Source organism: Streptomyces sp. NPDC051364 (assembly GCF_040682115.1).
Classification (GTDB): Bacteria; Actinomycetota; Actinomycetes; order Streptomycetales; family Streptomycetaceae; genus Streptomyces.
Genome location: NZ_JBFBAH010000045.1, coordinates 1 through 44,321, shown reverse-complemented (window position 1 = coordinate 44,321; position 44,321 = coordinate 1). Strand labels below are relative to the sequence as shown.

At 69.2% G+C, this 44,321-nt stretch carries 38 protein-coding genes and 7 pseudogenes; 26 read left to right on the top strand and 19 right to left on the bottom strand.

What is annotated here, in order from left to right:
- Positions 1 to 166 precede the first annotated feature (166 nt).
- Positions 167 to 688 carry a DUF4396 domain-containing protein gene (locus AB0M76_RS40340; protein ID WP_365957728.1) on the bottom strand — a complete coding sequence of 174 codons (522 nt, stop codon included), beginning with the start codon at positions 686 to 688 and terminating at the stop codon, positions 167 to 169.
- 159 nt (positions 689 to 847) lie between these two features.
- Positions 848 to 1,273 (bottom strand): annotated as a pseudogene (locus AB0M76_RS40335) (DUF305 domain-containing protein); the annotation flags it as partial.
- A 116-nt stretch (positions 1,274 to 1,389) separates the two neighbouring features.
- Here AB0M76_RS40335 and AB0M76_RS40330 point away from each other — a divergent pair.
- The gene (locus tag AB0M76_RS40330) at positions 1,390 to 1,899 is read left to right on the top strand and encodes a GNAT family protein (RefSeq protein WP_365957727.1); all 510 of its coding nucleotides are present in this window, start codon (positions 1,390 to 1,392) and stop codon (positions 1,897 to 1,899) included.
- A gap of 478 nt (positions 1,900 to 2,377) precedes the next feature.
- Here AB0M76_RS40330 and AB0M76_RS40325 read toward each other — a convergent pair whose 3' ends face one another.
- On the bottom strand, positions 2,378 to 2,587 hold the full coding sequence (locus AB0M76_RS40325; RefSeq protein ID WP_365957726.1) for a hypothetical protein: 210 nt from the start codon (positions 2,585 to 2,587) through the stop codon (positions 2,378 to 2,380).
- Positions 2,588 to 2,604: 17 nt separating this feature from the next.
- Positions 2,605 to 3,045 (bottom strand): VOC family protein, encoded by a 441-nt coding sequence (locus AB0M76_RS40320; RefSeq protein WP_365957724.1) that lies wholly within the window; start codon positions 3,043 to 3,045, stop codon positions 2,605 to 2,607.
- A 676-nt stretch (positions 3,046 to 3,721) separates the two neighbouring features.
- On the opposite strand from AB0M76_RS40320, the pseudogene AB0M76_RS40315 reads away from it, so the two are divergent.
- The 8 genes and pseudogenes from AB0M76_RS40315 to AB0M76_RS40280 all read left to right on the top strand — a co-directional run.
- A pseudogene (locus AB0M76_RS40315) lies at positions 3,722 to 4,021 on the top strand (heavy metal translocating P-type ATPase); the annotation flags it as partial.
- Between the two features lie 43 nt (positions 4,022 to 4,064).
- Positions 4,065 to 4,329: pseudogene (locus AB0M76_RS40310) on the top strand (ABC transporter ATP-binding protein); the annotation flags it as partial.
- Positions 4,330 to 4,705: 376 nt separating this feature from the next.
- Positions 4,706 to 5,128 (top strand): hypothetical protein, encoded by a 423-nt coding sequence (locus AB0M76_RS40305; protein WP_365957723.1) that lies wholly within the window; start codon positions 4,706 to 4,708, stop codon positions 5,126 to 5,128.
- Between the two features lie 126 nt (positions 5,129 to 5,254).
- Complete coding sequence (locus AB0M76_RS40300) at positions 5,255 to 6,430, top strand: sulfite exporter TauE/SafE family protein (protein ID WP_365957722.1); 1,176 nt, start codon at positions 5,255 to 5,257, stop codon at positions 6,428 to 6,430.
- On the top strand, positions 6,411 to 6,677 hold the full coding sequence (locus AB0M76_RS40295; protein WP_365957721.1) for a heavy-metal-associated domain-containing protein: 267 nt from the start codon (positions 6,411 to 6,413) through the stop codon (positions 6,675 to 6,677). The genes AB0M76_RS40300 and AB0M76_RS40295 overlap by 20 nt, the downstream gene beginning before the upstream one ends.
- Positions 6,678 to 6,804: 127 nt before the next feature.
- On the top strand, positions 6,805 to 7,437 hold the full coding sequence (locus AB0M76_RS40290) for a class I SAM-dependent methyltransferase (RefSeq protein ID WP_365957720.1): 633 nt from the start codon (positions 6,805 to 6,807) through the stop codon (positions 7,435 to 7,437).
- Positions 7,438 to 7,753: 316 nt separating this feature from the next.
- A complete protein-coding gene (locus AB0M76_RS40285; protein WP_365957719.1) occupies positions 7,754 to 8,203 on the top strand; it encodes a hypothetical protein in 450 nt (149 codons plus the stop codon).
- Between the two features lie 21 nt (positions 8,204 to 8,224).
- Positions 8,225 to 8,797 (top strand): YceI family protein, encoded by a 573-nt coding sequence (locus AB0M76_RS40280; protein ID WP_365957717.1) that lies wholly within the window; start codon positions 8,225 to 8,227, stop codon positions 8,795 to 8,797.
- 496 nt (positions 8,798 to 9,293) lie between these two features.
- Here the strand turns inward: AB0M76_RS40280 and AB0M76_RS40275 are convergent, their stop codons facing one another.
- Positions 9,294 to 9,734, bottom strand: coding sequence for a nuclear transport factor 2 family protein (locus AB0M76_RS40275; RefSeq protein WP_365957716.1), 441 nt, complete (start codon positions 9,732 to 9,734; stop codon positions 9,294 to 9,296).
- Positions 9,731 to 10,585, bottom strand: coding sequence for an NmrA family NAD(P)-binding protein (locus AB0M76_RS40270; RefSeq protein ID WP_365957715.1), 855 nt, complete (start codon positions 10,583 to 10,585; stop codon positions 9,731 to 9,733). Before AB0M76_RS40270 ends, AB0M76_RS40275 begins: the two co-directional genes overlap by 4 nt.
- 112 nt (positions 10,586 to 10,697) lie before the next feature.
- Here AB0M76_RS40270 and AB0M76_RS40265 point away from each other — a divergent pair, with 112 nt between their 5' ends.
- Positions 10,698 to 11,645, top strand: coding sequence for an AraC family transcriptional regulator (locus AB0M76_RS40265; protein ID WP_365957714.1), 948 nt, complete (start codon positions 10,698 to 10,700; stop codon positions 11,643 to 11,645).
- A gap of 10 nt (positions 11,646 to 11,655) precedes the next feature.
- Here AB0M76_RS40265 and AB0M76_RS40260 read toward each other — a convergent pair whose 3' ends face one another.
- The 3 genes and pseudogenes from AB0M76_RS40260 to AB0M76_RS40250 form a co-directional block, all read right to left on the bottom strand.
- On the bottom strand, positions 11,656 to 12,003 hold the full coding sequence (locus tag AB0M76_RS40260) for a helix-turn-helix domain-containing protein (RefSeq protein WP_365957713.1): 348 nt from the start codon (positions 12,001 to 12,003) through the stop codon (positions 11,656 to 11,658).
- Positions 12,004 to 12,151: 148 nt separating this feature from the next.
- A pseudogene (locus AB0M76_RS40255) lies at positions 12,152 to 12,590 on the bottom strand (phytanoyl-CoA dioxygenase family protein).
- A 417-nt stretch (positions 12,591 to 13,007) separates the two neighbouring features.
- Positions 13,008 to 14,126, bottom strand: a complete 1,119-nt coding sequence (locus tag AB0M76_RS40250) for a serine hydrolase domain-containing protein (RefSeq protein WP_365957711.1) — start codon at positions 14,124 to 14,126, stop codon at positions 13,008 to 13,010.
- Between the two features lie 415 nt (positions 14,127 to 14,541).
- Between AB0M76_RS40250 and AB0M76_RS40245 the strand changes: the two genes are divergently transcribed.
- Together AB0M76_RS40245 and AB0M76_RS40240 are read left to right on the top strand one after the other, a co-directional pair.
- Entirely contained in the window at positions 14,542 to 15,426 is an 885-nt protein-coding gene (locus AB0M76_RS40245) for an AraC family transcriptional regulator (protein WP_365957709.1), read from the top strand.
- Positions 15,427 to 16,189: 763 nt separating this feature from the next.
- Positions 16,190 to 16,342, top strand: coding sequence for a hypothetical protein (locus AB0M76_RS40240; RefSeq protein WP_365957707.1), 153 nt, complete (start codon positions 16,190 to 16,192; stop codon positions 16,340 to 16,342).
- A 200-nt stretch (positions 16,343 to 16,542) separates the two neighbouring features.
- On the opposite strand, the gene AB0M76_RS40235 is transcribed toward AB0M76_RS40240, so the two are convergent.
- Together AB0M76_RS40235 and AB0M76_RS40230 are read right to left on the bottom strand one after the other, a co-directional pair.
- Complete coding sequence (locus AB0M76_RS40235; protein ID WP_365957706.1) at positions 16,543 to 18,297, bottom strand: VCBS repeat-containing protein; 1,755 nt, start codon at positions 18,295 to 18,297, stop codon at positions 16,543 to 16,545.
- Positions 18,298 to 18,920: 623 nt separating this feature from the next.
- A pseudogene (locus AB0M76_RS40230) lies at positions 18,921 to 19,508 on the bottom strand (RNA polymerase subunit sigma-70); the annotation flags it as partial.
- A 197-nt stretch (positions 19,509 to 19,705) separates the two neighbouring features.
- On the opposite strand from AB0M76_RS40230, the gene AB0M76_RS40225 reads away from it, so the two are divergent.
- The 5 genes from AB0M76_RS40225 (at position 19,706) to AB0M76_RS40205 (ending at position 28,841) form a co-directional block, all read left to right on the top strand.
- The gene (locus tag AB0M76_RS40225; protein ID WP_365957705.1) at positions 19,706 to 20,011 is read left to right on the top strand and encodes a hypothetical protein; all 306 of its coding nucleotides are present in this window, start codon (positions 19,706 to 19,708) and stop codon (positions 20,009 to 20,011) included.
- Between the two features lie 523 nt (positions 20,012 to 20,534).
- The gene (locus tag AB0M76_RS40220; protein WP_365957704.1) at positions 20,535 to 22,091 is read left to right on the top strand and encodes a TIGR02677 family protein; all 1,557 of its coding nucleotides are present in this window, start codon (positions 20,535 to 20,537) and stop codon (positions 22,089 to 22,091) included.
- On the top strand, positions 22,088 to 23,401 hold the full coding sequence (locus tag AB0M76_RS40215; protein WP_365957703.1) for a TIGR02678 family protein: 1,314 nt from the start codon (positions 22,088 to 22,090) through the stop codon (positions 23,399 to 23,401). The genes AB0M76_RS40220 and AB0M76_RS40215 overlap by 4 nt, the downstream gene beginning before the upstream one ends.
- Positions 23,398 to 27,558, top strand: a complete 4,161-nt coding sequence (locus tag AB0M76_RS40210) for a TIGR02680 family protein (protein WP_365957702.1) — start codon at positions 23,398 to 23,400, stop codon at positions 27,556 to 27,558. The genes AB0M76_RS40215 and AB0M76_RS40210 overlap by 4 nt, the downstream gene beginning before the upstream one ends.
- 14 nt (positions 27,559 to 27,572) lie before the next feature.
- Positions 27,573 to 28,841, top strand: a complete 1,269-nt coding sequence (locus AB0M76_RS40205) for a TIGR02679 family protein (protein ID WP_365957730.1) — start codon at positions 27,573 to 27,575, stop codon at positions 28,839 to 28,841.
- 139 nt (positions 28,842 to 28,980) lie between these two features.
- Here the strand turns inward: AB0M76_RS40205 and AB0M76_RS40200 are convergent.
- A pseudogene (locus AB0M76_RS40200) lies at positions 28,981 to 29,217 on the bottom strand (tyrosine-type recombinase/integrase); the annotation flags it as partial.
- A 106-nt stretch (positions 29,218 to 29,323) separates the two neighbouring features.
- Here AB0M76_RS40200 and AB0M76_RS40195 point away from each other — a divergent pair.
- Both AB0M76_RS40195 and AB0M76_RS40190 read left to right on the top strand, forming a co-directional pair.
- A complete protein-coding gene (locus AB0M76_RS40195; protein WP_365957701.1) occupies positions 29,324 to 30,178 on the top strand; it encodes an IS5 family transposase in 855 nt (284 codons plus the stop codon).
- Complete coding sequence (locus AB0M76_RS40190) at positions 30,175 to 30,573, top strand: hypothetical protein (protein ID WP_365957700.1); 399 nt, start codon at positions 30,175 to 30,177, stop codon at positions 30,571 to 30,573. The genes AB0M76_RS40195 and AB0M76_RS40190 overlap by 4 nt, the downstream gene beginning before the upstream one ends.
- A gap of 7 nt (positions 30,574 to 30,580) precedes the next feature.
- On the opposite strand, the gene AB0M76_RS40185 is transcribed toward AB0M76_RS40190, so the two are convergent.
- A complete protein-coding gene (locus tag AB0M76_RS40185) occupies positions 30,581 to 30,790 on the bottom strand; it encodes a hypothetical protein (protein ID WP_365957699.1) in 210 nt (69 codons plus the stop codon).
- A 1,117-nt stretch (positions 30,791 to 31,907) separates the two neighbouring features.
- Positions 31,908 to 32,249 carry a hypothetical protein gene (locus AB0M76_RS40180; RefSeq protein ID WP_365957698.1) on the bottom strand — a complete coding sequence of 114 codons (342 nt, stop codon included), beginning with the start codon at positions 32,247 to 32,249 and terminating at the stop codon, positions 31,908 to 31,910.
- 149 nt (positions 32,250 to 32,398) lie between these two features.
- Here AB0M76_RS40180 and AB0M76_RS40175 point away from each other — a divergent pair, with 149 nt between their 5' ends.
- From AB0M76_RS40175 to AB0M76_RS40165, 3 genes are all read left to right on the top strand, one after another.
- Positions 32,399 to 33,514, top strand: coding sequence for a hypothetical protein (locus AB0M76_RS40175; protein ID WP_365957697.1), 1,116 nt, complete (start codon positions 32,399 to 32,401; stop codon positions 33,512 to 33,514).
- Between the two features lie 46 nt (positions 33,515 to 33,560).
- Positions 33,561 to 34,139 (top strand): hypothetical protein, encoded by a 579-nt coding sequence (locus AB0M76_RS40170; RefSeq protein ID WP_365957696.1) that lies wholly within the window; start codon positions 33,561 to 33,563, stop codon positions 34,137 to 34,139.
- Between the two features lie 222 nt (positions 34,140 to 34,361).
- Entirely contained in the window at positions 34,362 to 35,120 is a 759-nt protein-coding gene (locus tag AB0M76_RS40165) for a MerR family transcriptional regulator (protein ID WP_365957695.1), read from the top strand.
- Positions 35,121 to 35,212: 92 nt separating this feature from the next.
- On the opposite strand, the pseudogene AB0M76_RS40160 reads toward AB0M76_RS40165, so the two are convergent.
- The 3 genes and pseudogenes from AB0M76_RS40160 to AB0M76_RS40150 all read right to left on the bottom strand — a co-directional run bounded on the left by AB0M76_RS40160 (position 35,213) and on the right by AB0M76_RS40150 (position 37,053).
- Positions 35,213 to 35,496 (bottom strand): annotated as a pseudogene (locus AB0M76_RS40160) (hypothetical protein).
- Positions 35,478 to 36,245, bottom strand: coding sequence for a cytochrome P450 (locus AB0M76_RS40155; RefSeq protein ID WP_365957694.1), 768 nt, complete (start codon positions 36,243 to 36,245; stop codon positions 35,478 to 35,480). The pseudogene AB0M76_RS40160 and the gene AB0M76_RS40155 overlap by 19 nt, the downstream one beginning before the upstream one ends.
- Before the next feature lie 274 nt (positions 36,246 to 36,519).
- Complete coding sequence (locus AB0M76_RS40150; protein ID WP_365957693.1) at positions 36,520 to 37,053, bottom strand: hypothetical protein; 534 nt, start codon at positions 37,051 to 37,053, stop codon at positions 36,520 to 36,522.
- 503 nt (positions 37,054 to 37,556) lie between these two features.
- On the opposite strand from AB0M76_RS40150, the gene AB0M76_RS40145 reads away from it, so the two are divergent.
- Positions 37,557 to 39,140, top strand: coding sequence for a metallophosphoesterase family protein (locus AB0M76_RS40145; RefSeq protein WP_365957692.1), 1,584 nt, complete (start codon positions 37,557 to 37,559; stop codon positions 39,138 to 39,140).
- A gap of 102 nt (positions 39,141 to 39,242) precedes the next feature.
- Here AB0M76_RS40145 and AB0M76_RS40140 read toward each other — a convergent pair whose 3' ends face one another.
- A complete protein-coding gene (locus tag AB0M76_RS40140; protein WP_365957691.1) occupies positions 39,243 to 40,640 on the bottom strand; it encodes a S53 family peptidase in 1,398 nt (465 codons plus the stop codon).
- A gap of 447 nt (positions 40,641 to 41,087) precedes the next feature.
- Between AB0M76_RS40140 and AB0M76_RS40135 the strand changes: the two genes are divergently transcribed.
- On the top strand, positions 41,088 to 43,127 hold the full coding sequence (locus AB0M76_RS40135) for a M4 family metallopeptidase (protein ID WP_365957690.1): 2,040 nt from the start codon (positions 41,088 to 41,090) through the stop codon (positions 43,125 to 43,127).
- 5 nt (positions 43,128 to 43,132) lie between these two features.
- Here AB0M76_RS40135 and AB0M76_RS40130 read toward each other — a convergent pair whose 3' ends face one another.
- Positions 43,133 to 43,648: an NUDIX domain-containing protein gene (locus AB0M76_RS40130; protein WP_365957729.1), complete on the bottom strand. Its 516-nt coding sequence runs from the start codon at positions 43,646 to 43,648 to the stop codon at positions 43,133 to 43,135.
- A gap of 11 nt (positions 43,649 to 43,659) precedes the next feature.
- Between AB0M76_RS40130 and AB0M76_RS40125 the strand changes: the two genes are divergently transcribed.
- On the top strand, positions 43,660 to 43,791 hold the full coding sequence (locus AB0M76_RS40125; protein WP_365957689.1) for a hypothetical protein: 132 nt from the start codon (positions 43,660 to 43,662) through the stop codon (positions 43,789 to 43,791).
- A gap of 68 nt (positions 43,792 to 43,859) precedes the next feature.
- Positions 43,860 to 44,180 carry an integration host factor, actinobacterial type gene (mihF, locus tag AB0M76_RS40120; RefSeq protein WP_365957688.1) on the top strand — a complete coding sequence of 107 codons (321 nt, stop codon included), beginning with the start codon at positions 43,860 to 43,862 and terminating at the stop codon, positions 44,178 to 44,180.
- Positions 44,181 to 44,321: the final 141 nt, after the last annotated feature.

Here is a 44,321-nt window from a genome sequence, read left to right as displayed (position 1 = left end):
AACGGCTCCAGCCTTGCCCACTGTGCATCCGTCAGATCTCCACGCGCCACACCATGATCATCACCGATCAAGATCCACTTTCGCAACAGACCCTAACGCCTTCACACGTGAACGCGCCCGGCCGCACCTTTCACGGTACGTCCGGGCACGCGGGGCTGGCACGTGGTCAGTGGTAGGCGTGGACGACGGCATGGCCCTTGCCGCGGCCGATCATCCACTTGTTGACCGGGGTCGTGAGCAGGAAGGCGATGACGAATCCGCCGAGCAGCGATGTCCAGAACAGGGTGTCGGCGAGGTGGGCGTCCATCGCGCCGGGAACCAGGGCAATGATGCCGTTGTCGACGAGCTCCATCACCGCGATGGAGACGGTGTCGGCGGCCAGGGCGACCTTGAGGGCGGTCTTGAGGTCCAGTCCGGCCTTGCGGACCGCGAAGAGGGTGAAGGAGTAGCCGAAGACGAAGGCCAGGGCGATCGCCAGGATCATGGTGGGCACGTTGCCCCACATCAGGGCGGTGCCGATGGCCATGCCCAGGATCTCGCCGATGGCGCACCCGGTGAGGCAGTGCAGCGTCGCCTTCGCGGCAGCCCCCCACGTCACGCCGGCCATCTGATGCCCGGCGTGAGCCTGATGTGCCTGGTGCGCGGCGTGGTCGTGCGCGGTGCCGGTGTGCTGTGCGCTGTGGTCCATGACCGTCATCCCCATTCCCGTCCAGTGTGACCCCGCTCCCGCGGACCCACACCACAAACCATATACCCCCTAGGGGTATTCCGCGAGGGAGGGGAACTACCTGAAGGGCGCAGGGGTGTGCCAGGCCTTCGCGGCCCGGCACACCCCTGCGCAGGGTGGTCAGCTTTCGCCGAGCAGGCTGTTCATCCGGGCGATCTCGGCGGTCTGGGAGGTGGTGATGGCGTCGGCCATCGTCTTGGTGCCGGGGAAGGCGCCGTCGGCCTTCTCCGTCTTGGTCATCGCGAGCGCGCCCTCGTGGTGCTTGATCATTTCCATGAAGGCGGTGCCGAAGGCCTTGCCGGAGGCCCTCTTCAGGTTGTCCATCTCCTCGGCGGTCGTCATGCCGCCCGTGCCGTGCATGGAGTGGTCCATGGCGCCCTCGGCCGGCACTTGCTCACGCCAGGAGGTCAGCCAGCCCGAGAGGCTCTTGATCTCCGGGTCCTGGGCCTTCTTGATCTCGTCGGCGAGCGCCTCCACCTCGGCGGACTCCGCGCGGGTGGGGGCGAGGTCGGCCATCTCCACGGCCTGGCGGTGGTGGGGAATCATCGCCCTTGGCGAGCGCCTCCCCGCATGGCCGTCAGTGAACCGTGATGGGCTCCCTGATCTTGATCTTCGCGCGGCGCCCCGTTCATGATCGTCCTATGAGTCAGCACTCGGTAACCTTGGACAAGATCGTTGTGGAGGACTGGCCGGCCGTTCACGCGTGGGCGTGCCTCCCGGAGGTGTGCCGCTATCAGTCCTGGGGGCCGAACACGGAGGTCCAGACGCAGGACTTCGTGGACTCCGCGGTCAACGCCTGGTCGGGCATCCCTCAGCGCCGGTTCCCTTACGTCGCCCGCGTCGGGCGGGATGTGGTGGGCATGGGTGAGCTGCATGTCCGCAGCGATAAGCAGCGCCAGGGCGAGATCTCATACATCGTGCATCCCCGGGTGTGGGGGCAGGGCATCGGCACGGATATAGGCCGGCAGCTGCTCGTGCACGGGTTCGGCGAGCTGGGGCTCCATCAAATCCATGCCACCTGTGACCCGCGGAACCTCGCCTCCTCCCGAGTGCTGTCCAAGATCGGTATGACGTATGAGGGACGCCTGCGCGACACCGCGCTGCTCCACGACGGCTGGCGAGACTCCATGATCTTCAGCAGCCTCGAAGGGGAATGGCGCTCCACTGCGTAGCCCCGCCTGCGGGGTGCTGTCGTTTCCCGTGAACATCGACCTCGGCGCCGACCGGGCGCCTTCCAAACCCGTGAACAACTGACTTCGCAACGCGTGAACAAAGCCAAGCGCAGAGAAGTCATCGAACATGTGCTCGTTATGGAGTCGGTGGGAATCCGCTCTGCCAGGAGTGCAGGGCCTTGGTGGTGGCCCAGCGGAAGCCTGCGCACCCGGGAACCTGACGTGGGAGGGCCGGCCCTGTGGCCGTACCTGTCGCGCCGCCCCAGGGCTGGCCGGGGAGGCTGGTGGTGCCAGGCGCGGAGCGGCGGTGAAGGAGGCCAACCCCGAGTGGTCCTGACCCCGCCCTTCGACCCGATGCTCGCCCAGGCCGCCGAGTACGTCCCCGGCTCTGGCGTCCTGGTGAGCGGCTTCGCGGCGGAGTAGAAGTTCGACGGTTCTCGCGACACTCAGATGTGTCTCACTTACTGGTGCCGTCGTTTCAGGAGCCTGTGCGCGAGGGTGGCCATGGGAGTTCGGGCGCGTTCCTCGTCGTACACATGACGATGTGCGACCCGTTCCAGGTGAAGGCGATCGGTACGTTGTGCGGGGTTCCGTCCTTGGCGACGTAGGCCAGGCGGGTCACGTCACGGGCCAGCAGCTCCTGGCTGATCGGGCGGCTTCGAACCTCGATGATCTCGTTCGGCTGCATGGTTCGGTTCCACCTTCTCAGCGCAGTTGCTCGGCCAGTCCGACGATGATGCCCTCAGGGCCGCGGATGTAGCAGAGCAGATAGCTGTCCTCGAACCGGGCGATCTCGCCGACGAGTTCGGCGCCGTGAGGGCGCAGGCGGGCAACGGTGTCCTCGAGGTCGTCGACGGCGAACATGACGCGGTGCGTGCCCAGAATGTTGTGCGGCCGGTTGCGCGGCCCGGCGCTGATCACCGCGGGGCTGCGGTACCTCGCCAGCTCGAGCCGGCTGTGACCGTCCGGGGTCCGGACCATCGCGATGTCACAGCGTACGCCGTCGAGTCCGGTGCACCGGTCGGCTACGAGGCCCTCGACCTCCGCCCTGCCCTCCAGCTCCATACCGAGTTCCACGAAGAACGCGATGGCGGCATCCATGTCCTCGACGACGATGCCGACGTTGTCCATCCGCTGGATCGCCATGCTGGTTTCTCCTTCTTCCTCGTGCGGCCGGTGGTGGCCGCTGATGTCCCTGGGACGGAGCCGATGGCACGTTCTCGACATCCTCAGACCGCCGAACTCCGAAAAATCTGGATCGCGCTTCAGCACCGCTACAGCAGACCCGTGAGCCAGGCGCCACCACCGAAGGTGAGTGCGGCGCAGGTGGCGACTCCCATGAAGACGATCGGCCGCAGCGTGCCGTCCCCGCTTTTCAATGCTTCCTCGACGATTCGCAGCGTGCGCGCTTGAGCATTGCGCCTCCCCAATTAACTCACGGGTCACCCTTGGCGGGTGGAGTTCCCCGTGCCGCCCGCCCTCGCCGCACCCGTCCGGGCCCCGCCGCGCGGACCCCCGGCGGGCCCGAGCATCCGTGGACGGGAATGCGGATCAGCGCTGGATGGGACTCTGGGAACAAGCTCCGGTACGTCATCGTCCAGCCGAACCTCGTCGCCGACGCGCTGACACAGCGGTAGACCGCGGCCGCCACCGGCACCCAGTGCGCTACCTGCGTATTCGGGATGACCTCACCCCTGGCGACATCGCGGCGGCGGAGTGACCGATGCCGCGGCGCCTGATGTCTCATGAGACATCAGGAAGTCTGGAGAACGACGGCCATCGCACCATCGTTGCCCGACCTGTCATCCGGCGGCGTCGGCCGTTGTGGGGCGCGTGGCCGTTCCACCGGGCGGCGGCGCTCAATCTGCGGCACGGCTCGGCGACCATGGACACCCTGGTGTCGCTGGGCGTGCTGGCCGCGTATTTGTGGAGCGCGGCCACGCTGGCCGTGGGCGGGGAGCACCTGTATCTCGAGGTCGCCGTCGTCCTGACGGCGTTCCTGCTGGCCGGACGATTCTTCGAGGCACGGGCCGAGCGGCGGGCCTGGGATGCGATCCGGGCCCTGATGGACCTGGGCGCCAAGGATGTCGCCGTACTGCGCGACGGGCGCGAGGTCCATATCCGTCGTTGAGGTGCTGAGCGATATCGGGATCTCGGCCGCGGTGGGGGAGTGCCTGGCGCTCGTCAGACGCACCGTCGGCGGTAAGACCACGCTGGGACCCTGCCTGGCGGGGCTGCACTCCCGCGTACGACGGTACGGTCCTGCTCGACGGGACCCCGCCGCCGAGCAGCTTGCGGGCCCGCAGTCGCGCGGAACTGGCCGCCGCGCAGTGCGTGTTCCAGGACGTGTAGGCCGCCTTCGGTGAGCACCGGTCCGTTCTGGGTCAAGTGACTCGAGGCGCGGTGCGCCTACTACTGGGCGGTGCCGAGGAGACCGACGGGCGCGAGGGCGAACCGGCGATACAGCGCTGCGCTGTGGAGGGGCGGCCGGGTTCTGGAGGTGGGGCGCGGGGCGGGAGAGGGCAGGGTCGGATGGGCTCCGTTCCCTGTCCGGGTGCTCCGGGCAGTGTCCTGGAGCAGCGGGTGAGGCGCCGGTACCGGCCTTGGTCGGGAACGGCGCCTCCACACTTGCGACACTTGCGACGCTAAAACCTTCCCCCTGGGGGAAGGCCAAGGGAGAGACTGTGAGGCCATTGTCCGTCTTCACTGCTACGCCTTATGTGGGTGCAACTACGCCTTTCATGGTGTTCTGTTTGATCCCGAGCCGTGCGGCATGCCGGGCGAAGGTGCCCTACACATGGCGGGCATGTCGAGTCGCGTGCTGATGCCGCTGCGGGCCTGGTCCGCGGCGCTTCTGTTGTGCGCGCTCATGTTCTGTCTGGCCGGGCTGGCTCGTCCGGCCATGGAGATGTCCTCCGCGACGGCGCCCTCGGCGTCCATGGTGTCCATGGCGTCCATGGAGATGGCCGCTCCTACTCAGGTCAGCAGTGATGCGTCTGGAGTGGTGCGGGCCGACGCGGTCGAGTACGGCGCGCAGTGCCCCATGGCCGGGACGCCGTGCGCGACGCAGCAGGCCACTCTTGTCCAGCAGGATCAGACGAGCGTGGCTCCGATCGGTCTGCCGGCGGGGGCGCCCTGTTTCCGCGCCGCCGGCGTGGCCCAGCCCAACGCACCGCCTGTGGCGCTGCCCCCTCCTGATCTCCACCGGTTGTGCGTGTCGCGGACGTGATGGTTCGTCGCCCGCGAGGCAGTCTCTTGTCGCCTCGCGGGACGCCGACTTCCCTCATGTCCGCCTCGGCACGCCCGTAGCCTCTTCTGGGCGCGTGCCGTCGTATCCGAACAGGAGCCACGACGCATGCCGTCGTCCCTCACTTTGCTCGTCACCGGTCTCAGCACCGGCCTGCTCGCCGGGGGCGCTTCATGCGCCGCCGTTCAGGGCGGTCTGCTCGCCGGAGCGGTCACCCGCCGCGAGCCCGCCCCGACTTCCCCCTCGGCGAAGTCGCCCGCCATGTCGTCGCCCGGCAGGTCGCCGTCGTCCGTCAAGAAGCGGCCCCGGCCGGCCGCCCGGCCCGTGGCGACCACGCCCTCCCCGGAGCCGACGGCCGGGAACCTGGCCCCGGTCGGCGCGTTCCTCGCCGGGAAGCTGCTCTCCCACACCATCCTCGGCGCCCTGCTGGGGATCTTCGGCGCCGCACTGCAGCCCAGCCCCCGGACACAAGCGACGCTGCTGATCATCGCCGGAGCACTGATGGTGCTCTTCGCCCTCGACCTCTTCGGGGTCAAAGCAGTGAGCCGGCTCGTCCCCCGGCCTCCGGCATCCTTCGGACGGCTGGTGCGGCTCAGTGCCAAGACCACCTCGGTGGCGACCCCCGCGCTCGTCGGCTTCGCCACGGTCCTGGTGCCCTGCGGTGTGACGCTGTCGATGGAGCTGGTCGCGATCACCGCCGGGTCCCCGCTGGCGGGTGCGGCGGTAATGGTCGGATTCGTCGTGGGCACCGCCCCGCTGTTCGCCGTCCTCGGATACCTCTTCCGGCGCTCCAGCCGGGCGCTCTCTGGCCGCCTGGGCATCGCCACCGGAGTCGTGGTCCTCGCCGTCGCGGCCTGGACCATCGCCTCCGGACTCCAGGCCGGCGGATGGGCCCCCTTCACCACCGGCACCACGACCGTGGCCGCCGCCGCTCCCGCCCCCGCGGAAGGCGGCACTGGGGCTGAGGACGGTCCGGTGCGCATCGATGCCTCCGGCAAGCAGGTGATCACCCTGACCGTGACGGACTTCTACGTCCCCACCCAGTTCACCGCCAAGGCAGGCGTACCCACCACGCTGGTCCTGCACGGGAAGGACTCCGGCGGCTGCGCCCGCGCCTTCACCATCCCCGAACTCGGGGTCCAGGAGATCGTCAAGCGCGACGGCGACACCCCGATCGACTTGGGCACCCGTAAGGCGGCACCCTCCGCTTCACCTGCGCCATGGGCATGCAGACCGGCACTATCACCTTCCAGGAGGGCACCACGTGAAGCTCTTCGGCCGTAAGAAGAACACCGACACCGACGACGCGGGCACACGGGTGGTGCTCCTCGTCGAGGGCATGCACTGCTCCGGCTGCGGACTGCTCATCGACGACGAGCTGGAGGACATCCCCGGGGTCCATTCCTCCCGTACTGAGATGAAGACCGGGCGCACCACCCTCCACCTGGAGGAAGGCGCCATCGTGGACGTGGCCGTACTCGTCGCGGTCGTGGAGCAGGCCGGCGACTACACGGCCCGTCCGGCCGACTGACACGACGACGTCCTCAGCAGCGGCAGCAGCTCCGGCAGTGCGGCTCGGCCGGGAGGTCCTCCGGCCGGGCCGCACTCGCGGCGGACTGTGACGTGCGGGGGAGACGGGTGACGGTGAGGATGAGCCCATGGCCGAGGCGAGCGACAAAAACGAGCGGCTGCGCCGCTACTGGGACAAGCACGCCCGCTCCTACGACCGGCAGATGCGGTTCTTCGACCGCCACCTGTTCGGCGAGAGCCGTTCCTGGGTGTGCTCCCAGGCCACTGGCGACGTCCTTGAGGTTGCCATCGGCACCGGCCTGAACCTCCCCCTCTACCCGCCCGGTGTGCGTCTCACCGGCATCGAGTGGAGCCCGCAGATGCTGGCCCTCGCCCGCCGCCGCGCCGAAGAGCTTGGCCGGACCGCGGACCTGCGTGAAGGCGACGCCCAAGCCCTGCCGTTCCCCGACGCGTCCTTCGACACCGTGGTGTCCACCTTGGCGCTGTGCGCGATCCCCGACGACCGGCGCGCCATCGCCGAGATGAGCCGCGTACTCAAACCCGGCGGCCGGCTCCTCCTGCTGGACCACGTGGCAAGCTCCGCCCTGGGAGTCCGCGTGATCCAGCGGCTCATCGAACTCGTCACCGTTCCGCTCGGCGGCGAGCACCTACTGCGCCGCCCCCTCCAGCATGTCCAGGCGGAGGAGTTGGAGATCGAGCAGCGGAGCCGGTTCAAGCTCGGCGTCGTCGAACGCCTCGCCGCCCGCAAGCCGCCGAGCTGATGCGTACGCCGAAAGGGGCGGCCGGGACTCGTGTCCCGGCCGCCCCCTCCAGGGTGAGATCGGACGCCGCGATCGCCGCGTCTGTGCCGGTCCCCATGGCAAGGCCCAGGTCGGCCTGGGCAAGAGCGGCGGCGTCGTTGACCCGGTCGCCGCCCCCCGACTCCGGGGCCGGGGGCAAAGTCCCAGCGGACTGGCAGCTTCACCTGCACTGACCTGGTCCGGGGTTCCGGGACCAGTGGTGGGTGATCGGCCCCCGTTTGACATGGTTCGAACGGATGTCAGGGTGGTATGTGGGGTCAATGTTGGGAGGCTCGGCATGGCATCCGGTTCGGTGTGGCGTTCCGCAGCGCGGCAACTTCCGCTCAGGCTCACGGTCGGCACGTTCTTCCTGAACTCCGGGCTCTCGAAACGCGGTGCGGACGAGGCCACCGCTGAGAGGCTGCATCAGTTCGCCGCCACTACGTACCCGTTCTTGGGCAAGTGCGACGCCCAGAAGTTCGTCCGGCTGCTCTCGGCCGGGGAGCTCGCCATTGCAGCCACGTTGCTCCTGCCGGTCGTCCCTGCCGTTGTCGCCGGGGTTGGGCTCACCGCATTCTCCGTCGGCACCATCGGGCTCTACCTTCGTACGCCGGGGATGCGGCAGGAAGGCAGCCTGCGCCCGACCGAGCAGGGAATCGCGCTGGCCAAGGACGTCTGGATGCTGGGCATCGGCGTCTCCCTCATCGTCGACGGTGCGAACGAACACCGGCGATGCCATCCTGGTTGAAGGGGCACGTCAGGGGCGCGCATGGCCATGACCAAATGGTTCTTCGAGCCGGGTCACACCGCGGCGGAGTTCCGCGCCAGGCACATGATGGTCACCTACGTGCGCGGGCAGCTCAAGAACGTGCACGGCTTCCTGGAGGTCGATCCCGACGAGCCGGAGAAGGCGCGCGTCGAGGCGACGGTCGACGCGACCCAGGTATACACCGGTCAGCCCCAGCGCGACGCGCACCTCTGCAGTGCTGATTTCTTCGACGTCGAGCACCACCCGACGTGGACGTTCGTCGGGTCGGGCATTCACCAGGTGAGCGGAACCGAGTTCGAGGTCACCGGAGATCTCACGGTACGTGGCGTGACACGCCCCGTAACCTTCGACGTCACCTCCTTGGGACAGTGGGATACCCCGTGGTGGGAGGACGGGCGGGACCTCGGGCCCAGGCAACGCGCCGGCTTCTCCGCCACGGCGCGTATCAATCGGCATGACTTCGGGGTGAGTTGGAACGATGTGATCGACCGCGGCGGAGTGGTCGTCAGCCCCATGGTCGATGTCATGGTCGACGTCGAGGCCGTCCTCGAGCCCAGTGAAACGGCCGCCTGAGCACGACCGGCTCGGGCTGCGAGCCGACCGAGCCGTGAACGGCAACACTGGGTGGGGCTTGCATGGCTCGCGGTGGAATGGCCGTCTGGACCGGGCGCCGCAGTCCGGCCAGTGTGGCATCGCCAAGGAGAGTGACCCGCTCACGCTGACCGGCGAAACCTGAACCGTTCCGGGTTCTGTGGAGACTCTAGATCTGGGTTGTGACCTGGGGTTTTGTGGCTGAGTCGCCCCGGGTTGGGTAGAGAACACTCCGACAGACCCCTTGGCTGGCCGCTGGCGGTGACAACCGTATTGCCCGCCTGTGTGCCGAGAAAGGGCAGCGCCTGGTGGCGCGGCCAGGACCACCGGGCAGACCATGGGCCACCGTCTCTTCTCGGGCCGGTAGGCGGCGGCCCGTGTCCTCTCACGAGGTCTCGGATCCCGCCGGGGCTCTCGCGCTCAGACACCAGGGTTCCTCGGCGAGAGCGTCGGGCTCGGAGCCGCCGCGGGTCGACCGTTACTGTGCAGGCCATCCGATCGCGTTGAAGACTGCGACGGGGTCCAGGTAGTCCCGCCAGTGCGTGACTTTGCGGTCCTTGACGGTGATCACAGAGACGAAGTGGTTGTCGTAGGTCCGCCCGGTTTGGACTGCCTGCCCGTGCACCGCGTACTCAAGCACGATCACCGACGCCTCGCGATCCCGGTGAACGGCCAGTTCGTCCGCGCTCCGCAGGACCATGTTGCTGCCGTAGCCGCGGTACAGCTCTGCCACGGCCCGGCGTCCCTCAACCCGTCGCGGGTATCCGGGAACGGAGATCACGAAGTCGAAGATCACGTCTTCGGCCAGGAGGTCGAAGAAGTGCCGTCCGTCAACGAAGCCGGCCAGTCCTTCCTCGACGATTCGGAAGAAGGGGTCCAGCGCCGCGAAGTCGTCGAAGTCCTCGACGGGCGCGATCACTTGGCAGCCTGGAGGGTCCATGCGGGTGCATTCCGCTGGGCGAAGTCCCGGAACGTGATCGGCGGCCTGCCCGTGACCTTCTCGATGTCGCCATTCGGCCGGGAACCGTTGCCGGAGATGACGGTCCCCGTCAGCCAGCGGAGCATCACGGCGTAGTCGGCGGGTACGAAGCCGGCTGCGATCGCGCCGCCGATCCATGCTTCAGGGTCGATGTCGTTGTGGGTGACGGGTCTGTCGATCACGTCGGCGATGATGTCGGCGACCTCGCTGACCGTGAGCGACTGAGGGCCGGCCGGCGCGTACTGCGCGCCGGCATGGGCGTCAGGGTCGGCCAGCGTCTCGACCGCGACCGCCGCGATGTCCGCGGCATCGACGAAGGCTTCCGTGCCGCCGTGGGTCGGTACGGTGATGATGCCTTCGATGACCGGCATGTGTTCGTCACAGAAGTTCTGCATGACCCATGCGGGACGCAGGATGGAGTGCGTGAAGCCTCCTCGGCCCGCGAGGTCGAGTTCGACGGCCCGGATGTCGACCTCCGGTGGCGCCTGGTCGCTGCCGTAGGCACTGAGGTACGTAACGTGCCGCACCCCGGCTCCTGCGGCAAGATCGAGGAAGTCGGACACCAGGCCGGCGTACTTGACCCGCATGGCGGGCGTGACGAGGTAGACGCGGTCTACGCCGTCCAGGGCGCGGGCATGCGTGGTCGGGTCGTCCCAGTCGAACGGCACGTCGGCGCCGCGGCGCGAGGCCGTACGCGCATGCAGACCCCGTTCGATGAGTTGCTGCGCCACCAGCGATCCGGTTCGTCCGGTACCGCCGAGCACAAGTGTCGTCTGCCTTGAATCGATCATGACTCCATCGTGAGGCCGCCTACCGAGCGAATCAATGCGTGATCCTCTCGGTTCTTTGTTTTAAACGCTCACGAAATTGACCGCTGTGATCGTTCTGCTTAATACTTGGCCCATGGATCTGCTGGACGACCACCTCGCGAGAGCGCGCGCATCGGGCGCTGTTTTCGCTCGAACGGTGGCCACACCCCCCTGGGGGTTGCGGCTGGGGGGCTCCATCCAGCTCGCGGTGCACACTGTCGTGCGGGGGCGGGGGTGGCTGTGGTTCGACGACGACTCTCACAGCCCGATGGAGCTCTCGCCGGGCGAGGTGACGCTTGTCCGCGGGGGGCCCGATCACTACATCGGCCATGAACCCGGCGCCGACTGCCTCGAACCGGAGGAGTTCCGGGCACATTACGGGCGCGACGTACGCTCGGACGACCCACAGGCGACGGTGTTCCTCTGCGGCGCCTACCGGTTTTCGGGGGACATCGGCAGCGGCCTGCTCGATGCGCTGCCCCAGGTGCTGCCACTCTCGGCAGCCGTCGGTGATCCCCTGCGCGACGTGGTCGGCCTACTGTCCCGCGAGCTGGCTTCCCCTGAGCCAGGTCAGCCCACTGTGCTGGACCGGCTCCTCGACATACTTCTGGTTCTTGCCATCCGTACCAGTTTCCGTCAGAGCACCACCGCACCTCGCTGGTACCGGGCGTCGGCGGATCCTCGACTGAAAGCAGCGTTGCAAGCCATACATGAAGATGCCGGGCATCCTTGGTCGGTCCCCGAACTCGCCGAGATCAGCGGACTGTCCCGGGCGGCCTTCGCACGAACTTTCCGAGACGCGCTCGGCCAGACACCGATGCAATACCTGACCGATTGGCGCATGACCCTGGCCCGCGACTACCTACGCAACGGCGAGCTGGGTCTGGCGAAAATCGCCAACGTGATCGGCTACGGCTCGCCCTACGCGTTCGCCGCAGCCTTCCGGCGCCATCACGGAGACCCACCCGGAGCATGGCGGCAACGAGAGTCGACCCGCACCAGCGGTTCGGCAGCCGGCGACCGCATCCACCTCCGTTACTGACGTCGGCGCTTCAGGGTGATGGTGGTGAGAGGTCGGGGGAGAGGCCGGTTCCCGCGAGGAAACCGTCGAGAGAGACGCTGTAGGACACGTAGAATTTCCGGCCGGTCAGAGTGGCCACTCGCGCGCCGGTCCAGACCTGCTCCTCGTCCCACCCGTGGACGGCCGGCCCCGGGTCGAGGTACCCGGCCGGCTTCTCCTGGCAGCGCGCAGACAGCTTGCAACGCCGGCCGCTCGCGCCCTGTGAGGCCACGGCCGCCACCCCGCCCGCCGTCCACGCCTGGTGCCACTGGTAGGCCGACTTCAAGCTCACCCGCAGCCTGCGGGCGGCCTCCGGCGGCCCCAGCCCATCGGCGAACAACCCGGCGGCCTCCAGCCGCACCGCCTCGCGCGCTGCCGGCCCCTCGCCGTCAGCCCGCCCCCATCCGCATAGCGCATACCAACGGCACAGCGCGCAGATGACCGTCAGTCAGCTACACGAAGAGGCCAATCACCCCGAAGCGCCGAAGTCAGTAACGCCCCAGGCCCGGGCCGGATGTCGTGCCGCGGACAGGGGTGAAGTCACGGGCGGCGATGAAGCCGGGCCGGCGGACCGGGGCGGCGAACGGTTCCAGCGGGGTGTTGTCCACACTGTTGAAGACAATGAACACGTTGCTGCGCGGCCATGGGGTGATGTTGTCGCCGGAGCCGTGCATGCAGTTGCTGTCGAACCAGGTCGCCGACCCGGCACGGCCGGTGAACAACCGGATGCCGTGCCGCTCGGCGAGCTGAGCCAAGACCCGGTCCGACGGCGTGCCGGCCTCCTGCCCGCAGGGACATCTTGTAGTTGTCCCTCGGTGTCGCACCGGCGCAGCCCACGAACGTGCGGTGGGAACCGGGCATGATCATGAGGCTGCCGTTGGTGTCGTGGTTGTCGGTCAGCGCGATCGATACCGACGCCGCACGCATCCGCGGCAGACCATCCTCGGCATGCCAGGTCTACTACGCGTCGAGAGGCGCCTGAGGCAGCTCAAACACGAATACCGCACGGCCAGTGGCAGCTCGGGGGCAGTGTGTGTCCGGGAACCGGGCTTGCCCGCTATGCCTTGGGGCGGTGGGATTCGACGCGGAAGAGGCGGGGTTGGACGTCGGTGGCGATGGTGGCTGCCTGGTCCGTGCGGACCCGGGCGGCGGGGTTGGTGAGCATGGTTCGGTAGTGCTCCTCGGATTCCCACTGGGGCATGGCCGGGTAGGGGCTGCCTGTCCGGGTCGGGCTGCCCGTGTCCAGAGGCGCCAGAGCGGGAGGCCACCGGCAGGTCCCGCTCACCTGCGGAACTGCGAGGGGGAGAGGGCAGCCTGTGCAGGCACGGACTGCCCCTTGCGCCGTCAGTGCAGTCCGCGATAGGCGGCCATGATGATCTCCATGCCGCGGTTGTCCTCCTGCCGGTCCCGGTCGATCATCTGGTTCATGACATAGGCCACCGTCATGCGTGAGTCGGGATCGCTCATGACCAGCGAGCCGCCCCAGCCGCCCCAGCCGAAGGTGTTGCCGAACTTGCCAAAGCCCACGCTCCAAGACATCGGCGTCCGCAGGACGCGGTCGTCGCCGCGGAACACCTCCTGCCACGCGGGCTCACAGCCTTGGGGAGACAGCAGTCGCACACCGCCGGCCGATCCCTGGTTTGCCAGTACCGACTGGGCGAGGGCGACGGACCGAGCGTTGCCGAAGCCGTTCACCGCAGGGATCTGCGCGCGACGCCAGGCCACGGAGTTGACGTCCCTGACCCGGATCGCGGCACCGGTGTACTCCCGGCGTGCGCCGTCCGGTCCGGGCGGTGCACTGGAGGCGTACTCGTCGGTCAGCGACGGCGGCGGGATGAGCGGTGCGACGCGGTGGTCATGCTCCGCAGAGAGCCCAATGTGGAAGTCCGCACCCAGCGGCTTGGCCACCTCTGCGGCAAAGAACTCGCCGAGACTGCGGCCGGTGATGCGGCGGACGATCTCACCGACGAGGAACCCGAAGGTGAGCGCGTGATAGCCGGCGGCCGTTCCGGGTTCCCATTCGGGTGCCTGCGCGGCCAGCCCTGCCGTCACGCTCTGCCAGTCGTAGAGCTCCTCGACCGCCGTCAGCCCGGAAGGCAGGTCCGGCAGCCCCGCGGTGTGCGATAGAGCGTGCCGTACCAGCACGCTCTCCTTGCCGGCCACGGCGAACTCAGGCCAATAGGCGGCGACCGGCGCGGACAGATCGAGCTCGCCCCGGTCGGCCAGGATCAGCGCACACAGGCCGATCATGTTCTTGGTCGTCGAGTTCACGCCGGTGATGGTGTCGCGTTCCCAGGTGACGGAACGGTCCGCATCGCCGTACCCACCCCAGACATCGACCACGGGCTCGCCGTCAACGTAGACGGCCGCCGAGGCACCCACGTCGTCCTTGCCGAGCAAAGCTGCAAGTGCCTCACGGACTGCGGCAAACCGCGGCTCGCATACTCCCTCAATATCAGTCATGGGCGTAAGCCTCAGGTAACGCCAGGGCATCCTGCCCAACAATTCCCGCACTGGTTTTGTCGGGCGGGGCACGATCAAATTTTCTCACCCTGTCAAGACGGCCTGACGGCCGCGCGGTCGACCGCTCCTGTTCTCCGCCCCGCGGCCGGCCGACGGCCCGACCGGCCGTCCCCAAGACCGGCTGTATCGGTAGCTGTTCCCACGGGGAACAGCCCCGGGATCATTCGTCGAGCATGTGCGTCACGACAGCCCGGCCGGCGCCCGAGCCGCAGTGCCGATGACCGCCAAGGCGCCGCACGAGGCGAGCGACCCCGGCTTAGGCTCGGGTGCCGGCCGCTGCGGCTCCCGCGGTTGCGGCTGGTTGGCAGGGTGGACGTTCCTGCGGCGGAGACACAAGGAAGAAGGACGGATACACGTGCTGGAGCGGCTGAATCAGGCGCTGGACCACCTGGAGGCCTGCCTCGACCGGGAGGTCGACATGGCCGAGGTGGCCCGGATTGCCGCGGTGTCGGAGTATCACTTTCGGCGGCTGTTCTCCGCGCTCGCCGGGATGCCGCTCCCGGTCTACGTGCGGCGCCGGCGGATGACGCTCGCCGGGGCCGAGGTGCTGGCCGGGGAGCTGACGCTGCTCGATGTCGCGGTGCGGTACGGGTACGGCTCGGGCGAGGCGTTCGCCCGGGCGTTCCGGTCGGTGCACGGCATCGGGCCGGGCGAGGCCCGGCGCACGGGCGCGGTGCTCACGGCACAGCCGCGCATGTCCTTCCGTGTCGTCGTCGAAGGGGGTACGGCCATGCGGTACCGGATCGTGGAGAAGGAGTCGTTTCGGGTCGTCGGCAGGAAGGCCCGGGTCCCCCTCGTGCACGAGGGGCTCAATGCGGCCGCCGCGGCGCACCTGGAGAGCCTGGACGAGCAGGCGATCGTACGGATGAAGGAGCTGGTCCCCCGGGAGCCGGAGGGCGTCCTGTCGGCGGTGGTGCACCTGACCGACAGCCGGGAGGAGGGCGCCGAGGTGGACTACTGGATCGGCGTGGTGACCGGTCCCGAGGCGGCCCCCGAGGAGCTCGACGCCCTCGACGTGCCAGCCGGGACCTGGGCGGTCTTCGACAACCACGGGCCCTATCCGAGCGCCCTCCAGGAGCTGTGGCGAGATGTGTTCACGCAGTGGTTCCCTTCGAACCCGTATGCGAGCCGGCCAGGTCCGGAGCTCCTGCTGACGAAGCCGGTGGAGATCGGCGCGGAGACCGGCTCCCAGCTGTGGATCCCGGTCGAGCGGGGCAGCAGCGGGAGCGCCGGGGCGTGAACTCCGGCACCTGGAAGTCGCCCTCCGCACGGAAGGTGACGTCCAGGTCCATGCCCGATGCCAAGGTCGGCCTCCGGGCAGTTCACGATCCCTGAGTGCTCAGGGGCCTCCACTGCTCGGGAAGCGTCCTGGTGGCGGCCGTCCTCGCCGCCGCCCCACCCGCAGCCGGTGCACCGGCCCTGGACCAGCTCGGTGTCCGCCCGGCCCGTCCACGCCCGGATCATGGCCACGGTCAAGGACGTCCTGGGCGAGCGTGACGGCGGCCTGCTCGTGGGCGCCCGCCCTGGCCAATGCTGGCCGCCCGCATGCAGCAGATCGGCGAGAGCGACGGCCCGGCAGCCGTCGCCGAACACCTGGCCCGCCTGAACGCGGACGACTACTGGCGCCAGGGCCCGCCCTCCGAGTTCGCCCGCCGCATGGTCCTGGCCGCCGCCCGGTCCCGCTCCACTACCTGGGGTGATGGATCGTTCCCATATCTGGGACTCGCGCTGATGAGGGGGTGGCGGGGTGTGATGACCGGAAGGCAGCGACGTGTCGGGTACGGCACGCTCGCGGGGGCGCTCCTGCAGGGCTGCGGTGGCTGGGCCGTCTGGTCCGGGTACACGGACGCGGGCTTGCGTCTGTCGCTCCTGGCCGGCGCCTTGGTCCTGGCCGGCGCTTGGCGGTCCGGTGCCCTGGACCGGACCCCGCCCGTGGCCCCCGCTCCGGACGGCCTACGGCGTCCGGCGGGTTCGCCCCGGGAAAGGCCGACCAGGAACGCTCGATGCGGCTGCTGAAAGCGACCGGCGAAGCCGCCGACGACCCCACCGGGCAGCCGGGCGCGCTCACGGAGTTCGAGCGGATCGTGCTGTACTGGGTGGCCGAGCTCCCCGGCCGGGAGTACCCGCCGCCCCACCACGGCTACCCGCACCCATGAGCCGGGCCCCGCGCGCCCCGGATGTGTCGGTAGTCAAGGCCGTCCTGCCCGAGCACGAGGCGGGCCTCCTCATCGACGCCCGCCAGCTGCCCGTGCGGGCCACGGCAGCGCAACGGACGCGGGCCTGCCCGCCGGCTGGTGCCGGTGGACGGGCCCGCGCCGTCGCTCATCGCGGACTGGCCGCCGGGCGGCTGCGGGACTCAGATCATGTTCTTGTAGATATTCCAGCCACTGCCGAACTTCACCCGGGCGGTGAAGGTCGCGGTGCCGGCGTTGCCCGTTGAGGTGTACAGGTACATGTCGCCGTTCGGGAGGCGGCCGAGCACGTCCCCCTTGCCGTCGCCGTCGATGTCACCCGGCACGACCAGCATGTCGTACACGTTCCAGCCGGTGGCGACCTGCTCCCGGGCGGCGAATGGCGCGGTGGACGTCCCCGTGCCCTTGTAGAGGAACACCCGGCCGGAGGTGTCCCGGGCGAGCACGTCGGGCCGCCCGTCGCCGGAGTAGTCGCCGGCGCCGACGAGCGCGTTGTAGTCGTTCCAGCCGGTGCCGACCTTGATCCGCGCGCCGAGCTTGGTGTCCACTGCGCCGTCGCCGGGGTGCAGCCACAGGACGCCGGCGGAGTCGCGGCTGAGCAGGTCGCCCTTGCCGTCGCCGGTGAGGTCACCTGGGCCGACCATGAGCGTGTAGTTCCACGTCGTGCTGACCTTCTGGCCGCGGATGTACAGGTCGCTGCCGATGTTCTGCACGTAGCTGGCGTGGTTGTGGTTGTTGAGCCCTGTGGCGTAGGTGTTGCGGGAGCCGGGCGTCTCGGTGCCGACCGCGATCGGCGGCGTCACGTATGTGCCGTTGGCCAGGGCGTAGTACTTGGCCAGAGTGTTGTTGGCCTCGGTCATGAGGTTCTGTGACTTGCCGTAGAGCTGCGTGGTGCCGGCGCCGACCATGAACTTGTTGAGTTCCCACCCGCTGCCGTGGTACACGGGTGCAGCGAACTTGCCTCCGCCGATCGACTTGTAGAAGTACTGCAAGCCGTCGCGGTTGCGGGCGACCAGGTCGCTCATGCCGTCGCCGTCGACATCGTCCGGGCCGCTGATCACGTTGTACGTGTTCCAGCCGGTGCCGACCTTGACGCGGGGCTTGAGCGGGGCGGTGGCGCTGCCGGATCCCTTGTGAAACCACAGCTCGCCGGTCAGGGTGCGGGTGAAGACGTCGCCGAGGCCGTCGCCGTCGACATCGCTGGCGCCGACGATCTGGTCGTACATCCCCCAGCCGGAGCCGACCTTGACCCGCGCGTTGAAGGGGTTGCTGACGCTTCCGGTACCGGTGTACAGCCACAGGTCGCCGACGTGGTCGCGGGCCAGCAGGTCGGGGTGGTGGTCCCCGGTCACGTCGCCGGTGGCCACGAGGCGGTTGTACTTCTGCCAGCCGCGGCCGGACCACAGGGGCGCCGACGTGCCCTTCAGGCCGGTCTCGTAGAGCGTGAGTACGCCGTCGAAGGAGAGGGAGAGCAGCTCGGCCTTGGTCGTGCCGCCGACGTCGCCGACCGGCAGCAGGTCCTTGAAGGAGGCCTCGGGGTCGGTCTTGTAGATCGCGTAGTCGCTCCAGGACGAGATCGACGACAGGTAGACGGCCGTGCTCTGGTCGTACTCCATGACGATCATGTCGCTGATGCCGTCGCCGTCGACGTCGTGCCGCGGCTTGGCCGCAGCGGCCACCCGCGCGAGGGGCGTGGCGCGGCCGGGCATGACGACGCTCGGGTGCCCGCCTTCGCGGCGCGGTCCGGCGCTGGAGGCCGACTCCGGTGCCGGGGCGGCCGCGGGCCGCACGAGGGCGGAGGCGGGTGCTGGGGGCTGCGGGGCGGCGGTGCTCGGGGCGGCCGGGAAAGCGCTGGCGGCCAGGGCGAGTACGCCCCCGGCGGCCAGGGCGCGCAGTCGTCCGCGGTGCGATGAAGTCAAGATCCCCCCTGAGGATCGAGCCGGGGCACGCCCGGACACGTCTTGCTGTGTGCTCGAAAGACACGCATCCATGCGTGAACGGTTCCCCCTTGCGTCCGTGCGGCGTATGCCGTGCCACTGACAACGCATGGGGTCGCCTCGCATCGACTCCCTTTCCCAGATGCCCAGTTGGCGTGCCGATTCGGTCGGTTCGTGCTGGTGGGGAGGGGGCGCGGTCCCATGGCCATATGGGGAACGTCGAGTGGAACGGTTCGTGGCGCACCGCCCTGCGAAAGCTGGGTGACATCGGCTTTGGGGCGTCCGTAGGGGGTTCGACGGCCTGCGTCCCCCTTCAGCCGTAGTCGTCACGGAAGCGCGGTCAGAACCCGAATTTTCCCCAGTGCTGCTCTTCGCCTCAGTTGGTTCAGAAGAAGCTGTGCGAGAACCTCTACGCCCCGTGGGCCTCGATAGGAGGATCTGCGTCGCCAGTAGTGGGTCGGCCGGCCCCCCCGATGACCTCGATGAAGTGACCTGGCTCCGCCGAGGACCGACCCCGCCTCGGAGCCGCCTGCTCGTCGGGCTCGGTCAGCCCAGATGACTTGCAGATATACACGTGGCAGACCCTGACGACACCGGCTCACTCCCGGGGTGGGCAAATGGATCGAGGCGAGTTTGGCCGGGTCGACGACGATGCGGATGCCGCTGATCCGGGCTTCGGTGACGGTGAAGGCGATGATGGAGAGAGGGCTTCCGTCGGGGCGCCAGGACATGTGGCCGGGGCTGCCGTTGACGAGCACGGGGCGTTGGCGGGCAACCTCGCCAGAGAACATGCGGGCGCAGGCGGCGACCTTGGTGGCGCCGAGGGTGACGGCCACGCCATCGGGGTTGTCGACGGTCAGCTTCACGTTCGGGTCGAGGACCCGCAGGAGCGGTTCGAAGTCGCCGCTGAGGGCGGCGGCACCGAATGCCTGGACGACCTCTCGGTGCTCGCGGCCGGTGCCCGCCGACCGGTCCGTGGCTTGGACCTTGCAGCGGGCACGGCTGGCGACCATCTTGGTGGCGTCGGTGGATTTGCCCAGGATCTGGCCGATTTCTTGGAACGGAACCGCGAACATGTCGTGCAGGATGAACGCCAGGCGTTCGCTCGGGGTGAGCGAGTCGAACGCGATGAGCAGGGCGAGACCGACTGAATCGGCCAGCGCCACCTGCTCGTCCGGCGCGAGGTCATCGTCTGGCTTTGTTCACGAGAACCGGTTCTGGCTCAGATTCCGTGTAGCTGTTACGGAGAGTCAGATCTTCGGGGCCATGCGATGCCGGTCGGGATGGGCACGAAGCTGGGGTGAGGTGAGTTCCAGGGCCCGGGTTTCAGGCAGCTTCCCGAGGTCCTGCCCGCCGGACGAACGTCACTCAGCGTGGTGATTCACGGAATGTGAGCCAGAACCCGCTACTGACCGACAAAGCCACGCCGCGGAAACCCAAAGACGACGCCCTGCTCGGCGACCGGCACGCCTGGCGCGAGGCACGCCGACGGCAGTCCTCCCGGCGGATCTGTGTGGAGGACGCCATCGGCGAGCAGAGGAAGTGGCGCCCGCTCCAGCGGTACATCGGCCGTCGCGAGCTTTACACCGAGACCCATGCCGCCATCGCCGGTTTGGTCTCCGACCGTACTGCCCGCAGGCCGATCCGCCGCCCGACGGGCACCGAACTGGTACTTGTCGGACAGGCCGTCTGCTGATCACCCACCAGCCGAACCGCGAGGCCCGCAGGCCTTGACCTCGCGCACCAAGTCGTCAGCCAGGCGTGGCCTATCCGTGAACCGCCTGCCGACGGACAGGAGCCTCCGAGGCTCTGAGCTGCTGAAACGCTTGACACGCGCGGGGCCTCCGGAGCCGTGTGCGGATCTGCGATCTGCCCATCTTCTCCTGTTTCCTCCGATACGCTGCCATCCAGGGGGAGCTATGAGCGAGCAAGACCTGTCGGAGTACGAATCGATGTGGACCATGTAGCGGGGACAGTGGCAGCTGCACCGCGTCGGTGATGTCGGCGGATTCAACTGTCCGTCGCAACACCTCGTAGTCGGAGGTGGCGTGATGGGTGTTGGTCCGCATCAGCGCAAGGTTCGTGAGTACCGGGGGCAGCTTGAGTGGAACGGCCGCGTCGAGTGGGTCCTCGCATCGGACTCCGGGATGCGCAACCAACCCCCTACCGTGGGGAGCGAAGTGCCGCAGGGGTGGCGGCGGAGGAGGGGACGTACGGGCATGCGCAGGGTTCCGCCGGAGATGTTCCGGTTCACGACGGGGGAGAAGGCGGACCTGAACGGGGCTGTGCTCGAGGCGTTCGGCGTGGCCGGCGAGTACCTGGAGACCACGCTCGGGCTCGACGGCGTACGCGAGCGGCTGCGTGCGGTGGGCTGGATCGCGGACCTCGAGGACGAGGAACTGCACGACGTGCTGAAACGGCTGGTGGGGTGGGAACTCCTCGACGTGGTCCACAACCACGCCGAGAACTACCGCACGGCCGAGGAGTACGAGCGGCGCAACCTGCACTACTCGTTGACCCGCCGGGGCGAGGCCGCGCTTGCCGGGCTTCGCCACGCCCTGGAGGTCCTGGCTTCGACGGGTGCGCTGCAGACCGCGGTGCTGGAGGCGATCACCGATCGGCTCGACGAGCTGACCGTGCTGTCCGGTGAACCCGCCGCGGCCGACCGCCGGATCTTTAGCACCCTGCGGGAGCTGGAGGGCCATTTGGAGGCCCTGGTGGAGAACACCAAGGCCTTCAACGGGCAACTGCAGCGGCTCCTACGCGCCGAGGGCGTGGACCTGGACGTGTTCCGCGAGGTGAAGGCCGCCACCGTCGCGTACCTCCAGGAGTTCCTGGTCGATCTCGACCGGCGGGGCGAGACGGTCGCCGCCGCCGTGGGCCGCGTGGAGGAGCGGGGCATCGCGGTGCTGCGCGAGCGGGCTCTGCGCGGCGCCGAGCTGCCGCCGGTGCCGGGGGAAGACCCCGCGGCCGGCTGGCTGGAGAGCCGGCGGGCGCGCTGGGCGGGCTTGCGGGCATGGTTCCTGCCGAATGACGGGGCGCGCCCCCGGATCGAGCAGCTGCACGACGTCGCCCGGCGCGCCATCGTCTCCCTCCTGCAGGTCCTGGAGCGGATCAACGAGTCCCGGCGCCGCTCCTCCAGCGCTGTGCAGGACTTCCGGGAGCTGGCGCGCTGGTTTGCGGCGGCTCCCGATGAGGACGACCTGCACCGGCTGTGGTCGACGGCCTTCGGTCTTGGCCCGGCGCGCCACGCCCATCTCGCCCACCCCGACCCGGAGCTGATCCCTTCGTCCCATTCCTGGTCCGAGGCGCCGCCGGTGGAGGTGTCGGCGCTGCTACGGACCAGCGGACGGACGGAGCGCTTCACTCGCACCGGCAAAGTGAGGGACGTCGCAGCCATGAGGGCCGAGCGCACCGAGCGGGCACATGCGGAGCGGGCGGAACTCGCGCGCGCCTGGAAGGCGCTGGAGACAGACGGCCCCGTGCGTCTCTCCTCCTTCGCCACCCTGGACGCGGCGGTGTTCGACCGCCTGCTGGACCTGCTGGGCCGGGCCCTGGCCGCCCCACCGGACGCAGGCGGTCTGCGGCGGGCCATGACCGGGGACGGCCGGGTGGAGGTCGCGCTGTCGCCACCTCCCGATGCGCGTACCGCCGTCTTGCACACCCCGAAGGGGACGATGGCAGGCCCGGACTACGTCGTCCACATCATGGCCGCGGGCGGAGCGGCCGCCTTCCCGGCAGTCCGCGCCACCACGGGACAGGAGGCTGCTGGATGAGCACGCTCGCCAACCAACTGGCCTCCGCTGAAAGGGCGGAGGTCGCCCGCGCCATCCGTCTCCTCCTGGCCCGGCCGCTGCTCACCGAGGCCACCGACCCGACCGGTTTCGAACTGGTACGACGCCGTCGCGATCCGCTGGCCCGATGGTTCGACTACACGTGTGGCTGGAGCCTGGTCGTGGAGCCCCGTCGCGGGTACGCCCGCCTCACCAAGATCCGCGCGAACCCCGACGGCTCCCGCCCGGCGCGCAGAGCGCGCTCCGGCCGGGCTCCATTCGACCGCCGGCGCTACGTCCTGCTCTGCGTGACCGCGGCCGAGCTGCTGTCCATGCCGATGACGACCATCGGTATGCTCGCCGACCGCGTCGTGCAGGCAACGGCGGCCGACCGGGCACTGCCGGCGTTCGACCCGGTCCACCGGCCGGAGCGAATGGCGTTCGTCGACGTCCTGAAGCTGCTGGAGGGGTACGACGTGCTGCGCGCCGTGGACGGGACGACCGAGGCGTACGTCGACTCCGCAGAGGCGAAGATCCTTTACCGGGTGGACAACACGCTGCTGATGCGGCTGCCGGCCGCACCCGTCGGCGCCTCCCGGCTCGCCGTGCCCCCGGACGAGGTGCCCGCACGGTTCGAGGACCTCCTCACCGGCCTGGTGCGGGAGCGCCGCTACGGCGGCGCGGCCGTCGACGGGGCGAGCGACGAGTTGCCCAGCGAGACCGCCACCACGGACGCCCAACGCAACCTGAGGCTGCGCCACTCGGTATTCCGCCGCCTCTTCGACGACCCCGTGCTGTACCGGGCCGACCTCGCCGACGACGAACTCGCGTACGTCACCTCCCTGACCGGCCGCCAGATCCTGCGCCGCTCGGCCGAACAGGCAGGCTTCCTCCTGGAGGAACGGGCCGAGGGCTTCCTCCTCGTCGATCCGAACGGCATCGCCACCGACGTTCGCTTCCCCGACGACACCTCCACCGCCCGCGTCGCCGCACTGCTCCTCCTCGCACCGCTCTGCGCTGCACCTGCAGGGATGCTGTCCGAACAGCTGGCCGAGACCGGAGCTGAACTGCTACGCCGCTTCCCGGGCTGGGCCAAGGCGTACCAGTCCGAGGATGGCCCGGTGCGGCTGGCCGACGACGCCGTACGCGTCCTGCTCGACGTCGGCCTGGCCGGCAGAGCCCGGGGGCGCGTCGTCGCACGACCGGCCGCGTACCGCTACCGCCTGATGGAGACCACGAGCCCGGGCCCCAAGAACCACCCGGAAAGCACTACCGCTTCCAGCGGCGTTGCCGCGGAAGGAGAAATGCAATGAGCGTGACAGAGTTTCCCCTCCAGCGACGGCCCGAGGAGACCGCCGAGCCACCGCCCACTCGAGAGGCGGGCGCCGCCCGCAGCCGCTGGCAGCCCCACCGCGCGGGAATCCTCAACGTCTGGCGCTACTACGACGAGACTTTCACCTTCCACCAGGGGCGCCTGCTCCTGCGCGGCCAGAACGGCTCCGGCAAGTCCAAGGCCCTGGAACTGCTGCTCCCCTTCCTCTTCGACGCCAGCCTGCGCCCCAACCGCCTCTCCACGTTCGGCGGTTCGGAACGCACCATGCACTGGAACATGCTTGGTGCGGGAGCCTCAGGCAAGACCCGTGTGGGGTACGTGTGGATGGAGTTCCGCCGCATCGGCGACGACGGCGCCGAACAGTGGTTCGGCTGCGGTGCGCGCCTTCACGCGAGCGTGCACACCAGCACGGCACACGCCGAGTACTTCACCACCAGCTCCCGGATCGCCCACCCCGACGGCGCACCACTCGTCAACGAGGCGGGGCAGCCCCTGACCAAGGCCGCTCTCGCCGACACCCTTCGCGACCGAGGCGAGGTGCACCCGTCAGCCACCGACTACCGCACCGCCGTCCGGCGCGCACTTTTCGCAGGCATGGCGGAGCAACGGTACGAGTCGCTGCTCTCCGCGCTGCTCCAGCTGCGCCAGCCCAAGCTGTCCGAACGGCTCGACCCTTCCCTGCTGTCCACTCTGCTGTCCCGCGCCCTGCCCCCGCTCGGCGAGGGAGAGATCACCGAACTCGCAGAGGGCTTCGAACGTCTGGACCGGCAGCGCGACCACCTCGACCGGCTCGACGCCGAAGTGACGGCGGCCGAGACCGTCGCCTCCCGGCAGCGCGCCTACGCCCGCCGGGTCCTGCGCGCCGGCGCGGCCGGACTGATCTCCGCGACGACGGACATGGACGACCTCACCCGTGCCGCCCGCCAGAGCGCAGAGGAGCTCGACGAGGCGATCACGGAACGCGAATCGACCCAGAATCTGCGCGACGAACAGGAGCTGCGGGCACACACCCTGGAGGAGACCGTCGAGGGGCTGCGCGAGAGCGACGCGTACCAGAAGGGGGAGGAACTCGACCGGCTCCGCCGCGACACCGCGGACCTGACAGCGGTCGCCAAGGAGCGGCGTGCCACCGCTCACTCCGCCGAGACCGGCGCGGAAAAGGACCGGAAGCTCGCCGACGAGACCGCGCGGAACGCCCGCACCTTCGACGAGCACGCGCGTGAAGCCGCGGACGAAGCACACCGGTCGGCCCGGGCCGCGGGCATGGAGTCGATCCACCACGAGGTGAAGGCGATTCTCGACGCGGAACCGGCGGCGTCCCTCAGCGACGGCCTGGGGCACGGGACGGGCGGCCGACGGCCCCAGGATCGTGGTGCCGTCGCTCGTACGGTGGGCGAGGACGACACAGCCCGCCGGGCCCGTCGGCTACTCCGGGGCGCGGTCACCACCCGACGCGAGCAGGTCACCCACCTCACCGAGGCGATCGAGGAGCACGACCGCGCGGTACGCGACCGAGGCACCGCCGAGGACATGCTGGACGAGGCGCGCACCAGGCTCGGGGAGGCGATCGTCCACAGGGACGAGACCGCCAGAGCCTGGGACGACGCCGTCGCCGGGCAGGCGGAACGGCTGCTGGCCTGGGCCGCGGACTGCACGGAGCTGACCATTGCCGACCCTGGCGAACTGGCGGCCGGGGCGGCGGTCGAAGCGGACGTGCGCGCGTTGGTCGATGCTGCCGCACGACCGCTGAACCAGGAGATCACCACGGCGCGGGCCGGTGTACGAGCCGCACGCCGGGGTCTGGGGGAGGAGCGGGACAGGCTTGACGAGGAGGTGCGCTGGCTCAGCGGCGAGAGCGACCTCCCGCCGCCCGCTCCACTCACGCGCACCACCGTCCGCACAACGGCGGCGGGAGCCCCGTTGTGGCGGCTGGTGGCCTTCCGCGAAGGCGTTCCGGTCGCCGTCCAGGCCGCGGTGGAAGCCGCACTGGAGGCCTCGGGCCTCCTGGACGCGTGGGTCAGCCCCTCGGACGGGATCACGCTGCCGGGTCACGACACCCGTGTCGAGGCCGCCCTGGCCGCGACCGTCCCGGGGCCCAGCCTGCTCGACGTGCTGCGGCCCGAGGAGGACATCCCCGTACCGGCCGACGCCGTGGCCCGAGTCCTGGCCGGTGTCGCGTACGGAACCACCCTGCCCGGCGGCCACCCCGCGGCCGTCTCCGCGGAAGGAGCCTGGCGCCTCGCGCCGGCCACCGGGACATGGAGCAAGCCGGAACCCGCCTTCATCGGTGCTCTCGCCCGGCAACGGACCCGGCAACGCAGGATCGCCGAACTGACCGGACTCATCGAGGAGACGGACGCCGCCCTCGGCGCCCTCGACGACCAGCTCCACGAGCTCGACGCCCGAGCCGCCCAGCTGGAGGCCGACAGGGCCGCCCAGCCCGACCACCGGGAACTCGACGCCCGCCGACAGGACTGGGTCCGGGCCGAGGAGATGGTGGCTGCCCGGGATGCGGTCGTACGCGACGCAACGACGCACCTCGCCCGGCGCGAGATGGGGGTGGCTGACGCGCTGCGCACGCTGAGCCGCCGGGCCGCAGAACACGGATTGCCCGCCGACCGCGACCGGTTGCGGACCCTCTCCGTCGATGTCGAGAGGTTCCGCGACCTCGCCGACAGCTGGGTCGATGCCCGTCTTACCGCGGCCACCGCCGCCGAGCGGGCTCGGCAGACGGCCGCGCAGGCGGACCGGTCCCGCCACATCGCGGACGAGGGGGCCAGGGACGCGGCCGCCGCCGAGGCGAAGGCCGCCGGGATGACGGCACGCCTGGAGGCGGTGGAGGCGACCGTTGGCGAGGACTACCGGCAGATCGTCGCCCGCGTCGCGGAGGCGCGCGCCGAACGGGACCGCTGCCGGGACGACGTCCGGCGGGCGAACCGACTCCTCGTGGACTTGCAAGGTCGCATCGGGGAGCTCAAGGCCAGGAGCGGCCAGGACGTCGAGCGACGGGAGAGGGCAGTCGCGGCCCGGGACGGCGCGGCGCACCGGTTCCGGCACCTGTGCCTCGTCGGCCTGGCCCAGGACGCCGGAATCGCACCGGAACTCGATGCCGGGGACGGCACCAAGGCCACCCTGGAGGCCGCCCGCGCCACCGCGGCCCAGTGGCCCGGCGTGCCGCACGCGCCACGCAACCTCGGCGACGCCGCGACCCGCCTCTCCGAAGCCGTCCACGATGCCCGGGGACACCTCGGCGTCCGTGCCGACCTGGATCTGGAGCCCGACGACGACGTCCAGCTCTTCACCGCCACTCTGGACGGCGTACGCGTCGGGGCGGCCGCCCTGCTCACCACGCTCACCCAGGAACGCGACCGCAGTCGCAGCGACATCAGCACCGCCGAGCGGCGGCTCTTCGATCAAATCCTCACCGGCGACATCCGCCGCCACCTCGCCGCCCGAATCCGCCGGGCCGGCGAACTCGTCACGCACATGAACGGGCACCTGGAGCGGGTCCGTACCGCCTCCAACGTCGCGGTCCAACTCGTCTGGGACGTCCGCCCGGACCTCCCCGACAGCACCCGCACCGCCCGCCAGCTACTCCTGAAGGACCCTGGCCGGGTCACTGAGTCCGACCGGGAGGCCCTGCACGCCTTCTTCCGCGCCCGCATCGAGGAGGCCAAGGGCAGTGACACGGCCGCGAGCTGGGAGGAGCACCTCGGCGAGGTGCTCGACTACACCGCCTGGCACAGCTTCACCGTCCGACTCGATCGGGCGGACGGAAACGGCTGGCAGCCGCTGACCAAGAGGCTGCACGGCGCGCTTTCCGGCGGGGAGAAGGCCATCGCCCTGCACCTGCCGCTGTTCGCCGCCGTCGCCGCCCACTACGAGGACGTGCCCCTGGGACCCCGCCCGATCCTGCTCGACGAGGTCTTCGTCGGCGTCGACACCGTCAACCGCGGACAGGTCTTCGCCCTGCTCACCGCACTCGACCTGGACCTCATGATCACCTCCGACCACGAGTGGGGCACCTACCGCGAGCTGCCCGGCATCGCCGTCCACCAGCTCCTCACCGACGGCGGCGACGACGCCGTCACCAGCGCGCGCTTCGTCTGGAACGGCACCGGCATGGAGGCGGGATGATCTCCGCGGACGAGATGAGCGCCACGGAACCGGCCCCGGGCGATGCCACCCTGCACCGCCCCGAACTTCGCCCCCTCTGGCAGACGATCCACGGCCGTCTCTCCTCCGGCCGCCCCGCCACACGGGTACGTCTCGGGCCGCTCGACGACACCCAGCGCGAGGCCCTCGCCGACCTCCTCGGCCTCGACCGCCTTCCGGATCCGCGCCCCTCCATCGCCCTGGCCCGGCTGGAGGAGGCCGTTGCCGAACTCTCCGGCCGTACCGTGCGAGAGGTCGTAACTGAACTCGTCGGCCCGCTCGGTAACAGAGCCGACGAGCGGCGCCGGCAGGAGGACGAACGCGCCGCGCTGTGGACCTGGCTGACCGATCACGACACGGTACGGGCCCAGCCGGTGCTCTCCGACTGGGTCGCCTCCTGTCGAGCAGCTGGCTTGGTCGGCGGTTCGGCGGAACGCACCCGCACGCTGCTCACGGACGCACTCAGGGTGCTCGCCGAACTGCCCGGCCAGGCAGAACCCCTGCCCGTCTTCGCCGCCAGGGTACTGAACGGGCACGCACACGCACTCGACGACGGCACGCCCGTGTCCACACTCGTACTACGCGCGCTGGCAACCCTGTACGCCACTGTTCCCCCGCAGTCCGCAGCGGAACGGCGCGCCCTTTGGGGCCGCGCGGGTGTTGCCGACGACGAGCTGTCCGCCACCGTCCTCGTCGGCGGACTACGCCCGTCCGGCGACGGTCTGCTCGCCCGGGTGGCCGCAGTGTGCGCAGAGGCGGGTCAGGCCGCGAGTCTGACCCTCGCACACGTCAGGAACCCGGGCGAGTTCGCCCTGTCTGCGGCTCCCGTACCCGTCGTGCACGTCGTGGAGAACCCCAGCATCGTGGCACTGGCCCTACGTCGCTTCGGTCCCTACTGCCCGCCGCTCGTCTGCACCTCCGGCTGGCCCAACAGCGCGGCTATCCAGCTCCTGCGCATACTCGCGGACCACGGCGCCGCTCTCCGTTACCACGGCGACTTCGATGGCGAAGGCATCCGCATCGCTGCATACGTCCTGGACAAGACACCGGCGCACCCCTGGCGTATGACTGCAGCGGACTACCGTGCTGCGGTCGCATGCAACCCACACGGTCCTCTACCTGGGCGGATTACCGGAGCGCCGTGGGATCCCGAGTTGGCCGAGGCCATGGCAGAGCACGGCACCGCCGTTGTCGAGGAGCTGGTGGCCGATGTGTTGTTGGAAGACCTCGCTGGTATGGAGGAGCACCCCCCTGGCCGCCCGTGACGGCCGTTTGACCTCCGGGCGGCCGAACGGCCGTTCAGAGCGGCTGCGATCCTTCGCTGACGACCTGCAGCCATCCTGACTCCCCCTGCATCCGGCGTCTCGCCCGATGACACACCACGCGGAGCGCTTGGCCGAACTTCTACGCAGCCAGGCCCATGTCGCGGATCTTGGCGGCTTTGCCGATGCAGCCGGGCATGAGGCGGCGGTAGATCTTGAAGGTGATGGCCAGGCTCTTGTGACCCATCCACTCGGCGATGTCCGTGATGGGAATGCCGTTGGTGAGGCAGTTCGACGCGAAGAAGTGTCGAAGGCTGTAGATCACCATGCCGTCGGGGATGTTGACGTCGTCGGCGCGCTTGATGCGCTGCAATTGGTTCTGAGTGGGCGTTAAGTCCGGTCTTCCTCGGTTCGTGATCGCTCGATCGTGGTACTGATCGTCGTCCGGGCTGCCCGATGGGCATGTCCATGTTGAGATACGGGGCGTGAAGAGAGAGCCGTACCTCAGCGACTTATCGGACGGGCAGTGGGCGTTGATCGAGCCGATGATCACGGCCTGGAAGCAGGACAGGGTGGCACGGTCGGCGACCGGAGATCCCGGGTCCTGCGACCTGAGGGAGGTCGTGAACGCGATCTTCTATCAGAACCGGACGGGCTGTCAGTGGCGATTGCTGCCGCATGACTTCCCGGCCTGGTCGGCGGTGTTCTACTACTTCGGCCTGTGGCGCCAGGACGGGCTTGACCAGCGGATCCAGGAACTCCTGCGCTGCCAGGTGCGGGAGAAGGCCCGCCGATTAGAGGACCCGTCCCTCGTGATCATCGACACCCAGTCCGTCCGCGCCGCGGCGGGTGTCCCCAGGACCACGACGGGGCTGGACGCGAACAAGAAGGTGTCGGGGCGCAAGCGGGGACTGGCCGTCGACGTTCTGGGGCTGATCATCGGCGTCGTCGTCATGGCCGCCTCCGCGCACGACAATGCCGCAGGCATCGCCCTGCTCGACCAGGCCGCCGAGCGGTGCGGGATGCGCCTGGAGAAGGCGCTGGTGGACCAGGGATTCAAAGAAGCAGTCATCGTTCACGGCGCCCTGCTGGACATCGACGTCGAGGTTGTCCGCCGGAACCCTGCCGACCAGGGCAAAGGGTTCGTCCCGCAGCCGAAGCGGTGGGTGGTCGAGCAGACGAACGGCACGTTGATGCTGCACCGGCGTCTGGCCCGTGAGTACGACCACCGGCCCGACACCTCCGCCTCACGCGTCTACTGGGCCTCCACCGCGAACATGGCCCGCCGCCTCACCACCCCCGCCCCGGCCTGGCGCGACACCATCGGGCTGGCTGCGTGAACATCACCGAACTCCTGGTGGACCTTCACATCCGGGAGAATGAGGCCATGGCCCGGGCGGACGAACTCCGCAATCAGATCGCACACTTCACTGCCGCCCTCACCGAAACCGAAGCGCGTCTTGCGGACCTGGCCACCACCCGCAAGATCATCGCGGAACTCGCACCGACCGGGACCGAACCTGATCCGCCTGAGTCGAGCACCGCCTACCAGGCCATCGTGAACGCCTTCAACCAGCACCCCGACCTGGTGTTCCGGGCCCGCGAGCTGCACGAACTCCTCGACATGCCCACCGACGAGGCATCCGTCAACATCACCCGCAGCCGCCTCGGACGCCTCGCCCGCCAAGGCTTCCTCACCCAACCCGGACGAGGCCGCTACCAGAAACGGACTTAACGCCCACTCAGAGCGCGTTGAACGACCAGAAGACCCCGACCTCGTCCGCGCTCACTGCGATCAGGCCGAGGTCCATCATGTAGCCGGCGAAGGCGCGGCCGCCGACGAGTTCGTCGGCCAGGAAGTCCGGCGAGTCGGAGGTCAGGGCCAGGTCGCAGGAGGTCCGGAAAACGGCGTTGGGACCGTACCGGCCGAGCACCGTCCAGGCGTCGGCCACCACCTCGTCCGTGTGAGCGCCGCCTACCTTCGCGAGGTGACTACGAATTCGAGGGGCAGTCGCACACGTTCGGCCGGGGACTGTCCTGCTGTCTACTGTTCACCGTTCTGCCTGTCGTCTGGCTCCTCGCCGCTTCAGTCCTGCCGGAACGGGTCCTTTGGTTCCCGTTCTGGGTGGGGGCCGCGATCTGGAACGGAACGGATGGCCAAGGCGGGATCAGCCACTTGTTCAACTGACAACAGGCAGGGCTGGGTGCCGTGGACACGACGAGGCCAAGGGACTCGATGACGACCCTGAGGGGTTGAACGACAAGCTGACCGGCTCGGGAACAGCTTTCTTCAGCGGCCGGCACCAAGCCCCGGCGTACGCAACAGGCGGCTCCGCGCCGCCGGTCCGCTGCAACACTGGGGCTGCTTGCGCGTGGTCGGTGTGAGAAGGGTGAGGAAGGTGGTGGGGGTGTCTGGTGTCAGCGTCGGGCGTCAACTTTCGCCCGCGCATGTCACGCGGGATGTCGAACGCTGTGCTTCTGATGCCGGGCGGTGGCTGGGCGTGGTTATGGTCGGTTCAGTCCGCGTCGATAGGGCGTGCGCGGGCGAGGCCCGGTGACCAGAGCGCTCTGGCAGCAGTAACACCGGGCCGCCCAACCACCCAACGGACCGAGATCCGGCGTACGAACACGCGGTCCTCTGGTGCGGGCCACCCCACCCCGCTGAACCTGCACGAGTTGTGATCCCCTCCAATCGCATCACCTGCCTGCGCTGCAGAATCGGAGCCGATGGCACGCCTGGAGGACGGCCAGACGCACATACCGGCCGATTCAGGCGTGGTAGTGGAGGTGGTGGCGGACGCGACGCCCCCACGCAGTGGCCACCGTCGCCCCGGGGCTGCCTGCGCCGTGGTGTGTCGGGACGGCCAGTCGGCTGCGCGCAGCCCTACGGTGCGCTCATGCCCGACAAGCTCCCCGCCCGCATCCGGTCCCCTCTGCTGGCCCGGCTGCGCACCGGTGAGACCGTCCAGGCGGTCGCGGAGGATCTGGGCGTCGGGGTCCGCGAGGTGTTCCGCCCGGCCCGCACCGATAATCTCGGACAACTGGCCAGTCGCTTTTGCGGCCGTCACTTCAGTGGTACCAGTCGAGGGGCTCCGCCGCGTACGTGCCGTCGGACAGGACCGCGTCAGTCAGCTCGAACCGCTGCCGACGGTCGCTGCTCGGCTCCTGCCGGGTGATCACGATTCCGGCAGGCCGGCTGCTGGCAATCTGGACCGCTTGGCCGTCCGGAGCCCGCGCGCCGATCAGGGTGTACGTCCGGGCGGGTCTCGCCGCCGCTCCGTCTTCGCCCCCTGCGGCGCTGCGCCGGGCACCACGGCGACGGCGGGCCCGTGCGACGAGGCCGACAGCCACGACCACGGCGAGGCCTCCCAGAAGTTCCGCGATCGACCCGGTGATCACATCGTTCAGCATGTTGGTGAGTTCTCTTCCTCTCTGCCGGTTGCCCGGAGCGTACGTGCCCCTGAGGGCCGTGAAGTCGCGTACTTCCGCGCTGCCGCTCCATTGAGTCAGACTTCGAATTCACCGCTCCACGACACTTCGCGGGGTTCTAAAGTGCGGACGTGACGCGCGACGAAACCTCCCCCGCGGACCAGGAGCTGCTCGGGCTCCTCCACGACCGCGACCTTGCCGTTTCAGCGGCGCAATTGGAACGCTGGCGGCGAGCTGGCCTACTGCCACGGCACGCCCGTAAGGCACTGGGCCGAGGCCGGGGATCGATATCCGTTCTGGACCCCCGCACCGTGGAGATCGCCGATGCCCTGACGCGCAGCAGCGGGCAGGGCAAAGATTTACGAGCCACGGTTCTGGCCTGGTACATGCGAGCCGGCGCACCGGGATCGCACTCGCGTCAACCGGTTCCGGAACCGCCCTTCGCAGCTGTCCGCGACGCACTCGTCTGGGCGCTGCGCGGTAGCCCCGTCCAACGCCTGATCGAGCAGGCACGACGAGCGCAGGACGACCTCGACACGGACGCCCTCTACACCGACGCTGAGAAGTACCTGGCCCGTTCACCCGGCCTGTTGGGCCATCCGGCTCGTATGCGGGAAGCACTCCTCACCAACGACCAGGACATCCAGCCACCACCACGCGGTGGACAGCGCAACATGGTCAACCTCATTGCCATGCTCGGGCTGCCACCAGGAGAGGTAAGCGGAGAGAGCTTCGCCCAGGCGATGAACAGCTCCGGTTTATTGCCATGGCTCGACTCCGAAACGCTGGTCGCTGCCATGGAGCAGGCGCAGCGGGACGGAACACTGGACCATCTACTACGCGAGGCCCGACAACGGGACGCGGTAGCCGAAGCCGAAACCGTCAGTCCCCAGAGACTGGCCCGCGCACGAGACGCCGCCCGCATTTTGGGCTTCTGCGGCAGCCTGTACCTGATGCACGGAATGTTGCTCCCGGACACCGTCGGCCAGCAAGCCATCCGCGCCAAGATCGACGAGCTGGGCCTTGGAGAGGTCGTGATCACGGCGGCCCGAAGTTTTACCAAGGTCGAGGCGGCCAACGTCCTCAGCGTGTGCCTGGACCCGTACGTGGACCAACTCAGCGAACAACTCGGCGAGGTTATGACCGAGCACATCGATGGCGTCTTCCGCTGCCCCGGAGAACTGGACTCAGCCGAGGACTTCATGGCCGGATGGCAAGCAGCCCTCCAGGCTGCGGCAGAGCGGTAACAGGCTTTCCTGACCGGTTGTCGGTGCCTTCTGCGAGGATCGACGGATGGCCGATAGCAGGGATCGCTCCATTCTTCGACAGGTGGTGGGCGACGTCGTCGCTCGGCTCGGCGGGAACTCGCACGCCAGGCTCAACGCAGCGTTCGCGGAACTGGGGATGCCGGCAGTCCCGGAGGAGGGGAGTAAGAGCGAGCGCATGGAACGGAGCTTCGCGCAGGTTCCCGGCCCCGATCTCCCCCTCGTTGCGAACCGGACCTTGGCCACCGGCCAGGGGAGTCCTCAGCAGAGGGTTCGGATTGAGGATGAGCTTTGGGCGGAGTCCTCGCCGCCGGAGATACCCATGAGGATTCGGCGCGAGTTGGCCCGGTTCCTCGACCTGACCGACATGGCCCCCAGCGAGAGCAGCTTCATGGCGCTGCTGAACCGGTTCTGGGTGCTCGGCGACGAGCTGAGCCCAACCCTCGAAGCGTTCTTCGGCTCCTCGGGGCCCAGCCTCAGGCGCCGCATCGAGCAGCACGTCGGGGCTGCTTTGAGACATCGCGCTGCCCCTCCGTCAGGGCCGTCCAGACCGCCAGGGTGCACTGCTTGGCCAGCCACATCCCGACGTCCATGCCGTGGACAGTGAACCCGGGCAAGACCTCCGCCTGGCCCTCTTCGTCGGCCAGCAGTTCGCGCAGTGCGGCGAAGTGCCGCTGCCACTCCGGCGGCCACGACAGGGCGGGACCCTGTGTGCGGGGCGGCGGGATCGGGGTTCGCGAGGGCTTGTGGTTGCCGTTGCGGCAGCTTCTACGGTCGTGACCAGAGCCGGAGAGACCGGCCCGGTGAGGTGATTGTGAGGGAGACGGTGATGGACTGGCCGATCGCGGAGGTGGCCCGGATGTCGGGCGTGACCGCTCGGACCCTGCGCCACTACGACGAGACGGGCCTGCTGCCGCCGGCCCGGACCGGCGCCAACGGCCACCGCTACTACGGGCAGTCCCAGCTTCTGCGGTTGCAGCAGATCCTCGTGCTGCGGTCCTTGGGCGTCGCCCTGCCGGAGATCGCTCGGATCCTGTCTGAGCAGGTCGACGAGGTCGAAGCCCTGCAAGGGCACCACCAGCGCCTGCTTGCGGAGCGGGACCGCCTCGATGCCCTGGCCGTCACCGTCTCGCGCACGATCACCGAACTGGAGCAGTCCAGGAAGGACGGCACCCTCATGACCATTAACCGCCCCGAGAACCTCTTCGAAGGCGTGACACCCGCCCACTACGAAGACAACATGGCCGACTTCCCCGAGCTCGCCGAAGAGCTCGCACAGCGGGCTGCGGGGATGAGCCAGGCCGACGCCGACGCCGGGCACCGTGCGCGCACCGCGCAGATGATCCGCCTGGCCGAACTCAAGGCCGCAGGCCACCCGGCCGACGCCGAGCCGGTACAAGCCGAGATCGACGCCCAGTACCAGGCGCTGACCGAGCTGTGCACAGTGGCCGCTGAGGAGTTCCGGGCTATCGGACGTGCCTGCGTGGACAACGACGCCTGGCACACCGCGTACGAGACGATCGCCCCCGGGCTGGCCGCCTTCCAGCGCGACGCCATCGAGGCCTACGCCATCAACCGTCTCGCCTGAACGGTGGGCAGGGCCGCCACCGGGGGAGGGGCGGCCCTGCCCACGCCGAGTTGAGCATCGAAGTCGTCCATCCGGGCCACCTATCGTGCTTCTTACCAGCGCTTCGGGGAGGTGGTGGCCACGGTGGCCCCGTCGGGGCGGTCCGCCGTGGGCTGGGTCGCGTGCTGGCTGTGGGCGGCCGCCCACGTCTCCTGCTGGGCCACGGCGAGCGCGGTGGGCAGGTCCAGGTCCAGGACGGTGATCCCGGGCAGGGCCGCCAGGTGCTCGGCCGTGCCGGGGCAAGGCTCGGTCGGCTTCGACCAAGCGCGCAGGCCGGAGCGTAGCGGCACCAGCCGGTCTCGGCGTGTGCGCGGTGGATCAGGCGGGAGGCCAGCACGTTGCCCTGCCCTGCCCGGCCATCGCGCGTTGGGTCAGCCCCTGGCCCGCCTCGTCGCGCACGGCCAGCAGCATCGACAGCAGGTCGTCCTGACTCTGTCCACTGTCACGGCATGCGGCTATGGCCGCCTCCACCGCAGAGTCCAGCCCGGCCAGGGCCTCGTCGAGCCGGCGGTTTCCCGGGGTCGGCAGCCTGGCCCAGCCACTGGGGAGGGCGGCGCGGACGACCGCAGCCCGGGTGATGAGCGGGACGGCACGCTGCAGCGCTGCTGAGGAGCGGGCCCCGAACCCCGTGGGGAAGAGCGTGCTGGCGAGCATGGCCAGGGACAGGCCGTTCATGGCGTGGTCGACCTCGACCACGTGCCCCGGCCGCCACGACTCGGAGATCCCTACGGCAGCGTTGGCCATCGCTTCGGTGTACGCGTCGATGCGCTCGTGGTGGAAGGCCGGCTGCAAGGTTCTCCGAGTGGCAAGGTGCCCTGGTCCGGAGGTGGCCAGGAGACCCTGCCCGAAGCTCCGCGTCGCCCGCTCGTGGAACCGGCCACGCTTGAAGTTCGGGGCCTCGCCGATCAGCACCTGATGCACCAGCGTCGGATCGGTGACGGCGTACATGGGCACCGGCCCGAGACGGACCCGGACCACATCCCCGTACCGTGCCAGCGCCGTCACGAACTCCAGCGGACGCCGTACCAGCGGCACCGCGTGCCCCAGCAACGGCCACGCGCCCGGAACAGAACGAGTCACATTCATCCGCTGAATCTCCTCCGTGCGCGCACGGCACAGGCTCCCGGTGGCGAGGCAAGACGGTGGCCACACCTACCGCGATCACGGCAGGCGTGAACTCCGGATATCCGGGGCGCGACAGGCGCACGGGCGCATTCACCCTGGGGCGAGAGCCGCCGGGTGACGTGGTGCACGTCGTGCGCGCGAGCGAAGCTCGGGCACGAGACGAACGTCGACTGCCCTGTGGTGGCCGAGTGGCTCCCGGCGCAAGGCAAGATCGCCGCGCCCACTTGCCGTGTCGTCACTCGACGATCTGGTCCCCGTCGGGTACGTCCTCCACCGTGACAAGGCTGCGGGGCTGCTCTAGTCCCAGTGACACCGCCCGGGCGAGCCCGTCGAAGTCCTGGCCTGTAGGGATGGGCACCTGCTCCGCTTCGCCGTAACTCTCGATCGCCTTCACGAAGTAGCTCGGATGCCAGGCGCCCACGGCCCCCTTGACCTGGAGCGCGGTCACGGAGCGGTTGCCGACGTGGTTTTTGAGCGCCTGCAGAATCTCATCGGATGGCAGTTCACCCGGTACCTGGAACAGGCTGGCGTGAGCACCGACGAGGCCGCCGTCGTGCAACCGCACGGTCACGGTGAGACAACTTGTAACGCTCGGATAGGTGATCACACCCCCGGGCGCGACCTCCTGGACCTGGCCTTCCGAAATCGTAGCTTTGTCGGGCGCCGCCAGGCTGCTCGCCGCGCGCGGCCCTGAGCCGCCGAGCTTGTACGCGTGGGCCGCAGGACTGAGACCGAGTTGCAGAGCGAGCAGTGCCGCCGGCAGGACCACGGCACACACCGCGGCGGCCCTTTGTCCTCGGAGCGCATGGTGGAGCGGCTGGTGCGATGGCACGGGGGTTCTCTCCTGCACAGAAGCTGGGCCGATGTCGGGCACCCACACCGAGTACTGCACCGGCTCGGGACACTGCTCGGTCTGGTGAAGAGTCAGTATCCCTACCGTGTGCTGTTCGGCAACGGTCGGGCAGGCCGAGACGTGTTCGTGTACCCGGCTGGCTGGCCACTTTGAACGGAAGCCGGCCGCAGTCGTGTCGAGCCTCGAGTGGCTGTTCCAGGTTCAGCCGGGTTTCCCTCGTCAAGACTGCGAGGCTGCGCCTGCCCCGATCCCTCATGACGTGTCCGGCGTGCTGCCCCTCACCTCGGTGCCGTCCAGGCCGGCATCCCATCTGGGTGGCACGAAGATGGGCAATTCCGGGGATTCTCATGGGGGTTCCGCCCCCGTCCGTTCACCTCCCGGCGAACTCCGCGTCGTCTCGGAGGATGAGGTTTGCTGCCATGGACCTTCCCGATTTCGGTATCCCCCAGAAGCTCGCCTCCCGGATGAGCATGGCCGAGCAGCACGACTACCTGCGTGCGAAGTTCACCCGGCGCGGCGCGCTGCGCGCGGGTGCGGTGACCGCAGCCGTCGCCGGTGCCGGTGCCGGCCTGAGCGTCGGCGCGGCCTCTTCCGCGTACGCGGCTCCAGCCGCGCTGACCTCCACCGAGCGGCGCGGTGTCGACGGTGCCCTGGCCGCACCGTTCGCACGGCACTTGCAGTACGGCGCCGATCCGAAGACGCAGATGCGGGTGTCCTGGCAGGTGCCGTTCGCGGTGAAGAAGCCGTACCTGCGCGTGGGCACCAGCCCCTGGGCGCTGAGCGTGAAGATCGATGCCGAGGTCCGGTACCTGAGCACCCCGGTCCTGAACGGCGGCAAGATCGCCGCGGCCGAGCAGTTCTACCTGCACGTGGGCCTGGACCGGCTGAGGCCCGGTCAGACCTACTACTACGGGGTCGGGCACGACGGCTTCGACCCTGCCGACCACCGCAACCTGGGTACGCTCGGCACCTTCACCACCGCCCCCTCGCGCGCCGAGAACTTCACGTTCACCGCCTTCGGCGACCAAGGCGTGAGTTACCACGCGCTCGGCAATGACGCGGTGCTGCTGGCCCAGAACCCGGCCTTCCACCTGCACGCGGGCGACATCTGCTACGCCGACTCCTCCGGTTCCGGCACCGCCGGCGACACCTATGACGCGCGGGCCTGGGACCAGTTCCTGGCCCAGACGGAGACGGTGGCCAAGACCGTGCCGTGGATGGTGACGACCGGCAACCACGACATGGAGGCCTGGTACTCGCCCCAGGGCTACGGCGGCCAGAACGCCCGATGGTCCCTGCCCGACAACGGCCCGGACCCGGTCAACCAGCCCGGCGTGTACTCGTTCGTACACGGCAACGTCGGGGTCGTCGCACTCGACGCGAACGACGTCTCGTACGAGATCCCCGCCAACTTCGGGATCAGCGGGGGAAAGCAGACCGCGTGGCTGGACCGGCGGCTGGGCGAGCTGCGCCACCACCGCGACGTGGACTTCATCGTGGTGTTCTTCCACCACTGCGCGTTCTCCACCACCAGCGCGCACGCCTCGGAGGGCGGGGTGCGCGACGTGTGGGTGCCGCTGTTCGAGAAGCACCAGGTGGACCTGGTCATCAACGGCCACAACCACGTGTACGAACGGACCGACGCGATCAAGGGCAACAAGGTCGGCCGGAAGGTCCCCATCGGCGAGCGCACCGACCCCACGCAAGACGGCATCGTGTACGTCACGGCCGGCGCGGCGGGGCGCTCCCTGTACAGCTTCCCGGTGCCGGACTCGTACGAGGGCCACGTCGCGGACCGCGACAGCGTCGAGTCCTACCGGTGGGTCAAGGGCGGTGCGAAGGCGACCGAGACGGTCGAGTGGTCGCGGGTGCGGTACACCAACTACTCCTTCCTCGCGGTCGAGGTCGAGACCGGCCGCTCTCCGAAGCTGAAGGTCAGCGCACTGGCCGAGACGGGCCAGCGGATCGACCACTTCGAGATCCAGAGGGGCCGCGGCCGCTAGGTCTTTCGCGGCGGAACCTGTACGCGTGGAACGAAGCCCCAGGCTGGCGGCCTGGGGCTTCTTACTGATGATTCCAGGGCTGTCGGCGTGAACCGTGAACCGTCAGCGGCGCTGTCCTTCGCGGGCGAGGGCGGGTACGAAGCGGGCCGCGTCCAGCGTGCCGACGCCGGTGGCCATGTCGTAGCCGTTCACCGCTGTGTAGCCCGTGACGCCCTCGTAGCTGTTGTTCGTACCGTCATTGACGTCGACGAGGCCGGTGGAACGGTCATGGGCGGAGCGCCCGTACAGGCAGTACAGCGCCTCGTTGATGTTCCCCAGGCGCTTGCCCGCAGCCTGGTCGGCCAGGGCAACGATGCCGGAGAACAGCGGGCTGGACTCGCTGGTGCCGCCGGAGACGTCCCAGCCGGCGGACGCCGGGTCATAGCTGGTGTAGATCCACGCGCCGCCGTCGACCGCAGCGGCCATCGAGATGTCCGGGGTGGCGCGCTGCGCGCCGACGATGCCCTTGACCCCGTTCTGGAAGGCCGGACGCTTGAACACGTGCGACTGGCCTCCGCCACTCGCGCCGTTGTCGTTGTAGACGCTCTCGGGGGCGGTCCGCTTGCCCGCGTCGTTCAGGTGCAGCTGGGTGCCACCGATGGAGGTCACCAGCGGGTCCGAGGAGGGCCAGGAGTTGACGCGGTGGTCGTAGTACGCGCTGCCGTCGGCGTTGTAGTCGGTGGCTCCGCCGTCGCCGGAGGAGGCGAGTACGGTGACGTGGTTGCGCGCCGCGGCCTCGAAGGCGTAGCGCAGGTTCTTGATACTGGAGAAGTCACCCTTGTCGAAACCGGGGAAGGTGTTCTCGGTCGCACCGAAGCTCTGGGTGATCACATCGCCGATGCCGCGGTCGATCAGGGACTTCTCGGCGTCCATCATCTCCGGCAGGCCGGTGGTGCCTTCGGTCTCCGCGACCGCCGTCTCCACCAGGACGATCTTCGCGTCCGGCGCCACTGCGTGCGCCATCTCCACATCGAGGGTCGTTTCGCCGGCCCAGCCCAGCATGTCGGCGTTCTTCGGGTCCCAGGCGGGGACGTTGCCCCACTTGACCACCTCCACCTTGGTGCTGGGTATCCCGAACTGCTTGCTGTAGACGTCCAGGTCGTGCTGGACGGTCGGCGAGCCGAAGGAGTCCACGATGACGATCGTGCGGCCCTTACCGGTGATGCCCTGCTTGTACAGCGGGTTCAGGTGGTACGCCTCGCGGTACTGCAGCGGGGTGTAGCAGGCGATCTTCCACTTGGTCCGGCACTCCTCGATGGAGAGCGGGCTGCCCACTGAGCGGATCAGCTGGTGTCCCGCGACGGCCGGACGGGCCACGGTGCGCGGGACGGCTGAGGTGTGCGGCGCGGAGGCGGTCGCGGTGCCGGTCAGTGGGGCGGCCGCCATCGCGGTGAGCGCGAGGCCGACGGCAGCGGCCGTGGCGGCTGCGGAACGCGGCCACGTACGACGAACTGGATGCATTGCGGACTCCCTGGGGGGTGGCGCCGCGCAGAGCGGCTTCCGCGATCTCACCCGGCAAGTCATGTGCAGGACAAGGCTATTTGACGGTTGATGCCGAACGCTTTACCTGAATGCGCAGTACGCCGCCTCCACGGCCGCTCGCACCATCACGCCCGGCCGCAGGCGAACGCCCGCAGCGGCTGCGCACCCGGCCGGAGCAAGTCCCGCCCCAGGCCAGCCCTGTCGGGCGTGCCCGAGGCAGCCGATAGCCCACCCAGAGTGTCCGGTCAGCGAACACCGAACGGCGAAATCCGGTCCCGCTTCGGCTGATTCATGACGCGCTCCTGACAAAGATCGCGATCGCTGGCACTCTCTCCCCATCCCCAGCACGGACCAGCTCCGCAACGCTCTGCCCGGCCGGCCTCATCCCAGCCGCCGGTAACCCCCCACAGGTAGTAAGGAGTCAGCGTGAAGTCCACGCATCGTCGTAACACCACCGCCACTGGTGCCCTGCTCGCCGCAGCCGCCCTGCTCACCGTAGGTGTGCAGGCAGGCAGCGCCAGCGCGCAGCCCGAGCAACCCGCGAACGCCGCCCCCCAGGGCCAGCCGGTGCGCAACCCGGGCGCGCTGCCCGCACAGCTCTCCCCGTCCCAGCGCGCCGAGCTCATAGCGAAGGCCCAGAGCACCACGGCCCCGACGGCCAAGGAGCTCGGCCTCACCTCCCAGGAGAAGCTCCTCGTCCACGATGTGGTCAAGGATCAGGACGGTACCACCCACACCCGGTACGAGCGCACGTACGAGGGACTCCCGGTCCTCGGGGGCGACTTGATCGTCAGCCGTACGGCGGCCAACACGACGCAGAGCGTCAGCAAGGCGTCCACCGCCCAGCTCGCGGGCGTGTCCACCTCCGCCCCGGCCGACGCTCCGGCGGCCGCCTCCGCGCAGGCCCTCGATGCCGCGAAGGCGGTCGGTTCCAAGGCCACCAAGGCCGACGCCGCCCCCCGCAAGGTCGTGTGGATGGCCAAGGGCGTGCCGATCCTCGCCTACGAGACCGTCATCGGCGGGCTCCAGGACGACGGCACCCCCAACCAGCTCCACGTCATCACCGATGCCAAGACCGGCGCCAAGCTCCACCAGTGGCAGGGCATCGAGACCGGTGTCGGCAACACCCACTACAGCGGTCAGGTCACCCTCGGCACCTCGAAGTCCGGTTCGAACTTCACCCTGAACGACACGGGCCGCGGCAGCCACAAGACGTACAACCTGAACCACGGTACGACCGGCACGGGATCGCTCTTCAGCCAGGCCACCGACACCTGGGGCAACGGAGCCAACTCCAACGCCGCCACCGCGGGCGCCGACGCCGCCTATGGCGCCGGGGTCACCTGGGACTTCTACAAGAACGTCCTGGGCCGGTCCGGGATCCGCGGCGACGGTGTCGCCGCCTACTCCCGGGTCCACTACGGAAACGCGTACGTCAACGCGTTCTGGGACGACGGCTGCTTCTGCATGACCTACGGCGACGGAACCGGCAACAACGACCCGCTGACCTCACTGGACGTCGCCGGTCACGAGATGACGCACGGCGTCACCGCCGCCACCGCCGGTCTCGAGTACAGCGACGAGTCGGGTGGCCTGAACGAGGCGACCTCCGACATCATGGGAACCTCCGTCGAGTTCTACGCCAACAACGCCAGCGCGCCGGGCAACTACCTCATCGGCGAGCAGATCGACATCAACGGCGACGGCACCCCGCTGCGCTACATGGACAAGCCGAGCAAGGACGGCGGGTCCGCGGACAGCTGGTACTCCGGCGTCGGCAGCCTTGACGTCCACTACTCCTCCGGCCCGGCGAACCACTGGTTCTACCTGGCCTCTGAGGGCTCCGGCGCCAAGACGGTCAACGGCTTCAACTACAACTCGCCCACCTCCGACGGCCTGCCCGTCACCGGTATCGGCCGGGACAAGGCTCAGCTGATCTGGTACAAGGCGCTGACCACCAAGTTCAACTCCAGCACCGACTACAAGGGCGCCCGCGACGGCACGATCGCCGCGGCGACCGAGCTGTACGGCGCCGGCAGCCCCGAGGTCAAGAACATCACCGACGCCTGGGCCGCCGTCAACGTGGGCGCCCGTTCGAACGGCGGCACCCCCACCCCGGGCAACGTCTTCGAGAGCACCACCCGGGTCGCCATCCCGGACTCCCCGGGCCCCGCGGTCACCTCGTCGGTCAGCGTCACCGGCGTCACCGGCAACGCGCCGAGCGCCCTCAAGGTCGGCGTGAAGATCAACCACACCTACATCGGTGACCTCCAGATCGACCTCGTAGCGCCCAACGGGACGTCGTACCGCCTGCAGAACTCCTCCTCGGACTCCGCGGCGAACCTCGACAAGACGTACACCGTAAACGCCTCGGCCGTCGCGGCCAACGGCACCTGGAAGCTGAAGGTCCAGGACAAGGGCGCGGCGGACGTCGGCACCATCACCGACTTCAAGCTCACCTTCTGACCGCCTCACTGCGCATGACCTGAACCTGCAAAGGGCCTGAACCCAGGTACGCCGACACCCCCGCCTCCACAACACAGGAGGAGGCCGGGGGTGTCGTGCTGTGGGTGGAGCGATGCCCTGCGTGTTCGCCCTGGCACAGCGCAGCGACGGCGAAAGCGCGCGAGCCTCAGACGCCGCTCCCAGGTTTCTCGGCTGTCAGGAGTGAACGGGTGCCGGCGCATGAACTCATGCAGTTCGGCCTCCGGCAGCCAGCCGTGCCACGCCACCTCGTCGGTCCGGGGTTTCGGGTCGACGAGTACCACGGCCTCATGGATACCGAGCCAGTACGGGCTGAGGCCACCCCGGTTCAGGAACTTCACGACGGATCGGACCGTCGTGTCGATGCCCAACTCCTCGGCCAGTTCCCGGACTGCGGCCTCCTCGTAGGACTCTCCCGCCGCGACGGCTCCGCGGGCCATCACTTCGTAGTGTCCAGGAAACCGGGAGACCTGTCCGGGGTCAGGGCCCCTCTTTGTCCACAGCCGAGCAGGCTATGCGGCAATCCTGGCCGCAGCAGCTCGATTTCCGCTGCAAGAACGGGCGAAGGTTGCCTGATGCGGCACTGGCTCTCGCCGCCCCGCTGCTCGTCGAACAGTTCTACCCGGTCTTCGAGGACGCCACCTAACCGGAAACTCCCTGCTCGGGCACGCCGTTGTCGGCCATGATGGGCGGCCGACCAACGTAAGGAGCACCATGCCCGCCCCCATACCCACCCTCACCCCTGAGCAGCGGGCCGAGGCGCTCGCGAAGGCCGCCCGGATCCGCAAGGACCGCAGCGAGATGCTCGCCGCGCTGAAGGCCGGGCGTATCTCCCTCGTCGACGTTCTCGACCGCGACGACGACACCGCCCGCCAGACCCGAACCCTCCACCTCCTGCAGTCCCTCCCCGGCATCGGCAAGGTACGCGCCCGCCGCCACCTCATCGACCTCGGCATCTCGGAGACGCGCAGGATCCAGGGCCTGGGCGAACGCCAGCGTGAGCGCCTGGTCAAGCTCTTCCCGCCCCAGGACTGAACCGCAGCGCGCCCCCGCTGGCCGGCCGTACGCAAGGCGAGGAGCCGGGTCTGTACGGTCAACGGTGGATCTTCGAGCAGGAAGTGACACCTGATGACAGACGTGACCGTGTCGGCGGAGGCCGTGGCGGAGGTACAGCCG

Excerpts from the sequence above, each read along its gene's own strand:
- AB0M76_RS40340 (WP_365957728.1), bottom strand. The coding sequence starts at position 688 with ATGGACCACAGCGCACAGCACACCGGCACCGCGCACGACCACGCCGCG.
- AB0M76_RS40325 (WP_365957726.1), bottom strand. The coding sequence starts at position 2,587 with ATGCAGCCGAACGAGATCATCGAGGTTCGAAGCCGCCCGATCAGCCAG.
- AB0M76_RS40320 (WP_365957724.1), bottom strand. The coding sequence starts at position 3,045 with ATGGCGATCCAGCGGATGGACAACGTCGGCATCGTCGTCGAGGACATG.
- AB0M76_RS40305 (WP_365957723.1), top strand. The coding sequence starts at position 4,706 with ATGTCGAGTCGCGTGCTGATGCCGCTGCGGGCCTGGTCCGCGGCGCTT.
- AB0M76_RS40300 (WP_365957722.1), top strand. The coding sequence starts at position 5,255 with ATGCCGTCGTCCCTCACTTTGCTCGTCACCGGTCTCAGCACCGGCCTG.
- AB0M76_RS40290 (WP_365957720.1), top strand. The coding sequence starts at position 6,805 with ATGGCCGAGGCGAGCGACAAAAACGAGCGGCTGCGCCGCTACTGGGAC.
- AB0M76_RS40285 (WP_365957719.1), top strand. The coding sequence starts at position 7,754 with ATGGCATCCGGTTCGGTGTGGCGTTCCGCAGCGCGGCAACTTCCGCTC.
- AB0M76_RS40280 (WP_365957717.1), top strand. The coding sequence starts at position 8,225 with ATGGCCATGACCAAATGGTTCTTCGAGCCGGGTCACACCGCGGCGGAG.
- AB0M76_RS40270 (WP_365957715.1), bottom strand. The coding sequence starts at position 10,585 with ATGATCGATTCAAGGCAGACGACACTTGTGCTCGGCGGTACCGGACGA.
- AB0M76_RS40265 (WP_365957714.1), top strand. The coding sequence starts at position 10,698 with ATGGATCTGCTGGACGACCACCTCGCGAGAGCGCGCGCATCGGGCGCT.
- AB0M76_RS40250 (WP_365957711.1), bottom strand. The coding sequence starts at position 14,126 with ATGACTGATATTGAGGGAGTATGCGAGCCGCGGTTTGCCGCAGTCCGT.
- AB0M76_RS40240 (WP_365957707.1), top strand. The coding sequence starts at position 16,190 with ATGCGGCTGCTGAAAGCGACCGGCGAAGCCGCCGACGACCCCACCGGG.
- AB0M76_RS40220 (WP_365957704.1), top strand. The coding sequence starts at position 20,535 with ATGCGCAGGGTTCCGCCGGAGATGTTCCGGTTCACGACGGGGGAGAAG.
- AB0M76_RS40215 (WP_365957703.1), top strand. The coding sequence starts at position 22,088 with ATGAGCACGCTCGCCAACCAACTGGCCTCCGCTGAAAGGGCGGAGGTC.
- AB0M76_RS40210 (WP_365957702.1), top strand. The coding sequence starts at position 23,398 with ATGAGCGTGACAGAGTTTCCCCTCCAGCGACGGCCCGAGGAGACCGCC.
- AB0M76_RS40205 (WP_365957730.1), top strand. The coding sequence starts at position 27,573 with ATGAGCGCCACGGAACCGGCCCCGGGCGATGCCACCCTGCACCGCCCC.
- AB0M76_RS40180 (WP_365957698.1), bottom strand. The coding sequence starts at position 32,249 with ATGCTGAACGATGTGATCACCGGGTCGATCGCGGAACTTCTGGGAGGC.
- AB0M76_RS40170 (WP_365957696.1), top strand. The coding sequence starts at position 33,561 with ATGGCCGATAGCAGGGATCGCTCCATTCTTCGACAGGTGGTGGGCGAC.
- AB0M76_RS40165 (WP_365957695.1), top strand. The coding sequence starts at position 34,362 with ATGGACTGGCCGATCGCGGAGGTGGCCCGGATGTCGGGCGTGACCGCT.
- AB0M76_RS40155 (WP_365957694.1), bottom strand. The coding sequence starts at position 36,245 with ATGAATGTGACTCGTTCTGTTCCGGGCGCGTGGCCGTTGCTGGGGCAC.
- AB0M76_RS40145 (WP_365957692.1), top strand. The coding sequence starts at position 37,557 with ATGGACCTTCCCGATTTCGGTATCCCCCAGAAGCTCGCCTCCCGGATG.
- AB0M76_RS40140 (WP_365957691.1), bottom strand. The coding sequence starts at position 40,640 with ATGCATCCAGTTCGTCGTACGTGGCCGCGTTCCGCAGCCGCCACGGCC.
- AB0M76_RS40125 (WP_365957689.1), top strand. The coding sequence starts at position 43,660 with ATGCGGCAATCCTGGCCGCAGCAGCTCGATTTCCGCTGCAAGAACGGG.
- mihF (WP_365957688.1), top strand. The coding sequence starts at position 43,860 with ATGCCCGCCCCCATACCCACCCTCACCCCTGAGCAGCGGGCCGAGGCG.